At 73.0% G+C, this 57,671-nt stretch carries 45 protein-coding genes and 1 pseudogene (1 of these 46 running past the window's edge); 27 read left to right on the top strand and 19 right to left on the bottom strand.

The window, feature by feature from the left end:
- From ABZ321_RS44970 to ileS, 3 genes are all read right to left on the bottom strand, one after another.
- A protein-coding gene (locus ABZ321_RS44970) for a flotillin family protein (protein ID WP_344502369.1) crosses the window boundary here: on the bottom strand, positions 1–835 show its 5' portion. Its footprint begins 305 nt before the window's first position; the window shows 835 of its 1,140 coding nt (coding positions 1–835); its start codon is at positions 833–835; its stop codon lies beyond the left edge, outside the window.
- A gap of 11 nt (positions 836–846) precedes the next feature.
- The gene (locus ABZ321_RS44965; RefSeq protein ID WP_344502370.1) at positions 847–1,083 is read right to left on the bottom strand and encodes a hypothetical protein; all 237 of its coding nucleotides are present in this window, start codon (positions 1,081–1,083) and stop codon (positions 847–849) included.
- A gap of 187 nt (positions 1,084–1,270) precedes the next feature.
- Positions 1,271–4,405 carry an isoleucine--tRNA ligase gene (ileS, locus tag ABZ321_RS44960; protein ID WP_354902090.1) on the bottom strand — a complete coding sequence of 1,045 codons (3,135 nt, stop codon included), beginning with the start codon at positions 4,403–4,405 and terminating at the stop codon, positions 1,271–1,273.
- Between the two features lie 85 nt (positions 4,406–4,490).
- On the opposite strand from ileS, the gene ABZ321_RS44955 reads away from it, so the two are divergent.
- Positions 4,491–6,857 (top strand): EAL domain-containing protein, encoded by a 2,367-nt coding sequence (locus ABZ321_RS44955; RefSeq protein ID WP_354902087.1) that lies wholly within the window; start codon positions 4,491–4,493, stop codon positions 6,855–6,857.
- Between the two features lie 28 nt (positions 6,858–6,885).
- Positions 6,886–8,334, top strand: coding sequence for a condensation domain-containing protein (locus tag ABZ321_RS44950; RefSeq protein ID WP_354902085.1), 1,449 nt, complete (start codon positions 6,886–6,888; stop codon positions 8,332–8,334).
- On the opposite strand, the gene ABZ321_RS44945 is transcribed toward ABZ321_RS44950, so the two are convergent.
- The gene (locus tag ABZ321_RS44945; protein ID WP_344502375.1) at positions 8,313–9,092 is read right to left on the bottom strand and encodes a methyltransferase domain-containing protein; all 780 of its coding nucleotides are present in this window, start codon (positions 9,090–9,092) and stop codon (positions 8,313–8,315) included. The genes ABZ321_RS44950 and ABZ321_RS44945 overlap by 22 nt on opposite strands.
- A 101-nt stretch (positions 9,093–9,193) precedes the next feature.
- On the opposite strand from ABZ321_RS44945, the gene ABZ321_RS44940 reads away from it, so the two are divergent.
- Both ABZ321_RS44940 and ABZ321_RS44935 read left to right on the top strand, forming a co-directional pair.
- On the top strand, positions 9,194–9,940 hold the full coding sequence (locus tag ABZ321_RS44940; RefSeq protein ID WP_354902082.1) for an MBL fold metallo-hydrolase: 747 nt from the start codon (positions 9,194–9,196) through the stop codon (positions 9,938–9,940).
- Positions 9,937–10,527 carry a VTT domain-containing protein gene (locus ABZ321_RS44935; RefSeq protein WP_354902080.1) on the top strand — a complete coding sequence of 197 codons (591 nt, stop codon included), beginning with the start codon at positions 9,937–9,939 and terminating at the stop codon, positions 10,525–10,527. The genes ABZ321_RS44940 and ABZ321_RS44935 overlap by 4 nt, the downstream gene beginning before the upstream one ends.
- Before the next feature lie 342 nt (positions 10,528–10,869).
- Here the strand turns inward: ABZ321_RS44935 and ABZ321_RS44930 are convergent, their stop codons facing one another.
- Positions 10,870–13,134 (bottom strand): alkaline phosphatase family protein, encoded by a 2,265-nt coding sequence (locus ABZ321_RS44930; RefSeq protein ID WP_354902077.1) that lies wholly within the window; start codon positions 13,132–13,134, stop codon positions 10,870–10,872.
- 461 nt (positions 13,135–13,595) lie between these two features.
- On the opposite strand from ABZ321_RS44930, the gene ABZ321_RS44925 reads away from it, so the two are divergent.
- The 3 genes from ABZ321_RS44925 (at position 13,596) to ABZ321_RS44915 (ending at position 17,750) form a co-directional block, all read left to right on the top strand.
- The gene (locus ABZ321_RS44925) at positions 13,596–15,140 is read left to right on the top strand and encodes a CYTH and CHAD domain-containing protein (protein ID WP_344502379.1); all 1,545 of its coding nucleotides are present in this window, start codon (positions 13,596–13,598) and stop codon (positions 15,138–15,140) included.
- 153 nt (positions 15,141–15,293) lie between these two features.
- Positions 15,294–16,337: a DNA topoisomerase IB gene (locus tag ABZ321_RS44920; protein ID WP_354902074.1), complete on the top strand. Its 1,044-nt coding sequence runs from the start codon at positions 15,294–15,296 to the stop codon at positions 16,335–16,337.
- Between the two features lie 12 nt (positions 16,338–16,349).
- Positions 16,350–17,750: an FAD-binding oxidoreductase gene (locus tag ABZ321_RS44915; RefSeq protein WP_354902072.1), complete on the top strand. Its 1,401-nt coding sequence runs from the start codon at positions 16,350–16,352 to the stop codon at positions 17,748–17,750.
- On the opposite strand, the gene ABZ321_RS44910 is transcribed toward ABZ321_RS44915, so the two are convergent.
- Together ABZ321_RS44910 and ABZ321_RS44905 are read right to left on the bottom strand one after the other, a co-directional pair.
- Entirely contained in the window at positions 17,737–19,077 is a 1,341-nt protein-coding gene (locus ABZ321_RS44910; RefSeq protein WP_354902070.1) for a condensation domain-containing protein, read from the bottom strand. The genes ABZ321_RS44915 and ABZ321_RS44910 overlap by 14 nt on opposite strands.
- A 3-nt stretch (positions 19,078–19,080) precedes the next feature.
- Entirely contained in the window at positions 19,081–20,373 is a 1,293-nt protein-coding gene (locus ABZ321_RS44905) for a condensation domain-containing protein (protein WP_354902068.1), read from the bottom strand.
- A gap of 992 nt (positions 20,374–21,365) precedes the next feature.
- Between ABZ321_RS44905 and ABZ321_RS44900 the strand changes: the two genes are divergently transcribed.
- On the top strand, positions 21,366–22,622 hold the full coding sequence (locus ABZ321_RS44900) for a condensation domain-containing protein (RefSeq protein ID WP_344502385.1): 1,257 nt from the start codon (positions 21,366–21,368) through the stop codon (positions 22,620–22,622).
- A gap of 57 nt (positions 22,623–22,679) precedes the next feature.
- On the opposite strand, the gene ABZ321_RS44895 is transcribed toward ABZ321_RS44900, so the two are convergent.
- Genes ABZ321_RS44895 through ABZ321_RS44875 form a run of 5 tightly spaced genes read right to left on the bottom strand, consistent with a single transcriptional unit; the run spans position 22,680 to position 26,783 of the window.
- The gene (locus ABZ321_RS44895) at positions 22,680–23,633 is read right to left on the bottom strand and encodes an ATP-binding cassette domain-containing protein (RefSeq protein ID WP_344502387.1); all 954 of its coding nucleotides are present in this window, start codon (positions 23,631–23,633) and stop codon (positions 22,680–22,682) included.
- Positions 23,634–23,645: 12 nt separating this feature from the next.
- Positions 23,646–24,410 carry an ABC transporter permease gene (locus ABZ321_RS44890; protein WP_344502388.1) on the bottom strand — a complete coding sequence of 255 codons (765 nt, stop codon included), beginning with the start codon at positions 24,408–24,410 and terminating at the stop codon, positions 23,646–23,648.
- Between the two features lie 14 nt (positions 24,411–24,424).
- Positions 24,425–25,618 carry a glycosyltransferase gene (locus tag ABZ321_RS44885; RefSeq protein ID WP_354902065.1) on the bottom strand — a complete coding sequence of 398 codons (1,194 nt, stop codon included), beginning with the start codon at positions 25,616–25,618 and terminating at the stop codon, positions 24,425–24,427.
- Positions 25,615–25,869, bottom strand: coding sequence for an acyl carrier protein (locus ABZ321_RS44880; protein WP_344502390.1), 255 nt, complete (start codon positions 25,867–25,869; stop codon positions 25,615–25,617). Before ABZ321_RS44880 ends, ABZ321_RS44885 begins: the two co-directional genes overlap by 4 nt.
- 5 nt (positions 25,870–25,874) lie before the next feature.
- Positions 25,875–26,783: a methyltransferase domain-containing protein gene (locus tag ABZ321_RS44875; RefSeq protein ID WP_344502391.1), complete on the bottom strand. Its 909-nt coding sequence runs from the start codon at positions 26,781–26,783 to the stop codon at positions 25,875–25,877.
- 702 nt (positions 26,784–27,485) lie between these two features.
- Between ABZ321_RS44875 and ABZ321_RS44870 the strand changes: the two genes are divergently transcribed.
- The 16 genes from ABZ321_RS44870 (at position 27,486) to ABZ321_RS44795 (ending at position 42,503) form a co-directional block, all read left to right on the top strand.
- A complete protein-coding gene (locus tag ABZ321_RS44870; RefSeq protein ID WP_344502392.1) occupies positions 27,486–29,015 on the top strand; it encodes a fatty acid--CoA ligase family protein in 1,530 nt (509 codons plus the stop codon).
- A complete protein-coding gene (locus ABZ321_RS44865; protein ID WP_344502394.1) occupies positions 29,012–29,290 on the top strand; it encodes an acyl carrier protein in 279 nt (92 codons plus the stop codon). Before ABZ321_RS44870 ends, ABZ321_RS44865 begins: the two co-directional genes overlap by 4 nt.
- Before the next feature lie 38 nt (positions 29,291–29,328).
- Positions 29,329–29,532, top strand: coding sequence for a phosphopantetheine-binding protein (locus tag ABZ321_RS44860; RefSeq protein WP_344502797.1), 204 nt, complete (start codon positions 29,329–29,331; stop codon positions 29,530–29,532).
- Between the two features lie 8 nt (positions 29,533–29,540).
- Positions 29,541–30,701, top strand: a complete 1,161-nt coding sequence (locus ABZ321_RS44855) for a beta-ketoacyl synthase N-terminal-like domain-containing protein (protein WP_354902062.1) — start codon at positions 29,541–29,543, stop codon at positions 30,699–30,701.
- 86 nt (positions 30,702–30,787) lie between these two features.
- Positions 30,788–31,300 carry a beta-ketoacyl synthase N-terminal-like domain-containing protein gene (locus ABZ321_RS44850; protein ID WP_344502798.1) on the top strand — a complete coding sequence of 171 codons (513 nt, stop codon included), beginning with the start codon at positions 30,788–30,790 and terminating at the stop codon, positions 31,298–31,300.
- Positions 31,297–32,547: a beta-ketoacyl-[acyl-carrier-protein] synthase family protein gene (locus tag ABZ321_RS44845; RefSeq protein WP_354902060.1), complete on the top strand. Its 1,251-nt coding sequence runs from the start codon at positions 31,297–31,299 to the stop codon at positions 32,545–32,547. The genes ABZ321_RS44850 and ABZ321_RS44845 overlap by 4 nt, the downstream gene beginning before the upstream one ends.
- 59 nt (positions 32,548–32,606) lie before the next feature.
- The gene (hppD, locus tag ABZ321_RS44840) at positions 32,607–33,701 is read left to right on the top strand and encodes a 4-hydroxyphenylpyruvate dioxygenase (protein WP_354902057.1); all 1,095 of its coding nucleotides are present in this window, start codon (positions 32,607–32,609) and stop codon (positions 33,699–33,701) included.
- A 37-nt stretch (positions 33,702–33,738) separates the two neighbouring features.
- On the top strand, positions 33,739–34,656 hold the full coding sequence (locus tag ABZ321_RS44835; RefSeq protein ID WP_344502398.1) for a phytanoyl-CoA dioxygenase family protein: 918 nt from the start codon (positions 33,739–33,741) through the stop codon (positions 34,654–34,656).
- Positions 34,657–34,676: 20 nt separating this feature from the next.
- Positions 34,677–35,477: a DUF3050 domain-containing protein gene (locus tag ABZ321_RS44830; protein ID WP_344502399.1), complete on the top strand. Its 801-nt coding sequence runs from the start codon at positions 34,677–34,679 to the stop codon at positions 35,475–35,477.
- 31 nt (positions 35,478–35,508) lie between these two features.
- Positions 35,509–36,474, top strand: a complete 966-nt coding sequence (locus ABZ321_RS44825) for a thiamine pyrophosphate-dependent dehydrogenase E1 component subunit alpha (protein WP_344502401.1) — start codon at positions 35,509–35,511, stop codon at positions 36,472–36,474.
- Complete coding sequence (locus ABZ321_RS44820) at positions 36,474–37,466, top strand: transketolase C-terminal domain-containing protein (protein ID WP_344502402.1); 993 nt, start codon at positions 36,474–36,476, stop codon at positions 37,464–37,466. Before ABZ321_RS44825 ends, ABZ321_RS44820 begins: the two co-directional genes overlap by 1 nt.
- Before the next feature lie 4 nt (positions 37,467–37,470).
- Positions 37,471–39,111 (top strand): class I adenylate-forming enzyme family protein, encoded by a 1,641-nt coding sequence (locus ABZ321_RS44815; RefSeq protein WP_354902052.1) that lies wholly within the window; start codon positions 37,471–37,473, stop codon positions 39,109–39,111.
- Positions 39,104–40,486, top strand: coding sequence for a condensation domain-containing protein (locus tag ABZ321_RS44810; protein ID WP_354902050.1), 1,383 nt, complete (start codon positions 39,104–39,106; stop codon positions 40,484–40,486). The genes ABZ321_RS44815 and ABZ321_RS44810 overlap by 8 nt, the downstream gene beginning before the upstream one ends.
- A complete protein-coding gene (locus tag ABZ321_RS44805; protein ID WP_354902048.1) occupies positions 40,483–41,409 on the top strand; it encodes a 3-oxoacyl-[acyl-carrier-protein] synthase III C-terminal domain-containing protein in 927 nt (308 codons plus the stop codon). Before ABZ321_RS44810 ends, ABZ321_RS44805 begins: the two co-directional genes overlap by 4 nt.
- A 27-nt stretch (positions 41,410–41,436) precedes the next feature.
- Complete coding sequence (locus ABZ321_RS44800) at positions 41,437–41,721, top strand: acyl carrier protein (protein ID WP_344502406.1); 285 nt, start codon at positions 41,437–41,439, stop codon at positions 41,719–41,721.
- Between the two features lie 2 nt (positions 41,722–41,723).
- Positions 41,724–42,503 carry a 2-hydroxy-acid oxidase gene (locus ABZ321_RS44795; protein WP_344502407.1) on the top strand — a complete coding sequence of 260 codons (780 nt, stop codon included), beginning with the start codon at positions 41,724–41,726 and terminating at the stop codon, positions 42,501–42,503.
- A gap of 1,215 nt (positions 42,504–43,718) precedes the next feature.
- Here ABZ321_RS44795 and ABZ321_RS44790 read toward each other — a convergent pair.
- From ABZ321_RS44790 to ABZ321_RS44780, 3 genes are read right to left on the bottom strand one after another with little or no spacing between them, the layout of a single operon-like run.
- A complete protein-coding gene (locus ABZ321_RS44790) occupies positions 43,719–44,594 on the bottom strand; it encodes an aminoglycoside phosphotransferase family protein (RefSeq protein WP_354902046.1) in 876 nt (291 codons plus the stop codon).
- On the bottom strand, positions 44,579–45,514 hold the full coding sequence (locus ABZ321_RS44785; RefSeq protein ID WP_344502409.1) for an alpha/beta hydrolase: 936 nt from the start codon (positions 45,512–45,514) through the stop codon (positions 44,579–44,581). Before ABZ321_RS44785 ends, ABZ321_RS44790 begins: the two co-directional genes overlap by 16 nt.
- A 2-nt stretch (positions 45,515–45,516) precedes the next feature.
- On the bottom strand, positions 45,517–46,215 hold the full coding sequence (locus tag ABZ321_RS44780; RefSeq protein WP_344502410.1) for an SGNH/GDSL hydrolase family protein: 699 nt from the start codon (positions 46,213–46,215) through the stop codon (positions 45,517–45,519).
- Between the two features lie 64 nt (positions 46,216–46,279).
- On the opposite strand from ABZ321_RS44780, the gene ABZ321_RS44775 reads away from it, so the two are divergent.
- From ABZ321_RS44775 to ABZ321_RS44765, 3 genes are read left to right on the top strand one after another with little or no spacing between them, the layout of a single operon-like run.
- The gene (locus ABZ321_RS44775) at positions 46,280–47,392 is read left to right on the top strand and encodes an alpha-hydroxy acid oxidase (protein ID WP_354902043.1); all 1,113 of its coding nucleotides are present in this window, start codon (positions 46,280–46,282) and stop codon (positions 47,390–47,392) included.
- Positions 47,393–48,667, top strand: coding sequence for a PLP-dependent aminotransferase family protein (locus ABZ321_RS44770; RefSeq protein ID WP_354902041.1), 1,275 nt, complete (start codon positions 47,393–47,395; stop codon positions 48,665–48,667). It abuts the gene before it with no gap.
- A gap of 12 nt (positions 48,668–48,679) precedes the next feature.
- Positions 48,680–49,330: a 4'-phosphopantetheinyl transferase superfamily protein gene (locus ABZ321_RS44765; RefSeq protein ID WP_354902039.1), complete on the top strand. Its 651-nt coding sequence runs from the start codon at positions 48,680–48,682 to the stop codon at positions 49,328–49,330.
- 61 nt (positions 49,331–49,391) lie between these two features.
- Here ABZ321_RS44765 and ABZ321_RS44760 read toward each other — a convergent pair whose 3' ends face one another.
- The 4 genes and pseudogenes from ABZ321_RS44760 to ABZ321_RS44745 form a co-directional block, all read right to left on the bottom strand.
- The gene (locus ABZ321_RS44760) at positions 49,392–51,695 is read right to left on the bottom strand and encodes an NB-ARC domain-containing protein (RefSeq protein ID WP_354902036.1); all 2,304 of its coding nucleotides are present in this window, start codon (positions 51,693–51,695) and stop codon (positions 49,392–49,394) included.
- A 577-nt stretch (positions 51,696–52,272) separates the two neighbouring features.
- Positions 52,273–55,287, bottom strand: a complete 3,015-nt coding sequence (locus tag ABZ321_RS44755; RefSeq protein WP_354902033.1) for an FtsX-like permease family protein — start codon at positions 55,285–55,287, stop codon at positions 52,273–52,275.
- A 187-nt stretch (positions 55,288–55,474) separates the two neighbouring features.
- A complete protein-coding gene (locus tag ABZ321_RS44750; RefSeq protein WP_354902031.1) occupies positions 55,475–56,200 on the bottom strand; it encodes a hypothetical protein in 726 nt (241 codons plus the stop codon).
- Between the two features lie 35 nt (positions 56,201–56,235).
- Positions 56,236–57,671: pseudogene (locus tag ABZ321_RS44745) on the bottom strand (ABC transporter permease); the annotation flags it as partial.

The following is a 57,671-nucleotide window of genomic DNA, read 5'->3' as shown; positions in this document are numbered from 1 at the left end:
TGCGGATCCGCTCGGCCTCGGCCTCCGCCGGGCGGATGACCTCGGCGACGAGCTCGGCCTGGCGCAGCTCGGCGCGCTTCGCCGCGACGATCGCCTGCTCGACGAGGACGTGCTGCTGGGCCTGGGCGGCGGCGAGCGGGCCGGCCTGCGCGGCGGTCTGCTGGGCCTGGTCGATCTCGGCCTGGTAGCGGGCCTGGGCGATGGCGGTCTGCCGGGCGTACTCGGCCTGGTTGCGCTTGCTCTCCTGCTGCGCCATCGCGCTGGCCTGGTCGGCGACGGCCTGGGCGACGTTGGCCTCCTGGTTGACCCGCGCCTGGTGCGGGGCGGCCAGGGCCTTGATGTAGCCGACGCCCTTGTCGTGGATGCTGCTGATCTGCAGCGAGTCGATGTCCAGGCCGATGCGGGCCATCTCGGTCTTGCTGGCGTCGACGATCGCGTCGGCGAGGGTCTGCTGCTCGCGGATGATCGCCTCGACGGTCATGCTGCCGATGATGCTGCGCAGGTGCCCGCTGAAGATCCGGCCGACCAGGACGGGCATCTGCGACTGGTCGCCCTGGAAGCGGCGGGCCGCGGCCGCGATCGACTCGTGGTCGTCGCCGACCTTGAAGGCGATGACGGCCTGGACGTGCAGGGTGAGGCCCTGCTGGGTGTAACAGTCCTCCTCGACCTCGGCCTCCTGCATGGCCAGGGTCAGCCGGGACGCCTTGGAGAAGATCGGGACGACGAACGCGCCGTGCCCGGTGACGATCTTGAACGGCAGGGCGTCGACTCCCCGCTGCCGCCGGCCGCTGATCAGCAGCGCTTCGTTGGGGGCGGGCACACGGTAACCGAGCATGGTGGCCTCTCTCAGCCAGGGGTGGTGTGGTCACCGGGCATCGGCGGCCACGGTTCGACGTCGACCTGACGCGCGCCGCGGAAGTGGATGACGAGCACGTGAGCGCCGGCCGGCAGCGACTCGGCGGCGTAGGCCAGATAGTGGTGCGGCACGCCCTGGACCACGACCCGGATCTCCCCGGGCCGGTCTCCCCCGCGGACCGCGGTGACCACCACGCCGACCTTGCCGACCAGCGACTGACCACGCACCGGCTGCTCCCAACCCCGTCGACCGCTCCGCGCCCATCGCGTGCCGTGACGTGTGCGATCCAGATTCTGCTCCTGTCGCACCAACCCGTGTGACCGGCGAGGTGTGTCCTGCGAGACACCCCGGAACACCCGGAACACCCCCCGGGTGGCACCCCGCGCACGGCAGGTGCCACCCCTGTTCGGCCGGTCAGGCCTTGCGGAGCCAGAAGGTGAGGCCGAGCGAGTCGTCGGTGAAGGGCACGGCACCGGGCCAGGACGGCTCGCCCTCGGCGCACGCCGTGGCCAGGACGTCGTCGGTGACGAGGTCGCGGTGCTCGGCGAGGGCGAGGGCGGTGTCGTCGCGGGTGCTGGTCCAGGCCAGCTCGATGCGGTCGACGACCTCGAGGCCGCTGGACTTGCGGGCCTCCTGGACCTGCCGGACGACGTCGCGGGCCAGGCCGGCCCGCTCCAGCTCCGGGGTGAGCCGCAGGTCCAGGGCGAGGGTCGCGCCGGAGTCGGCGGCGACGGTCCAGCCCTCCCGCGGCGTCTCGGTGATGAAGACCTCGTCCGGCGTCAGCTCGACGGGCGCGTCGTCGACGACCACGGTGGCGGTACCGGTGGACCGCAGCGCATCCCGCAGCACCAGGGCGTCCGCGGCGGCGATCGCCTTCGCGACGTCCTGGACGCCCTTGCCGAAGCGCTTGCCGAGGGCCCGGAAGTTGGCCTTGGCGGTGGCGTCGACGAGCGACGAGCCGGCCGCGTCGACCGGCACGATCGAGCCGACGTTGAGCTCCGCCGCGATCTCCGCGAGAAGCTCGGCGGGCAGCTGGTCGAAGCCGGCCGCGGAGGCGAGGGCCCGCGACAGCGGCTGGCGGACGCGGATGCCGGAGTCGGCGCGGGCGGCGCGGCCCAGCTCGACGAGCCGGCGGGCGAGCGCCATCTGCCCCGACAGCGCGGGGTCGATCAGGTCCGCGGCGACCGGCGGGAACGCGGCGAGGTGCACCGACGGCGGCGCCTCGGGGGACGCGGGCACGACGACGTCCTGCCAGACCCGCTCGGTGATGAACGGGACGATCGGGGCGAGCAGCAGCGTCACCGTCGTCACGACCTCGTGCAGGGTGGCGAGCGCCGCGGGGTCGCCGCGCCAGAACCGGCGGCGGTTGCGGCGCACGTACCAGTTGGAGAGGTCGTCGACGAACGCGGCGAGGAGCTTGCCGGTCTCGTGGGTGTCGAACGCGTCCATCGCGGCGTCGACCCGGCCGACCAGGGTGTGCAGCTCGGACAGCACCCAGCGGTCCATGACCGGCCGGTCGGCGGGCGCCGGGTCCGACGGCGACGGGGTCCAGCCGGCGGTGCGCCCGTACAGCGCCTGGAACGCGACCGTGTTCCAGTACGTCAGCAGGGTCTTGCGCACGACCTCCTGCAGCGTCGTGTGCCCCACCCGCCGCGCGGACCACGGCGAGCCGACCGCGGCCATGAACCAGCGCACCGCGTCGGCGCCGTGCAGGTCCAGCAGCGGGATCGGCTCCAGGATGTTGCCGAGGTGCTTGGACATCTTCCGGCCGTCCTCGGCGAGGATGTGGCCGAGGCAGACGACGTTCTCGTAGGAGGAGCGGCCGAAGACGAGCGTGCTGACGGCCATCAGCGTGTAGAACCAGCCGCGGGTCTGGTCGATCGCCTCGGAGATGAACTGCGCCGGGAAGCGCCGCTCGAAGACGTCGGCGTTGCGGTACGGGTAGCCGAACTGCGCGAACGGCATCGCCCCCGAGTCGTACCAGGCGTCGATGACGTCCGGGACGCGGGTCGCGGTCGCGCCGCAGTGGCAGGCGAACGTGACCTCGTCGATGAACGGCCGGTGCGGGTCGAGGTCCGCCAGGTCACGACCCGCCAGCTCACTCAATGAAGCCAGGGAGCCGACGCAGGTCAGGTGGTCCTCGGGGCAGCGCCAGATGGGCAGCGGCGTCCCCCAGTACCGCTGCCGGGACAGCGCCCAGTCGACGTTGTTGACGAGCCAGTCGCCGTAGCGGCCGTGCTTGACGCTCGCCGGCTGCCAGTTGGTGCGCTCGTTCTCCCGCAGCAGGTCGTCGCGGACGGCGGTGGTCCGCACGTACCAGGAGGGCTGCGCGTAGTAGATGAGTGCCGTGTGGCAGCGCCAGCAGTGCGGGTAGCTGTGCTCGTACGGCACGTGCCGGAACAGCAGCCCCCGCTCGCGGAGGTCGTCGACGAGCGGGCCGTTCGCGGTGCGGAAGAACATGCCGCCGACCAGGTCCAGCTGCGGCTCGAACGTGCCGTCGCGGCGCACCGGGTTGACCATGGGCAGCCCGTACGCGCGGCAGGAGGCGAGGTCGTCGGCGCCGAACGCCGGCGACTGGTGCACGAGGCCCGTGCCGCTGTCGGTGGTCACGTACGACGCGAGGATCACGATGTGCGCGTCGGGCACCTCGACCAGGTCGAACGGCGGCCGGTAGGTCCACCGTTCGAGGTCCTTGCCGCTGAACGACTCGCCGGTGAGCGTCCAGGCCTCCTTGTCGGACTCCCCCAGGACGGTCGCGACGAGAGGCTCGGCGAGCAGGAGCTGCTCGGTGCCGTCGGTCGCGACCACGTACGTGACGTCCGGGTTGACCGCGACCGCGGTGTTGGACACGAGGGTCCACGGCGTCGTCGTCCACACCAGCAGCGACACGCGGCCCGCGAGGGGGCCGGAGGTGAGCGGGAACCGCACGAACACCGACGGGTCGACGTCGGTCTCGTACCCCTGGGCCAGCTCGTGGTCCGACAGCGCGGTCTGGTCGCGCGGGCACCACGGCGCGACCCGGAAGTCCTCGACGAGCAGGCCCTTGTCGAAGATCTGCTTGAGCGACCACCAGACCGACTCGATGTACGGCGGGTCCATGGTGCGGTACGCGTCGTCCATGTCGACCCAGTAGCCCATGCGGTGGGTCAGCTCGGCGAACGCGTCGGTGTGCCGGGTCACCGACTCGCGGCACTTCGCGTTGAACGCGGCGATGCCGTAGTCCTCGATGTCCTGCTTGCCGCTGAAGCCGAGCTCCTTCTCCACCGCCAGCTCGACCGGCAGGCCGTGACAGTCCCAGCCGGCCTTGCGCTCGACGTGGTAGCCCTTCATCGTCCGGTACCGCGGGAACACGTCCTTGAAGACCCGCGCCTCGATGTGGTGGGCGCCGGGCATCCCGTTGGCGGTCGGCGGCCCCTCGTAGAACACCCATTCGGGACGGCCGCGGGACTGCTCCAGGCTCCGGGCGAAAATGCCTTCACGCTGCCAGAACCGCAGCACGTCATGGTCGAGGGCGGGCAGGTCCACCTGCGCGGGCACGGGCCGGTACATGTCAGGGCATCCTACCGGCCGGGTCGGCTCAGCTCCGGGCGGGCGCTGCCGATGTGCAAGCGGAATGATCGAGCAGAAGTCACCGGTGTCATCGTCGCGGCGCCTCGTCGCGGCGGTCGCCGCCTGCCTGCTCGCCGAGATGCTGTGGACGGCACTGTTCGCGTCCGGGGTGCCGGTGCCCAAGGTGCCGGCGTTGCTGACGGTCCCCCTGGCGCTCGGCCTGGCCGCGCTCATCGCCCGCGCCGCCGCCCGCGCACCGGGACTCCCCGCGGCGGGCCGCCGGTTCTGGCGGCTCATGACCGCCTCGATCGCGCTCATCGGCGTCGGGGCGACGATCATGGGCCACGCCAGGCTGCACCCCGAAGATCCTGACGCGCTGCGGACCGTCCAGGCCTCGGCGCCGGCGCTCGTCGCGGGCGTCGGGCTGGCGCTGTACGCGCTGCTGCGGCTACCCACCCGCAGCATGACCCGGGGCGAGTGGATCAGGCTCGGGCTGGACGGGCTGACGGTCCTCATCAGCACCGCCACGTTCCTGTGGCACCTGGCGCTGCGGCCGATGCTGGAGCGGCACACCGACGTGCGGCTCGCGCTGGGCCTGCTCCTGCTGTCCATGACCTGCCTGGTGGCCCTGGTCGCGGTGATGAAGGTCGTGCTGCTCGGCAGCGGACCGGTCAGCCCGCGCTCGATGCGGCTCATGGCCGCGGCGGTGCTCGTGGGCGGGCTCGGGTCGGCGGTGTCGCCGCTGATCGCGTCGCCCCGGTGGGTCGGTCTCCAGCCGATGATCACCCTCGTCGAGGCGCTGCTGGTGGCGTGCGCGGGGTCCGTCGCTGTGTCCGCGGGCGCCGCGCCGGCGACCCGGGCGGCCGCGTACAGCAAGCTGCCGTACTTCGCGGTCGCGGCGACGTCGCTGCTGCTGGCCGCCGTCGCCTACGGCGACCACACGGACGTCGGCCCGGTGGCGACCGGCGCCATCGCCGTCAGCGCCGCCGTCGGGCTGCGGCAGCTGGTCGCGCTGCGCGACAACGCGCTGCTGCTCAGCTCCGTCCGCCGGCACGAGCAGCGGATGCGGTACCAGGCCAGCCACGACGCGCTGACCGGCCTGGTGAACCGCGCCCGCTTCGCCGAGCTGCTCACCTCGGCGCTGCTCGGCCAGGGGCTGGTGGCGGTGCTCCTGATCGACCTCGACGACTTCAAGGGCATCAACGACACGCTCGGCCACGGCGTCGGCGACGAGGTCCTCGTCACGGTCGCGGAGCGGCTGCGGCGGGCGGTCCGCCACGACGACGTGGTCGCCCGGCTCGGCGGCGACGAGTTCGCGATGCTGCTGCGCGACGTGGACGCCGTGCCCGCCGTCGACGTCGCCGGCCGCATCCACGACGCGCTCGGCACCCCGATCCACACGACCGGGCACGAGCTGCTCGTGCACGCCTCCGTCGGCATCGCGACGTCCACGCCCGGCGACGTGCTCGAGACGCTGCTGCGCAACGCGGACCTCGCCATGTACGCGGCGAAGGAGCGCGGCAAGGGCGGCCACTTCGTGTACGTGCCGGGCATGACGACCCGGATCGTCGCGCACGCCGAGCTCGGCGCCCAGCTGCGCGACGCGATCGACGCGGAGCTGTCACGCCCTTCCGGCAGCTCCCGGGAGCTGTCACGCCCTTCCGGCAGCTCCCGGGAGCTGTCACGCCCTTCCGGCAGCTCCCGCCAGCTGTTCCTGCTGTACCAGCCGATCGTGCGCCTCGACGACGGGCGGACGGCCGCCACGGAGGCCCTCGTACGGTGGCGGCACCCGTCCCGCGGCGTCGTGCCACCGCTGGAGTTCATCCCCGCCGCCGAGCAGACCGGCCTGATCGTGCCGCTGGGCCGCTGGGTGCTGCGGGAGGCCTGCCGGCAGCAGGCGACCTGGCTGCGGGACCTCGGCACGGCCGCGCCGCAGTCGGTGAGCGTCAACGTCGCCGGCCGGCAGCTGACCGACCCGCAGTTCGTCGCCGACGTCGTCGCCGCCCTCGACGACGCGGGCCTCGACGCGCGGCACCTCACCCTGGAGGTGACCGAGACGGCGGTGCTGGACAGCGCCGAGGCGGTCGCGACCCTGGAGGCGCTGCGCGGCCTGCGCGTGAAGCTGGCCCTCGACGACTTCGGCACCGCCGCCTCCTCACTCGGGCTGCTGCTGACGTGCCCGGTCACTTCGCTCAAGCTGGACCGCACGTTCGTCGCCGGGATCACCACCGTCGCCCGGCAGGAGGCCGTCGCGACCGCCGTGATCCGCATGGCGCAGGCCCTGGACCTGGCCGCGGTCGCCGAGGGGATCGAGACGCAGGAGCAGGCGCGGATGCTGCGGCACCTCGGCTACCGGTTCGGTCAGGGTTATCTGTACGCGCGGCCACTCCCGCCGGACGAGGTGGCCGCAATGTCCGCTCCAGCCCTTGCCGGCCGCAATCCATCGATATGATCGCCGTCAATCTTGATTGGGGGCGGTCGTGGTTTCCTACATCCAGGTCTCCTTCGAGGGTGCCGGTGCCGGCACCGGCGGGCTCGCCTGGGGGCAGCAGCAGGTATGGCGGGCGATCGTCGAGGTCGGCGCCTCCATGAGCATGGGCGGTGCCGTGCCGGTCACCGACGGCCGCACCGTCGAGGACATCGCCGCCGAGCTGCGGTTCCTCATGAGCCGCTACGCGGCGCTGCGCTCCCGGCTGGTCTTCACCGAGCCGTGGCACGCCACCTCGGTCGACGCCTGCCACCTGGTCCAGCAGGAGATCGCGGCGGAGGGCACGGCGGCGCTGGAGGTGCACGACGCCGGACCGGACGAGGACCCCGCCGAGATCGCCGGCGCGCTGTTCGCCGAGTGGAAGGCCCGCAACTTCGACTACGCGCACGAGTGGCCGATCCGGGAGGCCGTGGTGCGCCAGGACGGCGCCGTCACGCACGTGGTCGTGCAGATCAGCCACCTCGTCGCCGACGGCAGCGCGCTCGGGACGATGATCCGTTCACTGTTCTCGCGGGAGTCGCCGTACACGGCGATGCAGCCCCTCGACCTCGTCGCGGCGCAGCGCTCGTCGTCCCGGACGACCGACACCGCGATGCGCTACTGGGAGGCGGCCCTGCGCCAGCTCCCGCCGAGGCGCCTACCGGCCGCCGTGGACCGTGGGGAGCCCCGGTGGCGGCAGGTCGTGTGGCGTTCGACCGCGCTGCTGCTGGCCTCGCAGCGGGCCGCCGCGCTGCTCGGCACCGACACCGGCTCGGTGCTGCTGGCCGCCTACGCGGTGGCGTGCAACGAGGTCACCGGCCAGCGCGCGCCGTTCGCCACGCAGGTCATCGTCAGCAACCGCTTCCGGCCCGGGCTGGCCGACGTCATCAGCCCGCTCGCCCAGAACGGGCTCGCGGTGCTCGACGTCGCCGGCCTGGCCCCGCGCGAGGTGGTGGACCAGGCCCGGCGCGCCTTCCTCAACGCGTCGAAACACGCCTACTACGACCCCGCCGCCCGGCTGGCCCTCTTCGACCGGCTCGGCGGCGTCGACCTCGCGGTCTTCTACAACGACCGGCGGGTCGGCATCCTCGAGGCACAAGGCCCCCTGGCCGAGGTGCCGGCCGCGGCGGACGTCGAGGCGGCGCGGCCGCTCACCGCGCTGGTGTCGGAGCGGCCGCTGCCGTTCTTCAACGAGCAGCTGATGGTGAACGTCGACGACGTCGTGGACACGGTGCAGCTCACCGTCGAGGTCGACACCCACCACCTGGCGATGGCGGACCTGCACAGGCTCCTGCTGGCGATGGAGGCCTTCGCCGTCGCCGCCGCGCTGGACCAGGCCGGCGCGCCGGATGAGACGGCGGCACTGGATCAGGCGGCGGTGCTCGGTCAGGCCGGCACGCTCGGTCAGGCCGGCACGCTCGGTCAGGCGGCGGCGCTCGATCAGGCGGTGGCCTCGACGTAGATGCTCTCGTCGTTGCGCAGGACCTGGTCGAGGTCGGCGACGTCCTGGCGGGCGCCCTCGCGGTAGGCACGCACCGCGATGCCCTCCGGGTCGAAGCCGGCCGTGGTCAGCACGTACTGGAGCTCTTCGAGGTCGTAGATCCAGCGGTGCCCGTACACGTAGAACAGCTGGTTGAACATGAACGCGCCGCGCGGCGGCATCTTCGGCGCGACCCCGGTCAGCGCCCGGTCGACCCGGCGGCGGTGCTTGCCGAAGAAGCCGTCGCCGTTGACGTAGCTCTGCGCGTAGATCTTCAGGTCGGGCGTGGTGATCCGGACGAACCCGCCCGGCTTGAGCACCCGCTTGACCTCCTTCAGCCACGCGATGCCGACCTTCATCGACACGTGCTCGATGAGGTGCTCCGCGTACACCCAGTCCACGGCGTCGTCGACGATGGGCAGCGGCTGGGAGATGTCCATCTCCGCGAAGTACGCCGAGCCGTCGACCCGGTAGATGTTCCCCCGCTCGGAGGTGAGCTCCGGGCTGCTGACCGCCACCAGGTCGGTGCCGAGCGCCTGCGGGTGGTCCGTCTTGAACGCGGCGAACTCGATGCCGGTGATGCCCAGCTGCTCCAGCTGCTCCCGGGTGATGAGGTCCGTTTTGAGCAGCAGCTCCAGCTTCTCGCACTTGCCGAGGTCAGCGGTGAACGAGTCGACCACCGCCTCGATCCCCTGCGGGTCTTCCCAGTCCCAGGCTAAGGCCGCTGCATCGGTTGACATCGTCTCGTGGTCCCTCCACAGAAAAGTTGATTGATCTAAACATGTCGTGCTGTGGCCTACAAGCAGCGGAGCGTGACACCCCGTCGGGCAAGATTGGCACCATGAACATCACCTGGTGGGGGCATGCGACGGTGGCGGTGGCCGACCGCGGCACCACGATCCTGACCGACCCGGTGCTGCGCAACCGGCTGGCACACCTGCAGCGCCGACGCGGCCCCCGGCCCGTCCTCGACACGGCGCCGGACGCGGTCGTCATCTCCCACCTGCACGGCGACCACTGCGACCTGCCGTCCCTGCGCATGCTGCCGCGCTCCACGCGCATCGTTGCCCCGCGCGGCGCCGGCGCCTTCCTGCGCTCCCGCCTGCGGCGGGAGATCCTTGAGATCGCCGACGGCGAGTCCGTCGAGGTCGGCTCCCTGCGCGTCCGCGCGGTGCCGGCCGCGCACGACGGCCGCCGTAACCCTTCGTCCCGCATCCGGGCGGCCGCCCTCGGCTACGTCTTCGAAGGCACCCGCACCGCCTGGTTCGGCGGCGACACCGGGCTGTTCGACGACATGAAGTCCTTCGGTCCGCTGGATCTGGCGCTGGTACCGGTGTGGGGCTGGGGCTGGACCCTCGGCGCCGGCCACCTCGACCCGGCGGGCGCGGCCGAGGCGATGCGCATCATCAAACCGGCGCAGGCCGTCCCGATCCACTGGGGCACCCTCTGGCCCGTCGGCTGCGGCCGCGTCCGCCCCGACCGCTTCCACCGCCCCGGCGACGAGTTCGCCGCGCTGACCGCCACCGTCGCCCCGAAGACCGACGTGCACGTCCTGGCCCCCGGCGAGTCCCTCACGGTGACCGCGTGACCACCTTCGGGGCCCTGCTCGCGGCCCTCGCCGGCCTCTTCGCGGTCGTCGCCGCCGGCTCGACGGTCCCGATCCTGCCGACGGGCGCCGCCGTCAGCGCGACCGCCGTCGTCGCCGCGCACCGTAGCCCCCTGGCGGTGCTGCTCGTCGTCTGCGCGGGGGCCGCCGGCGCCTACTGCGGCGACGCCGGCACCTACGCCATCTGCCGCGCCGGCGGCGAGGCACTGACCCGCCGGCTGCGCATCCTGCGCCAGCCGCTGCACCTCGCCGAAACCGTCAAGCGGCGGCTCACCGAAAGCCCGGTGAGCGCGCTCCTCGTCTCCCGCCTGGTCCCCGGCGGCCGCATCCCGGTCCTGCTCACCGCCGCCATCGTCGGCCTCTCCTGGCGCCGCTTCGCCACGGCGAACGTGGCCGCCTGCGCCCTGTGGTCCGCCACGTACGCCGCGATCGGCCTCCTCGGCCGCAGCGTCTTCCCGCAACCCTGGCAGGGCGTGGTGGCCGCCCTGGTCATCGCCCTCGGCGCCACCCAGCTGGCCAGCTGGCTCCGCCACCGCCGCGACCGCCACCAGAGGCGCCTTGACGCCTGAGCGAAGGCGGTAGACTACGGACAGCAAGAAGTCGAAGATCGATTTCTATCGGTGGGGTAAGGTGCAGCAAGCGGCCCGGCACCACCGCCGACCTCCACCACGAACCAGCCCCGCCCATCCCGACCTGCCGTTCAGCGGACCGACCCGAGCGCAACCAGCGGCGCCCCACGACCCGCGCGCGCGATGACCTGCGCGCGATGGAGCCTACGGCCCGCATGCGCGATGGAGCTCACGGCCTGCGCGCGGTGCAGCGCCCAGCGCGCGATGCAGGCAAGCCCGACGAGGCGACGCATGCGGGCCGGAGTCTTGTCGAGCCCGGAAGCCCCGCCCAGCCGCGGCCCTTCAGTCCAAGATCTCGGCCGCGTGTAACGAGCGGCCGGTGCCGCGGGGCTCGGGAAGCGGGTGCCCGCCGTCGGCGGCGTGAGTCGCAGCCTTGTTGTCCGCGGCCTCGTTGGCAGGGGCTCCGGTAGCGGCCTCGTTGGCAGGGCCGGTGGTAGCGGCCTTGTTGTCCGCGACCTCGTTGGCAGGGCCGGCGGTCGCAGCCTTGTTGTCCGCGACCTCGTTGGCGGGGGCGGCCGTAGCGGCGGCGTGAGTGGAGGCGTCGGGAGCGGGGGTTGTGCGCAGGCCGAGGTCGGTGAGCCACTGGACCAGCTGGCGGTGGACTGCGGCGGGGCCGGTCGGGGTGGGGGCGGGGGTGGACCAGCCGGCCGGGTGGACGAGGACGGCCTCCGTCTGCCAGCCGCCGATGCCGCCGTGGGAGCCGACGAGCTCCTCGAAGGCGGCGACCTCGTCGGTGCCGGGGTCGACGCGGCTGATCAGGACCAGGTCGCCGACGTTGGTCATGGCCTGGTGGGTGAGGAGGTCGCGGGCGGCGTGGGGGCCGTACGGCAGGAGGGGGTCGGTGCCGTCGACGTGGCCGTCGCGGAGGCGGTGGCGGCCGGCGGGGCCGAAGGCGACCGGGCCGTCGACCGCTGACAGGCCGACGACGAGGCCGATGCCGGGGTGCTCGGCGAGGCCCTGGATGAGGGCGGGGCGGGCCACGCCGATGTCCTCGACGGTGGCGCGGCCGGGGTGTTCGGTGAGGTAGAGCATGGCCAGGTTGCCGGAGGCGACGGTGACGACCGGCGCGGGCGGTGGTGGAGGGATCGTGCGGTCGGGCTTGCCGGCGACGGCGAGCAGCAGGTTGTGCGCGCGGGCGCGCTCGTCGTCGTTCGGGTCCGGGGTGGAGGCGGCCACGTGGCCGGCGATGGAGGCGACGACCTGTTCGAGGGTCTGGCCGTACCGCTGGGAGAAGGTCGCGCCCTGGCTCTGGCCGTGGTCGGAGAGGACGACGATCTCGTAGCGGCGGCCGGCGACCTGGGCGAGGCGGTGCAGGGTGCCCAGGACCCGGTCGAGGCCTTCCAGGGTCTGCATCGCTTCGGGGCGCAGCGGGCCGGCGTGGTGGGCGACCTCGTCGTAGTCGACGAAGTCGCAGAAGATGGCGGGGGCGCCGCGGGTCATCTGCTCGGCGATGAGGGAGACGTTGAGGTCGCGGAGCAGGACGTTCGTGACGGCCCTGAGCGCCACGTAGGCGCCCGTGCGCGGCACACGGGGGTAGACGTTGCGGAAACGCTGCCGGCGGGCCTGCTGGATCTCCTTGAGCATCTCGCCGACGGACAGGACGATCGCGCGGGCGAAGCCGTACGGGCTGGCGACGAACGCCAGGTAGCCGCGGGCGGTGCGGCCCGGCAGGCCCGCGTTGCTGAAGGTGAGCAGGCTGGTCGGGGCGTCGCCGGAGAAGACGTTGCTGATGCTGGCGCCGCCGTCGGCGAGCAGACCGCGGCCGGTCGAGATGCGGGCCTCGACGTCCGCGGCGTCCTTGGGGCGGTTGGTGACGACCAGCCGTCCGGTGGCTTTCTCGTACCAGCGGAACGCCGGCACCTCGGATTCGCTGCCGTGCAGGATGCCGGCCTGGCTCGCCGGGGTCGTCGCGGGCAGGCCGGTGTGCCAGGGGACGAGGGCGTGGGTGCCGGTGCGCAGCCACTTGCCGAGGTTGGGCAGGTTGCCGGCCTTCACGGCCCACGACAGCAGGGGCGCGGACAGGCCGTCGAGCTGCACGAACAGCACCCCGGGCTCGGTGGCGCGGTGGTCCTGGTTGCGCCGCACCATCTGGCGCAGCGTCTGGCCGAGGAACACGTCGTCGCTGCCGGCGTCGGCGAGCCAGTTCACGAGGGCGGTGAGGACGGCGGCGGTCCAGCTGGCGACCCACGCGTCGATGACGCTGCCGACGGAGACGCCCTCGGCGACCTGCAACGCGGTGAACATCACCGCGGTCTGCAGCAGCACCCCGACGAGCAGGACGCCGAGCCCGCCGACGACGACGGCGACGCCGAAGAGCACGAGCCGCATGAGGGTGCCGATGAGAGCGAGCAGCACGGCGAGCTCCACCAGCGCCCAGGGGCCGCCGGTCGCGGTGACGCCGGGCAGCAGCCAGAACGTGACGGCGAGGACGACGACGGAGGTCACGCCGCTGCGCAGCAGCGACTTGCCCCACGCGACGGTGAGCCGCCAGTCGCGCAGCATCCGCCCGGCGAAACGGACCCGCTGCCCGATCACGGACGACGTCACAACGCGCACCAGCCAGCTCACTCGACCTAGGTTACGTCCCGTCGATTGCGCGGAATTCGCAACGAAACACCTCAGGCCGGGTAGGCTCATGCCGGCGGGTGAAGGCCGGGTGACCTGCGCCACCACGTACCTGACCCACGACACACCCGCGCCCACACCGCACCGACCCGGGCCCACAACGCACTGTCGCCCCCACACCGGGTGACGGTGCGAGGGCGACACAGAGCGGGCGAGTTACTTCTTCTTGCCCTTCTTGTCCTTCTTCTTGTCCTTCTTCGACTTCTTCGCCATGGGTGCACTCCTCTCCGTGGGAAGCGCGTCCGCGGACCGGAGTGGCCCGAAAACCTTGCGCTGCCAACACCGTAGCGGCCAAACCTGCGAACCGACAGGGTCTGCGCCATCTTTTCTTGGCTTCCTGTTTACGTTTTCGCCACACGGAGTTCTGTCGATAGGCTTGGAACATGGCCGAAAAGCTTGAGGTGGAACGGAAGTACGAGCTGCCCGACGACTTCGCGATGCCCTCGATGATCGGAATCGCTGATGTGGCCACGGTTACAGCTCCCGATGACCAACGTCTGGACGCGACCTACTACGACACCGCGGGGCTGCGCCTCACTTCCAGCAAGGTGACGCTGCGCCGCCGCAGTGGTGGTAACGACGCCGGCTGGCACCTCAAACGGCCGTCCGGCGGGGAGCGCAGCGAGCTGCAGGTGCCCGCGACGGCCAAGCAGCGCACGCCTCCGGCCGAGGTCGCGGCGCAGATCCGGGCGCTGACGAGGGGCGAGCCGCTGCGCCCGGTCGCGCGCATCCGCACGCACCGCGTCGAGCAGGGCCTGCGGACCGCGGACGGCACCACGATCGCGCTCGTCGCCGACGACACCGTCGCCACCGAGTCGCTCGTCGGTGCCGGGGTCGCGCAGCGCTGGCGGGAGCTTGAGGTCGAGCTGGTCGACGGCTCACCCGAGGACCTCGCCCGCATCGACGAGGCGCTGCGCGCGGCCGGCGCCCGCCCGTCGGCGTCGCCGTCGAAGCTGTCCCGCGCGCTCGGCCCCGACCACCCGGCGCCCGCCACCGGGTCCCGCGTGAAGAGCGCCGGACGGCGCGCGGTCGTCGACTACGTCCGCGCCCAGCGCGACGCCGTCGTCGCCCTCGACCCGGAGGCCCGCGCCGGCGACGCCGAAGCAGTGCACAAGATGCGGGTCGCGACGCGGCGGCTGCGCTCGACGCTGCGCACGTTCGCGCCGCTGATGGACGCCTCGGAGGGCGACCTGGACCGGCTGCACGACGAGATCAAGTGGCTGACCGGGCTGCTCGGCGAGGTCCGCGACAGTGACGTCATGGCGCAGCGCCTCGCCGAGCTGCTCGCCGCCGAGCCGCCGGAGCTGGTCGTCGGGCCGGTGGCGGCGCGGATCGCCCAGCTGCTCGCGGCCCGGACCGCGCAGGCACGCCGGCGGCTGATCGCCGGGCTGGACAGCCAGCGGTACATCACCCTCCTCAACGACCTGGACGCGCTGGTCGCGGCCGTCGGCGGCCCCGGCAGGGTCGCGAAGCGGGAGCTGCGGCACCTCGCGCGCCGGGCGGTCCGCCGCGCCGACCGCCGCCTGACCGCCGCCGTGAACACGCCCGAGACCACCGCCGGGGCCGTGGGCGGCACCGCACCCCCGCCGGGGCGCCTCCGCGACGAACGGCTGCACGAGGCGCGGAAGGCGTACAAGCGCGCCCGGTACGCCGCCGAGCTCGCCACCCCCGTCGCCGGCAAGCCCGCGGCGAAGCTGGCCGACCGGCTCACCGACCTGCAGGACGTGCTCGGCGCCCACCAGGACGCCAACGTGACCGCCGACCTCCTCCGCGAGTACGGCATGCACGCCTTCGGCGAGCGGGAGAACGCGTTCACGTACGGGCTGCTGCACGCCCGTCAGGCCGAGCACGGCCGGATCGCCCTCGCCCAGCTCCCCCGCGCCCGCCGCCGAGCCACCCGCCGGAAGGTGCGCGACTGGCTCTCGTAACAGCGACCAGCACTCGCAGCAGCAGCGACCGACACGAACCGCAGCGGCCGGCAGCGAGCGGCGGCCGGCAGCGAGCGGCGGCCGGCAGCGAGCGGCGGCCGGCAGCGAGCGGCGGCCGGCAGCGAGCGGCAAAGTGGGGAACGAGGGTGAGGCATGCGGCTGCGGCGCACCACACCCGGCAAGGGCGGCTACCGGAGGAAGGGCCGGGGCCGCGGCTTCACCTACCACCGCGCCGACGGCATGGCCCTGACCGACCCGGCGGAGCTGGCCAGGATCAGGGCCCTCGCGGTCCCGCCGGCCTGGAAGGACGTCTGGGTCAGCGACGACCCCCGCGGCCACCTCCAGGCCGTCGGCACCGACGCGGCAGGCCGCCGCCAGTACCGCTACCACGACGTGTGGCGCGCCAAGCGCGACGCGGCGAAGTTCGACCACGTCCTCGAGGTCGGCGCGCGCCTGCCGGCGATCCGTGACCGGGTCGCCGCGGACCTGCGCGGGCGGGGGCTCGGCCGGGAGAAGGTGCTCGCCGCCGCGGTGCGGCTGCTGGACGTCGGCCGCTTCCGGATCGGCGGGGAGGCGTACGCGGCCGGCGAGGCTGGCACGTTCGGGCTGGCGACCCTGCTGCGCGAGCACGTCGCGCTGCCCCGCGGCGCGGTCCGGTTCCGCTACCCGGCGAAGGGCGGCATCGAACGGTCCGTCGACGTCGCCGACGCGGACGTCCGGGCCGTCGTCAAGAAGCTCATGGAGCGCGAGTGCGAGTGCGAGTGCGAGCGCGAGTGCGAGCGCGAGCGCGAGCGCGAGCGCGAGCGCGAACGCGAGCCGGACGACGGCGGGCTGCTGGCCTACCGCGACGGGCGGCGATGGGTCGGCGTGCGCAGCGGCGACATCAACGACTACCTGCGCGACATCGGCAGGACCGAGATCTCGGCGAAGGACTTCCGGACCTGGCACGGCACGGTCCTCGCGGCGCGGCTGCTCGCGCGGGAGCCGAAGGTCACCGGGCGGGCCGTGCCGAGGGTGATGCGGGAGGTGTCGGAGTTCCTCGGCAACACACCGGCCGTCACCAGGGCGTCCTATGTGGACCCGCGGGTCGTGGACCTGTACGGCGACGGCATCACGATCCCGGGGCGGGCGGCGGGCGACCAGGCACTCGGCGAGGTGGCCGTCCTGCGGCTGCTTGCCGACGAATCGGGTCGATGACAAGATCTGCGGGTGCGTCTCGATCTTGCGCGACTTCGCGACAGCTTCCACGGCACCCTGGTGACCCCCTACGACCACGGCTACGAGGCCGCGCGGGTCCTGTTCAACACCCGTGTGCGGACCCGACCGGCGCTGATCGCGCAGTGCGCGGACGCCGGCGACGTCGCCGCGGCGATCGCGTTCGCCCGGGAGCACGGGCTGCCCCTGGCCGTCCGCGGCGGCGGGCACCACGCCACGGGGCTGTCGCTGGTCGAGGGCGGTGTCGTCGTCGACGTCGGCGGCCTGCGGTCGGTCAGCCTCGACGCGGAGGCGCGCACGGTGACGGTCGGCCCCGGCGTGGGCTGGCGCGACATCGACAAGGTCACCTACGTCGAGCACTCGTTCACCGGCGACGACGGCCTCGAGTACGGGCTCGCCGGGCCCGGCGGCGAGTGCCCGACCGTCAGCAACGCCGGCTACAGCCTCGGCGGCGGCTACGGCCCGCTCGGCCGCACGTACGGGCTGGGCTGCGACCACATCGTCGCCGCGGAGGTCGTCGACGCGTCCGGGACGGTCCTGCGGGTCACCGAGGACGAGCACCCGGACCTGTTCTGGGCCCTGCGGGGCGCCGGCGGCGCGGGCTTCGGGGTGGTGACGTCGCTGACGTACCGGCTGAACCCGCTGCCGAAGACGGTCGTCGGCGGTGTCGTGGCGTGGCCGGTCGACCGGGCCGAGGAAGTGTTCCGCGCCTACCGCGACCTGTACGCCGAACGCAACGACGACCGGCTCGCGTTCTGCCTGCTGCTGACCACCGAGCCGTACCCGGACGGTGAGCAGGTCGTCGTCATGTACGGCCTGTATGTCGGGCCGCCCGCGGAGGCGGCGGAGGCGCTCAAGCCGATCGAGGCGCTCGGCGAGCCGCTGTTCAGCTCCATCGGCGAGACCTCGTACTTCGACCTCATGCAGGGCATGGGCGAGGAGATCGTGTACGGGCTGCAGTCGAAGTGGTCCGGCGGCTACTTCACCGCCGACGGGTTCGACGAGCCCGCGTTCGCGACGATCCTCGACAACTTCCGGCGGGTGCCGTCGGGCTACTCGATGGTCCGCTTCGACCTGCTCGGCGGCGGCGAGATCGGCCGGGTCACCCCGGACGCGACCGCGTTCGTGCACCGGGCACCGCTGCACTACATCTCCGTCATCTCGCACTGGCAGCTCGACGAGGACACCGACCGCGCCGTGGCGTGGATCGACGGGTTCGTCGAGGAGCTGTCGCCGCACCTGACCGGCGAGGTGTACCAGAACTACGCCAGCCGGGACCTGACCGACTGGGCCGGCGCCTACTACGGTGCGAACTACCCGCGCCTGCAGCAGGTGAAGCTGCGCTACGACCCCGAGGACGTGTTCTCGACGCCGCAGTCGATCAAGCTGCCGTGACGGGTGGCGGGTTGAGCGCCGCGCCGACGGCGGCGGCCTCGATGCCGCGGGCGCAGGCCTCGACCTGCGCCGGGGAGAGCCGGTGCGTGTCGGCCCAGATCGCGAGGCCGATCGCGTCCTGCTCCTCTTCGTCTACCTGCAGGTCGACCTGCAGGTAGAAGGTGCCGTCGTAGGTCGGCAGCCGGCGGTCCCAGCGCAGCGTGGTGCGCGGCAGCGCGGCCCGGATCCGCTCGGCCGTCGGGGGGACCTCCGGCACCGCGCCGGCCGGGCCGCGGCGGTCGTTGACGAAGCACGAGACGTCGACCGGCTCGCCGCGGGCGGTGGCGATCCGGTCGAGCATCGCCCGGTGCTCGGCGGGGTCGAAGTAGCCGTGCAGGTAGGCGCTCGTCGCGGACCGCCACACCCGCCGCGCCACCGTGTCCAGGTCGCCGCCGGTCTCGATGACGCAGATGCCGGGCTGGGTGAGGTGGCAGACGGCGTCGGCGAAGCCGGGGCGGAAGCGGTTGCTGACGAGCACCTGTGCGACGCTCGGCGTGCGGCCGGTGACCTCCGCCAGGGCGACGCCGTAGGCGGCGAGCAGGACGTGTCCCGTTTCGACGCCGGTACGGCACGCGACGACCTGCAGCGCCAGGTGCAGCGCCGGTGAGTGGCAGACCAGCTCCCAGAAGCGGGGCGTGCGCGGGTCGTTGGACCAGCCGAAGCGTTCCGCCGGCAGGTCCCGCAGCGACGCCTCCCAGTGCCGCAGGGACTTCGCGCTGTGCCGGCGCTCGGCGGGCAGCGCCTGGCGGTGCGCGAGCTCGAGCGCGCGCACCCCGGTGACGGGCTCGTCCAGGTTCGGCAGGTCGCGGACCAGGGCGTCGATGCCGAACCCGTCGACGGCGAGGTGGGAGTACTGCACGACGAGGTGGCTCGGCACGCCGCCGGTCGTCACCACACCCCACCGGACGGGGAACTCGCGCGCGAGGTCGAACGGGGTGAACTCGTACCGGCTGCGCAACGCCTCGGCCGTCGCCTCCGCGTCATCGGGTGGCGATGCGACGACCTCCAGGTCGACCGTGCCCGATGCGCGGACGGTCTGCCGCGGCTCGTCGCCGTCGAGGTCGAACAGGGTGCGCAGCGCCTGGTGACGGCCGACGAGGCGGCCCAGGGTGGCGGCGAGCCCGTCCACGGTGGTGTCCGGGGCGAGGGCGACGGTGCCGCCGATGTTCAACGTCCGGCCGGTGCGCCGCATCGTCTGCCAGATCTCCTGCTGGCCCCAGGTCAGTGGCCCGGTGCCGGCGCCGGCGCCGTGGAAGGCGACGGCGGTCCGCGATGTGGCGACGTGCATCGGCTACTCCTGAGGCTCGTCCCGAGACTCGTCCTGTCGCTCGTCCTGACGCTCCTCCTCGAGCGCGGCGGCGACCACCAGTTCCTCGATCCCCCGCAGAATCGCCACCAGATCGTCCGGCGCCACCCGCCGGGTGTCAACGCGCAGGCCGATGTCGACCGTGTCGGGCACGGGATTGATCAGGAAGAACACCGTCGCCGCGGGATCGTCGTTGTTCGAGCCCCACCGCAGTCGGCTTCTGGACAGCGCCTCGTTGATGTCTTGCGGGCTCGCCTGCGGCAGGACCTCGGCGACGGCCATGGTCCGCCGCCGGTCGTTGAAGTAGGACTGCAGGTCGAGGGCCTCGCCGCGCTCCTGCCCCACCCGAGCGATCATGTCCCACAGGTCGCGGGGGTCGTAGTAGGCGTGCATGCCGGCGGTCAGCTGCGCCTTCCAGACGCGGGCGACGAGATCGTCGAAACTTACATCCGCGGTGTCCACGACGCACAGGGCGCTCTGCGCCAGGCCGGCGACGGACTCCTTGAAGCCGGGCCGGAAGCGGTTGCTCACCAGCATCCGCACCACGGTGGTCGGGTCGCCCGACACCCGCGCCAGCATGAGGATGTACGCGGCGAGCAGGATCGTGCTGCTGTGCGCCTTGGTCCGCTCGGCGATGCGGCCCAGCGCGAGGTAGGCGGCGGGCGAGGAGTAGCTGGCCTCCCAGTACCGCGGCGACGGCGGCTCCTCGACCGCCGGGAAGCGCTGGGCCGCGATCTCGCGCAGCTGCTTCTCCCAGTGCCGCAGCGACGCGGTGTGCTGCCGCCGGGCCGAGCCCGCCCGCTGCTGGCGGGCCAGGTCTGCGGGCTGGACGCCGGCGACCGGGACGAGGTGCTCGCCGGTGGCCCGGTCCAGGTTCGGCAGGTCGTTGATGATGGCCTCGATGCCGTAGGCGTCGATCGCCATGTGGGAGTACAGCGCGACGAACCACGCCGGGGTCCCGTCGCGGCACACGACCCCGACGCGCACCGGCCAGTCCTCGGCGTTGTCGAACGGCGCGTCGCGGTACGCGGCGTCGAGGGCCTCGGCGACGTCGGCCGGGTCGTCCTGCCCCGCGTCGACGATCTCCATGAACAGCTCGCCGGTGTCTGCCAGCACCTGCCGGGGCAGGCCGTCCTCGCCGATGTGGTACCGGGTGCGCAGGGATTGATGCCGGCTCATGAGGAACGCGATCTCCATGACGATCTGATCGATCGTCTGGCCGTCGAGCAACGGCATCGTGCCGCCGGCCCAGTCGACCCGGCCACCGCCGAGCTCCATGGATCGCCATGCAGCCCATTGACCCCAGGTCAATTCCTCGACACCCGATCCTGCACCCTCGAAGTGCACGGGAATCCGCTGCGCCGTTGCAGTCTCCGCCATGATCTCTCGCCTCGCGATCGTCGATGTACGCGCAGGCCACATCGGCCCCTGACTGCGTGGCGGCCGGCCGGCGACGCCTGCGCCGTGCCGACCGGCCGCCACAACAGGATTAGAGCCGAGCGTTCCGGAGCTGGGCACTGTTGCCACGCAGCTGAGCAGCCTTCATTTCGCACCTCCCTCGCCAGGTCACTGGAGAGTGCTCGAAAGGGACCACCTGCACGTTGTCAGGATCCCGACCTGTTCGGACCCGCACGATCCCGCGGGCCCACCCTGCAAGCACTGCTTCGAAGCCTATCGGCTGTCTTCTACCTGACGAAAGAGGAGAATATTGATCTCATCCAATCAATGCCTGAAGGTCCGAATTTTAACGATCGTTATGTCCGATTTTCGCGGAAGCGCCCGGGAGATACGAAACGCATTGAAAATTTCCAAAGCGGTAACGTGAACGGTTGACACGATCCACAGTCGGGGTGATGCTTCTGGCGGTCATAGACTTCGGTCGTTCAAAATGACCGCAGGCACTTCCGCTGATTCGTCGTGAAGGCGACGGAGGTGGTGTGCTCTGCCATTCCATATCGCACTGTGATGTGCCAAACGATATGAGGAGGTGAACTTCATGCGCGTTGTCTCCAGCCGCGTCGTCTCCAGCCGCGTCGTCTCCAGCCGGGTTGTCTCCAGCCGGGTCGTCTCCAGCCGCGTCGTGTCGGGTGGCTGATCCAGCCCTCCGCATCAGATGACACAGCACCACAGCACCGAATGAGGAAAGGGAGCCCGCGCCGGTCAGGGCGGGACGGCACCCGACGGGCATGGGCGCCGCCCCGGCCCCACCGGGCGGGCTCCCCCCACGAAAGCGATCGACCACCGCAACGAGCACCATCTGGAGGCACATCGTGTCCGGCGACGAGACGTTCCCAGCAACCGTCGGGCAGCTGTCCGTCTGGCGCGACATCGAGCGGTTCCCACCCGACCGGCTGTGGGAGGCCAACCTGTCCTTCGTCTGGGACCTGCCCGAGGGCGACTGGACGCAGGAGCAGGTCTGGGCCGCGCTCGGCGCGGTCGCCATGCGCCACGCCTCGATGCGCACCACCTACGTCGTCGACCCCGAGGGCTTCCCCCGGCAGCGGATCGCCGCGCACACCGCCGAGGAGGTCCTCGCGCAGGTCAGGCAGGGCACCGCCGACGTCGCCGAGCGCGAGGAGAAGGACGCCGCGGAGATCCGCCGCGCCATCGACGCGCTCTCCGAGCTGCCCTGGCGGGCGTGGATCCTCCTGGAGGGGGACGCGCCGCGGCAGGTGCTGGTCGTGGTCAACCACATGGCCGCCGACGGCGTCGCCTCGGTCGTGCTGCGCGAGGACTTCGAGACCATCCTCGGCGGCACCGACCTGCCGGCGGCGCCCGGCCCCCTCGAGCTGGCCCTCAACCAGACCGGCGAGGGCAGCGGCCGGCTGCGCAACGCCGAGCGGTACTGGCGGCGCACCCTCGCCGCGGCGCCCCGGCGGCACGAGACCGGCGAGCTCGACCCCGTCGGCGCGGTGCTGCAGACCGGCATCCCGATGCCGCAGGCGCACGAGGCGATGGCGAAGTTCGAGGTCACCCTCGCCAGCCTGATCCTCGCCGCGTACTACCGCGGCATCCAGGCCGCGACCGGCGAGCAGGAGGTGCTGCTCTTCCCGATGTCGGCCAACCGCTTCGACGAGCAGCACGCCAGGGTCGTGACCAGCCTCAACCAGTGGGCGCCGCTGCTGCTGGACCTCGACGCGGCCGAGCCGTTCACCGAGATCCTGCCGAAGGTGCACTGGAAGGCGTTCAACGCGCTGAAGAACGGCGTCTGCTCACCGGACGCGATCTGGCAGATCCGCGACGAGCACGCCAAGCTCGACCCGCCGGCGGACCGCGGGTTCTACTACAACCCGATGCTCGCCCCGCCCGGCTTCCCGTCCGACGACCACCTCGTCGCGCCGAAGATCGACTTCTTCGACCACGGCCGCACCACCGGGCCCGGCTTCTACCTCATCGTGCGGGGCCTGACCTCGCTCAACCTGATGTTCCGGGTGAACCGGTCCGGCTTCGACCGCGACTCGGTGAACACCGTGATGACCACCATGCAGGACTGCTTCGCGCAGACGCTCGGCGGCGACCGGTTCTGAGAACGCCGAAAAGGGGGCGCGACCTGAAGGTCGCGCCCCCTTCTCGTGCCCGGCGGATCAGTCGCGCAGCGACCGTCCGGTCTTGGTGAGGAAGACGTCGTCGAGGGTCGGCCGGTGCAGCTCGATCGTCTCGAGCTTGATGCCGGCGCCCTCCAGGGTCCGCATGATCTGCGGGATCGCCGAGTCGCCGGACTCGACGTTGAGCCGCAGCTCGTTGTCCTCGCGGACCTCGACACCGTTGGCGAACGGCTGCTTGCCGAGCAGCTCACCGGCCCGCTCGGCCTCGTCACCGACGACCACGGTCACGACGTCGCCGGAGATCTCCCGCTTCAGGTCCGCGGGGGTACCCTCGGCGACGATCTCGCCGTGGTCGATGATCGCGATGCGGTCGCACAGCGCGTCGGCCTCGTCGAGGTAGTGCGTGGTGATGAAGACCGTCATGCCCTCGGCCCGCAGCCGGCGGATCTCGTCCCACATGTGCGCGCGGCTCTGCGGGTCGAGGCCCGACGTGGGCTCGTCCAGGAACAGCACCTGCGGCTGGTGGATGATGCCCATAGCGATGTCGACGCGGCGGCGCTGGCCACCGGAGTAGGTCTTGCACTTGCGGTCGGCGAACTCGGTGAGCTCGAACGCGGCCAGGGCCGCCTCCGCGCGCTTCTCCGCCTCGGCCTTGCTGATGCCGTACATGCGGGCCTGGAGCACGATCTCCTCGCGGCCGCTGACGTCGTCGGTGGTGCCGCCGCCCTGGGCCACGAAGCCGATGACGCGCCGCACGGCCTCGGGCTCGGCGCGCAGGTTCGCCCCGGCGATCGTCGCCTCGCCGTCGTCGGGGGAGATCAGGGTCGCGAGCATCCGCAGCGTGGTGGTCTTGCCGGCGCCGTTCGGGCCGAGGAAGCCGAAGATCTCGCCCTGCGCGACGTCCAGGTCGATGCCCTTGACCGCCTCGACGCTGCTCGCCTTCTTGCCCCGGCCGGACTTGTAGACCTTCTTCAACCCTTTGATCTTGATCATGAGAGTGCTCCCTTACCGGACCGAGCGCGAGAATGTGCGGGCCGACCAGATCACGGCGATCACCATGAGGCCGGCGGTGATGGCGATGCTCTGCCAGATGGCCGGGTCGCTGGTGTGCCCGATGAACAGCGCCCGCAGCCCCTTGGCGGCCCAGTTGAACGGGTTGAAGTCGGCGACCGTGCGCAGCCACAGCGGCGCGAGCGCGAGGGGCAGCAGGGTGCCGGACAGCAGCATCAGCGGCTGGGCGATGTTGTTGACGACCTGGCCGAGCACGCTGGGGTTGGCGACGCGGATCGCGATGCCGTAGGAGATCGACGCCGACGACAGCGCGCACAGGGCGAGGATCGCGTAGCCGAGCAGCAGGCTGCCGATGTTGACGAACACACCGAACGGCAGGGACAGGATCGTGATGATCATCGACTGGACGATGACGGTGACGACGTCGCGCAGCGACCGGCCCAGCAGCAGCGCGACCCGGCTGACCGTGGTCACCCGGGACCGCTCGATGACGCCGTTGGCGAGATCGCCGAGCAGCCCGAAGCCGACGTACAGGCCACCGGCCAGGGCCAGGGCGATCAGCATGCCGGGCACGTAGATCTTGTACGCGTCGCTCATCGAGTTGGCGCCGACCGACGCGAGCGCCGGCTTGAGCAGCGGCGCGAACAGGATCAGGTAGACCGCCGGCTGGGCCACGCCGAGGACGACCCACAACGGCGAACGGAGCATCAGCAGCATGTGCCGCTGGAAGATCAACCAGGTGTCACGCAGGAGTTTCACGCGCTTGCTCGCTTTCAGACGTGGTGCTTGAGGGGGAGGAGCCCGGAGCTGCCGGGAGGGCGTAACAACTGGATCAGGGCCGTCGCAGCGGCCTCGGCGCCACCGCCGGCGAGCAGGCGCTTGCCCGTCACCCGCGCCGCCTCGGCGTAGCGGGGGTCGTCGAGCAGGTCGAGCAGCGCGGCGCGCAGCGCTTCGGGCCGGGCGTGGTCGATGGAGACCCGCAGCCCGGCGCCGGCCCGCGCCACCGCCGAGGCCATGAGCGCCTGGTCGCCCTTGATCGGGGCGACGAGCAGCGGCACGCCGTGCACGAGGGACTCGTTGACGGTGTTGGCGCCGCCGTGACTGACCACCGCGTGCAGGTGCGGCAGCAGGTCCAGCACCGGCACGGGCCGGCGTACCAGCACGTGGTCCGGCTCACCGGTGATGGTGCCCTGCGGGGCCACGACGACCGCCTGCAGCCGCTCGCCGAGCGGCTCGATCGCGGCCAGGATGCGCGGGTAGAAGTGCGCGGCCTGGTCCATGTTGAGCGTGCCCATGGTGACCAGCACGTGCTGGCGGTCCGGGTCGAGCCAGTCGAACGGGAAGTCCGGGTCGGGCGCGCGCTCCGCGAGGGACGGGCCGACGGTGACGGTGTTCGGCGGCAGCTGCGACGGGTCGTCGAGGAGGTCCTCGCCGAGGAAGCTGATCAGCAGGTCCGGGGAGAACCGCAGGTCCCACGGCGGGTCGCCGTCGTGGCCGGCGACGGTCCACGCCTCCCGCATCCGCTCCTGGATCCACGCCTCGACCTGCGGCAGCCCGCGGGCGAACGGCCTGGTCAGCTCCATCGCGCTGGACGCGACGGTGGCCCATGGCAGGCCGAAGCGGTGCGCGACGATCGGCCCGGCGATCGCGTGCTGGTCGACGACCAGCAGGTCCGGACGGAACGCCTCGACGGCCGCCTCGACGCCTTTGCGGGTGTACTTGGTGTGCGGCAGGATGTAGCCCTCCCACCGCGAGCGGGTCGCGTCGAGGCCGCGCTCGGCCTGGCCGCGGTGGGCCCGCAACGGGATCGGGTGGATCACCGCGTCGGGCCCGGCGAGGGGCCGCAGGAACGACTCCGACCCCGCCCACAGCACCTCGTGCCCCCGGCTGAGCAGCACCTTCGCCACCGCGACCATCGGGTTCACATGGCCGGTCAGCGGCAGGCTCAGGAACAGGAACCGGCTCATGCGGCAGTCAGCTCCGCGAGGTCCGCGACGGTGAGGTCGATGAGCTGTTGCAGGTCGAGGCCGCCGATGTACGAGGGGAGGTCCACGCCGTACACGTCGCGCATCCGCGCACCGAGCTCAACGATCTCCAGGCTGTCGATGAACAGGTCCGTGTCCACGCGGGTGGACGGGGTCACGCCGGCCGCCCAGTCCTCGTCCTCGCCGGTCACCTGGCGCAGCAGTTCGACGATCTCCTGGTGGGACGCGGCCACGACGATCAGTCCTCTGCCGCGGGCCTCGTGGCGCGCACGGCGCCGTAGGTCACCGCGCCGGTCTCGAAGCCCTTGAGCATCAGCGGGCCGGCGTAGAAGAAGCCGAGCACGTCGACGCCCCGGTCCCGGGCCAGGTCACGCATCATCGACCGGCCGTTGTCGAGCTCCTTGACCTGGGCGAACCCGGGCTCCCAGGAGTTGGCGACGTTGGCGCTCCAGTCGACGATCGCGATGTCGGCGAACCCGGCCGCGGCGGCCAGCCGCTCGTGCTCCTCAAGGGAGGAGAAGCTGGGCATGACCTGGTGGCGCAGGATCTGGTCGACGACCCGCGTTTCCTCGGCGGTGAGCTCGCCGTCGCGGACCGACCAGGTGGCGATCGCGACGAGGCCGCCGGGCTTCAGCACCCGCCGGACCTCGGCGAAGAACGCCTCCCGGTCAGCGATGTGCATGAGGCTCTCGACGGCCCAGACCACGTCGAACGACGCGTCCGGATAGTCGTTGGCCATGAAGTCGCACTGGCGGAAGTTGGTCCGCTCGCCGAGGCCCAGCTCCGCGGCCTTCTCGTTGGCGCGGGCGGCCTGCGCGGCGCTGAGGGTGACCCCCTCGACGGTGCAGCCCAGGGGCCCGGCCAGGTGCATCGCCGGCCCGCCGATGCCGCAGCCGACGTCCAGGACGCGGGCGCCGGCCGGGATGCCGGCGAAGTCGACCAGCTCCCGCACCAGGCGGTCGGTCGCGGTGTGCCGGTCGTCGTCGTTGCCGGGGCGCTCGCCGATGTCCCAGAAGCCGTGGTGCACGTGCTGGCCCCACAGGTCCTCGTACAGGTCCAGGGTGGTGTCGTAATACCGCTCGACGGCGGCGTTCAGCCCGGGCCCGGCCGGTGCGGACGGGTATGCGGAACTGGCATTTGCTTTCACAGTCGCAAATCTCCGAATGGGATCACCAGCTATGGGGCGTTCCTGGATAGGCACGCACGGAGCCCGGCCATTGTATGGGCGGCGCGCCGACGGTTGTCAATGCACGTTACATCGTCCGGGACGGGCCGTGGCCTGGCCTGTCGGAGATCGCGCAGGAGGAGCCTCATCATGCCGCCATACATGGGGAATCGGTATATCGGCCCGACCAGACGTGGACGCGGGTCAATCGTGGCGTTTACGCACCGTAGCGCACTGCAATGGGCGGGAGGCGAGTGTTCTCAGGTTAGATACCGGTTGTATCCGGTGCGCTGCCAGTTGCGCGTAATGCCCTTTTTGGCACCGGCTGGGTGTCCCCCGAACCCAGATTGACCTGGGAGTTCCGTAAACGCGTCCATGACCTGCCCGAATGAAGAACGTATCGAAGCAAACGATTCTTAGTGGACGTAGGCGTGGCAGAACGGACAAACAGCGGCACAGTCGGGTTGTGCACTCTTGTAAAACGGCTTTGATTGCGTAAGGTCTATGGCTAGTCGGGGTGACTATTTCCTGCGCATTGTGTCCGGGCGTGATTCGTGCCGGTGACCGCAGGCCTGCTCCCGGCTCTCGCCAGTGTGTTCAATCGGGGGCTGCACACGCTGATCGCCGGCCAACGCGGGCCGACCGGTCGGCGGCGCGGCCGCGCGCGGAGAAAGGGGTTCGCCGGTGACCGACGCCGTGCTCGAAACCCAGCCCGCCCCGCTCGACCCGTCGTGGGTCGACGAGGTGCTGCTGGCCGGCCCCGCCGACCAGGTCGCGTTGGTCTTCGACACCCCCGTCACCCGCGCGGACCTGCGCGCGCTGGTCGCCGCCAAGCAGTCCGTGCTCGCCGCCGCCGGCCTCGGCGCCGGCGGGTCCGTCGCGCTGTCCCTCGCCCCGTCGCTCGCGTTCGTCACGAACCTCCTCGCCGCCTGGCGTCTCGGCGCCCGGGCCGCCCTGCTGGACCACCGGCTCACCCCGTACGAGACGGACAACGCCCTGCAGCGGCTGGCACCGCAGGTCGTCGTCAGCGCCAAGCACGTCACCGGCGGCCCGCTGCGCGGCTTCGTCGAGATCGAGGAGCGGGTCGCCACCTACCCCGGGCGGCCCGCCGACACCACGCACGCGCTCATCCAGCTCAGCTCCGGCTCGACCGGCCCGTCGAAGGTCATCGCCCGCACCGCGGCGAACCTCGTCGAGGAGATCGAACGTTATGTGAAGATCGGCGCGGGGGTGCCGCAGGGCGGCGAGCGGATCGTCTCGCTCGCGTCCATGGTGCACGTGCTCGGTCTGGTCGGCGGCCTGCTCTACGGCCTGCACGCCGGCGCTCAGCTCGTGGTGCCGGCGCGGATGACCGCCGACGGCATCCTGTCCGCCGTCGCCGCCGGGCCCGAGCCCACCACCCTGCTCGGCGTCCCCTTCCACATCGAGCTGCTCTCCTCGGTGCAGACACCGCCCAGGCTCCCCCAGCTGACCGGCATGACCACCGGCGGGGAACTGGTCCGTGCCGAGGTCTACGCCGGCTTCGTCGACCGCTACGACATCCGGCTCGGCAACATGTACGGCATGACCGAGGTCGGGGTCATCGCCACCGACCTGTTCGGCGAGCACCGCCCTTCCCTCACCCCCGCACCCGGTCTCACCGTCCGTGAAGAGGCCGGCGAGCTGCTCGTGTCGCTGCCCGCGTCGCCGTACCTCGGCCTCGTCGACCCCGCCCGCTGGGCCGACGGCTGGCTGCACACCAAGGACGCCGGCAGCGTCGACGAGGCCACCGGCAGGCTGCGCATCCACGGCCGGCGCGACTCCCAGGTCTCCGTCGGCGGCCTCAAGGTCGACCTGACCGAGGTCGAGCACACGCTTGCCGCGCTGCCCGGCGTCGCCAGCGCCGTCGTGACCCACGACAAGGCGATCGAGGCGTACGTGATGCTGCGCGACGGCGTCACCGCGGCGCAGGTCCAGGACCGGCTCGCCGAGCGCCTCGCCGGCTTCAAGCGCCCGCGCGTGCTGAAGGTCGTGGAGCAGCTGCCCCGGACCGCCACCGGCAAGCTCGTCCGGGACCGTGCCGCGCTGCTGGCCGCCTCGGCCCCGGCGGCGGCCGCCGCACCGGGCTCGACCGCGGGCGCCATCCCGGCGCAGCGGGTGGGAACAGACGTGACCGATGGCGCGACCGACCCGGTCGCGCCGGCACCTGTCAAGGAAGGGAACCACGCACGATGAGCGAGACGACCGACCAGGAGATCCGCCAGTTCCTGCTGGACTCGTTGACCGAGATGAACTACAGCGTCGAGGACATCGACGACGACACCGCGCTCGGCCCGGCCGGCGCCGACCTCGAGTCGCTGTCGCTCGCCGAGCTCGCCGTCCGCGTCGAGGACCGCTTCGGCGTGCGCTTCGACGACGACGAGGCGGAGAAGCTGGCCGGGATGACCGTCGGCGAGTTCATCGCCGCCGTCGCCGAGCGCCGGTCCGCCGCTGCCACGGCGGGCAGCTGAGCGTGGCCGCTGCACCAACCCGCGACGACGTCGTGGCGATGCTCGCCACGTACGGCGACCGGTCGCCCGCTGACGTCGCCGAGGGGATCGACTCCCTGGAGCTCGCCTGGCTCGTCCACCAGCTCGAACAGCACTACGGCGTGCCGCTCGACCTCGATGACGACGCCCTCGCCCGCATGTCGACGGTGAGCGGGACGCTCGAGGTCCTCCAGGAACTGAAGGTCGAGACGGGTTCACGATGACCGCCACCATGACCGTTCGGCGCGGTCCGGGTGAGGTGGTGCTGACCGGTGCGGCCGTGCTCAGCGCGTTCGGCCGGGGCATGACCGCCCTGGCCGACGGCCTGGACGCCGGCACGCCGGCGTTCCAGCCGGTCGACCGCTTCGACGTGACGGGACGGCGGGTCGGGGTGGCCGCGGCCATGCCCGGCTCCCCCGTCCTCACCGACGAGCTGGTGCGCGTCGTCGACGAGGCCTGTGACGAGGCCAAGCTCAGCACGGCCGAGCGGGCGGGCGCACCGCTCTTCCTCGCCCTGCACGGCGATCCGGCCCTCGCCAGGGTGGCCGAGGCCGACCGCCGCCGGCACAGCAGCACCGCGTTCACCGCCGCGCTCGCCGGCGGCACCGGGCTCGCCGGGGACCTGCCGCTGGGAGCGGGGATCCGGGCGTACACCTCGGCGTGCGTCGCGGCGAGCACGGCGGTCGCGGACGCGGCGGCGGCGATCGCCCGCGGCGAGCTCGACCGCATCGTGGTGGCCGGTGGGTACCTCGTGGACGCCGATCAGTTCTCCCTCTTCGACGCGGGCCGTGCACTGTCCACTGACGGACAGGTCCGCCCGTTCAGCGACGGACGCCGGGGCCTGCTGCTCGGCGACGGTGCCGGCGCGGTCGTCGTGGAGTCCGCCGCGGCGGCCCGCGAGCGTGGCGTGCCGGCGCTCGCCCGCCTCGCCGGCTGGGGACGGGCCGGCGACGCGTACCACCCGTGCCAGCCGCACCCTGAGGGCCACGGGCTCGCCCGTGCGATCACCGCCGCGCTGCAGCGGGCCGGGATCGGCGCGGGGGACCTCGGCTACGTCAACGCGCACGGCTCGGGCACCGCGCAGAGCGACGCCGCGGAGGCCACGGCGCTGCGCACCGCGCTCGGCGAGCACGCCGCGACCGTGCCGGTCTCCTCGACGAAGTCGCTGCACGGCCAAGCCCTGGAGGCCTCCGGGGTCCTCGAGCTGATCGTCACCCTGCACGCGCTGCGCACCGGCCGGCTGCCGGTCAACGCGGGGTTCCTCGCCGCCGACGAGCACTGCCCGCTGAACCTGGTCCTCGACGGGTTCACCGCGGCGACCCCGTCCTACGCCCTGTCGCTGAACGCCGCGTTCGGCGGCGCCAACACCGCGCTCCTGGTCGGATCGGCATGAGCGAACTGATCCTGGACCCGACGGAGCACGAGCAGGGACTCGGCACGGCGGAGCTGTTCGTCGAGGAGATCCCGCCGCTGACCGCCCTGGCCACCCGAGCCGGGCTGGACGTCGTCGCCGCCGCCGACTGGCCGGAGCCGGGCGACGAGGAGCTGCCGAAGCTCGCCGGGTTCGTCCACTCGTCGTTCAACCCGCTGGTCGCCGCCACCGCGGGCCGCTGCCTGCAGCGCCGCGCGGAGAGCGCTCCACCGGCGGTGACGGCGATCGTGCTCGTCACCTCGACCGGCGACGCGGCCAGTGCGGCCCACGTCGCGGGCGCGGTCGACGCCGGCGGCCGGATCGGGCCGCTGTTCTTCTTCCAGTCGGTGCCCAACGCCGTCGCCGGGCACGTCGCCGCGAAGTGGGGCCTGACCGGCCCGGTCGTGTGCGTCGACAGCACCGACGCCGGGCTGGACGTGGCCCGGCTGCTGCTCGCCGACGGCGACGCCGGCGAGGTCCTCGTCGTCCTCCTCGAACAGGCCACCGTGCCCGAGGCCATCACCGGAACCAGCCACGACACCGCGTCCGCGGTCGTCGTGGTCGAAAGGGGTACAGCATGAGCAGATCCGTTGCGGTGACCGGGATCGGGCTCGTCACCCCCGTCGGGCGCACGGGCGCCGAGGTCTTCGACGCGATGTGCGAGGGCCGGTCCGGGCTCGTGCGGCCCCCCGCCGACCATCCCCTCGCCGGGTCCGCCGACGTCGCCGCGTTCTCGCCGCCGATCGACCCGACATCGGTCCTGCCGGCGCCGGAGACCCGCGTCGTCGACCGGTACATCATCATGGCGATGGCCGCCGCCGAGCAGGCCCTCGCGGACGCCGGCATCGAGGTGGGGCGCGACGTCGACCCGTTCCGGATCGCCATCATCCTGTCCGGCACCGGCGGCCTGGCGACCCTCGACGCGCAGGCGGTGCTGCGCTCGCAGAAGGGCCGCCTCGGCGTCAGCCCCTACCTGCTGCCCGGGATGCTGCCGAACATGGGCGCGGCCCGGGTCGCGATGCGCCACGGCATCCAGGGATACAGCTCATCCATCGGCACCGCGTGCGCCGCCGGCGCCCAGTCGATCGGCGAGGCGGTGCGGCTGCTGCGCTCCGGCGAGGCCGACGTCGTCGTCGCCGGCTGCAGCGAGGCGCCGCTCTTCCCGACCCTCGCCGACACGTTCGGCAACGCCCGGGCGCTCGCCCGGGGCTGGGACGACCCGACCGCCGCGAGCCGCCCGTTCGACCGGCGGCGCAACGGGCTCGTCCTCGGCGAGGGCGCCGGGGTCTTCGTCGTCGAACGCGCCGAGCACGCCGAGGCGCGCCGGGCCCGCCGGTACGCCGACATCGTCGGCTGGGGCGCCACCAACGACGCGCACCACCCCACCACCCCGCGCCCCGACGGGTCGGCCGCCGCCGCCTGCATGAGCCGGGCCGTCGCCGACGCCGGGATCTCACCCGGGGACGTCGGCTACGTCAACGCGCACGGCACCAGCACCAAGCTCGGCGACGTGGCCGAGTCGACCGCGATCCGCGCGGTCTTCGGTGCCGATGCCCCGCCGGTCAGCTCGACGAAGGGCGTGACCGGCCACATGCTCGGCGCCTCCGGGGTGGTGGAGGCCGCGGTGTCGGTCCACGCCATGCTCCGCGGGCTGCTCCCGCCGACGCACAACCTGGACGAGCCGGATCCCGCCTGCGACCTGGACCACCTCCGCGAACCCCGCCCCGCGCAGGTGACCCATGTCCTGTCCAACTCCTTCGGCTTCGGTGGCCACAACGTGAGCCTCATCTTCGGCCGGCCGGAGTCCGCCTGGACACGCACGGCGTGACGCCAGCGCGTCACAGACCCCTGGGAACGACCGATCAGAACCCGAAAGGGAAGCAGGCCATGCAGATCCTCGACACCGACCACATCGAGATGTTCGTCGGCGACGCGCGCCAGGCGGCGCATCAGCTGTGCGAGACGTACGGCTTCCACGTCTACGGCCACGGCGGCCCCGAAACCGGCCTCACGGGTCAGCGCAGCGTGCTGCTGGGGCAGCGCGACATCCGGATCCTGCTCACCTCTGGCCTCAGCGGCGAACACCGGGCGAGCCGGTACGTGGCCCGCCACGGCGACGGTGTCGCCGTGATCGCGTTCGGCTGCGCCGACGTGGAGACGGCGTTCGCCGAGGCGGTCGCCGCCGGCGCCACCCCGATCCAGCCGCCGCAGCGGCTCGAGCAGGACGGTTCGACGGTCGTGACCGCGGAGGTGTCCGGCTTCGGCGACGTGACGCACCGGCTCGTGCAGCGCACCCCCGGCGACGGCGCCTTCCTGCCCGGGGCGGTCGACATGACCGGTGCGCCCTCGGCGCCGACGGACGAGGACCTGCTGTACACCATCGACCACGCCGCGATCTGCCTGCAGGCCGGCGAGCTCGACGAGACGGTCCAGTACTACGAGCGCGTCTTCGGCTTCACCATGATCTTCCAGGAGTACATCGAGGTCGGCGAGCAGGGCATGCAGTCGAAGGTGGTGCAGAGCCCGTCGGGCGGCGTCACGTTCACGCTGATCCAGCCGGACCTGAGCCGCCGCGCCGGCCAGATCGACGACTTCCTGTCGTGGCACGAGGGCGCCGGCGTGCAGCACATCGCCTACAGCACCAACGACATCGTGCACGCGGTGCGCGCGTACAGCGCCAAGGGCGTCGAGTTCGCGCAGACGCCGGCGAGCTACTACGACGTGCTCGAGTCCCGCCTCGGCGCCGTCGACGTGCCCGTGGACCAGCTGCGGCCGCTCGGCATCCTCGTCGACCGGGACCACTGGGGGCAGATGTACCAGATCTTCGCCAAGTCGACGCACATCCGCCGCACCTACTTCCTCGAGCTCATCGACCGGCACGGCGCCCGGACGTTCGGCACCAGCAACATCCCCGCGCTGTACGCGGCCAAGGAGCGCGAGCTCGCCGCGGTACGCGACACCACAGACGGCCTGCGCAGCTGACCCCTCCCCCAGTCCTACTCCTGAAAGGACATAGACCTTGACCATCTCGCCCACGCAGACGTTCGCGCTGACCGACGACGAGCTCGCGCTGCTGCCGTCGGACGACGACGTCGAGCACTACGCCCAGCACGGCTGGTACCTGTCCAAGAAGATCTTCACCGACGACGAGGTCGACGAGCTCGTCGCGGCGAGCGAGCGGTACTACGCCGGTGAGCGGTCCCGTTCGTTACCGACCCGGCCGCCGCGCCTCGCCTACTGGGAACCGTCCAAGGGCGACGTGCAACGGCACAACGACTACGTGCACTACGAGAGCGACGCGCTCGCGCGGATCCTGCGCAAGCCGCTGCTCGGCGCGGTCGCCGCGCGGCTGGCGAAGGCCGACGAGATCCGCGTCTTCCAGTCGACGCTGATCTACAAGCCGCCGATCGCGGGCGAGCCCAGCAACGTCGTGCCGTGGCACTTCGACCGGCACTACTGGGCCTCGTGCACGTCGGAGAGCATGCTCACCGCGTTCATCCCCTTCCATGACTGCGACGAGGAGATGGGGACCATCACGATGGTCGACGGCTCCCACCGCTGGGAGGAGATCGGCGCCGACGACACCACCACCCGGCACTTCGCCGAGCGCGACAACGACGACCTGGAGGTGATGCTCTCGGACAACGCCGCGTACAACAACGCCACGGTCACCAAGGTCCCGATGATCATCCCCAAGGGTCACATGAGCTTCCACCACTGCCGCACGTACCACGGCAGCGGCGCCAACCGCAGCGACCGGCCGCGGCGGGCGATCTCCTTCCACCTGCAGGACGGCGCCAACGCGTTCCGCCCGTTCCAGCTCAGCACGGGGGATCTCGTGGCCTACAACCACGACGTGCTGGTGCGACGGACCGAGGACGGCCGTCCCGACTACTCCGACCCCGAGTACTGCCCCGTGCTGTGGCGTACGGCCTAACACACTTTCAGGAGGCTCACATGTCCCGATACGACTGGGGTCAGCGGCACCCCGGCATCGACCGGCTCGAGGCGCTGATCGCCGACGCCCGGACCGACGTCGTCACCCACCCCATCTACGCCCGCCTGGACAGCCTGCCGGCGATCCAGACGTTCCTGGAGCACCACGTCTTCGCCGTGTGGGACTTCATGTCGCTGCTGAAGTCGCTGCAGCGCAACCTCACCTGCGTCGAGGTGCCGTGGATCCCGACCGGGCCGACCGGCAGCCGGCGGCTCATCAACGACATCGTCCTGGTCGAGGAGAGCGACGAGCTGCGCGGCGGCTTCATCAGCCACTTCGAGCTGTACCTGCTCGGCATGCAGGAGGCCGGTGCCGACACCACCGTCATCGACACCTTCATCCAGCTGCTGCGGGACAAGACCCCGGTGCCGGCGGCGATGGCGGCCGCGGGCGTGCCCGAGGCGTCGGCGGAGTTCGTCGGGCTCACCTGGCACCTGATCGACACCGCGCCGATCCACTGCCAGGCGGCGGCGTTCGCGTTCGGCCGCGAGGACCTGATCCCCGACATGTTCCAGCAGGTGGTGAAGGTCAACGAGCAGGGCGGGCAGCTCGGCACGTTCGTCGACTACCTGGAGCGGCACATCGAGGTCGACGGCGAGTTCCACACGCCGATGGCCATGCAGATGGTCACCGACCTCTGCGGCGACGACGAGAACAAGTGGAACGAGTGCGTGGAGACGATCAACCTCGCCCTCGTCGCCCGCGCCAAGCTCTGGAGCGGCATCCTCGCCAAGATCGACGAGAAGGTCCTCGCGGCCTAGCCCGCGGCTCTTTGTCCTGAAGGAGTACCACGTGACTGACGCCGCCGGGCTGTACCGGACGGTCCGCCTCATCCGACGGTTCGAGGAACGCGCGATCGAGCTCGTCCGGGACGGCACGATCGTCGGAGGGATCCACCCGTACATCGGGCAGGAGGCGATCGCGGCCGGCACCTGCGCCGCGCTGCGCCCCGGCGACGTCATCACCAGCACGCACCGCGGCCACGGGCACGTCCTGGCCAAGGGCGCCGACCCGGCCCGGACCCTGGCCGAGCTGGCGGGCCGGGCGACCGGCCTCAACGCCGGCCGGGGCGGCTCCATGCACGCCGCCGACTTCGGCCTCGGCATCCTCGGCGCCAACGCGATCGTCGGCGCCGCCGTGCCGATCGCGACGGGCGCGGCGTGGGCGGCGCGGCGGGCCGGCAAGGACCTCGTCGCCGTCACCTACTTCGGTGACGGCGCGGTCAGCCAGGGCGTCGTCCTGGAGACGATGAACCTCGCGTCGCTGTGGAAGGTGCCGGTGGTGCTCGTCTGCGAGAACAACGGCTTCGCCACCACCACCCGGGTCGAGCAGGCGGTGGCCGGCTCGATCACCGGCCGGGCCGAGGCGTTCGGCATCCCGGCGTCCACAGTGGACGGCAGCGACCCGGAGGCGGTGCTCGCCGCGGCCACCGAGGCCGTCGAGCGGGCCCGCGCCGGCGGCGGCCCCTCGTTCATCGAGTGCGTCGCCTACCGATTCGACGCCCACCACACCTGGGAGCACGCGGCGCGGCCGCGGTACCGCACCGACGACGAGGTCGCGCTCGGTGTCCAGCGCGACCCGGTGGCGCTGCAGGGCTCCCGCATCCCGGAAGCGGACCGGGACCGGATCGACGCGGAGATCGAGGCGCTGCTCGACGAGGCGGTCCGGTTCGCCGTCGACAGCCCGCTGCCGGACCCGGCCGGCGCGCTCGACCACCTGTACGCGGACGGCCTGCGGGCCAGGGCGGGGGTCTCCTGATGCCGAACCTGTCGTACCTGAAGGCGCTGAACCGGGCGCTGACGACCGAGATGGCCGCCGACCCGAGCGTGGTCGTGTTCGGCGAGGACGTCGGCGTCGCGGTCAGCAACGTCACCACCGGCCTGCTCAAGAAGTTCGGCCCCGAACGGGTCGTCGACATGCCGATCTCGGAGCAGGGGTTCACCAGCTTCGCGACCGGCGCCGCGATGGCCGGCCAGCGCCCCGTGATCGAGTTCCAGATCCCGGCGCTGCTGTTCCTCGCGTTCGAGCAGATCGCCAACCAGGCCCACAAGTTCTCGCTGATGACCGGCGGGCAGATCAACATCCCGGTCACCTACCTGCTGCCGAGCTCCGGCTCCCGCGGCGGCTGGGCCGGGCAGCACTCCGACCACCCGTACAGCCTCTTCGCCCACGTCGGCGTGAAGACGGTCGTGCCCGCGACCCCCGCCGACGCCTACGGCCTGCTGCTGACCGCGATCCGCGACGACGACCCCGTCATCATGTTCGCCCCCGCCGGCGCAATCGGGGTCCGCGACGACGTCGACTTCGCCACCCTCGCGCCGGTGCCGCTCGGCGTCGGCCGCGTCCACCGCCCCGGCGACGACGTGACGGTCGTCGCGGTCGGCCACCTCGTGCACGACGCGCTCGCCGTCGCCGAGGAGCTCGCCGGGACCGTGTCGGTGGAGGTGTTCGACCCGCGGACGCTGCACCCGTTCGACTGGGCCGGGCTCGCCGCGTCGCTGGAGCGCACCGGCCGGCTCGTCGTCGTCGACGACTCCAACCGCTCCTGCGGCATCGGCGGGGAGATCCTGGCGACCGCCGCGGAACAGATGCGCCTCATCGCGCCACCGAAACGGATCACCCGACCCGACGGCGCGGTGCTGCCGTTCGCCCGGGAGCTGGACCTGGCGCTGCAGCCGACCCGCGCGCAGATCCGCACCGCCGTCGAGCAGGTGGCGAAGCTTTCGTTCCCCACGCAGACCGAGGAGTAGACCCATGGCGTCCACGAGCATCCGGGCGGCGCTCGCCGCCGACCCCGACGTCGGTGCCGGCAACGTGCTGCACAAGCTCATCGAGCACGGCGCGGCGCTGGACGGGCCGGGCATCGCGTTCGACGTCGACGTCGACGGCTTCCCCGCCTGGCAGGGCCTCACCCTCGGCGAGCTGCGCGACCGCGCCGCGGCCAGGGCCGCCTGGTTCCAGGCCAACGGCATCACCCGGCGCGACCCCGTCGCCATCTACGTGACCAGCAGCGCCGACTGCTTCCTCAACTGGATGGGACTGGTCTGGCTCGGCGCGATCCCCGCGCTGATGAACCCGAACATCGCCGGTGACATCGCCGTCCAGTACATCGCCAAACTGCGCGCGACCGCGCTCGTCACCGACGCCGCCCACCTCGAGCGGCTCGCCGGCGCCGACGTCGGCATCCCCGTCATCGACGCCGCCGACACCGGCACCGGCGACCCGGCGCAGGCGCCCGCGCCGTTCCGGCACCACGCCGACGACCCGATCGCCATCACCCATTCCTCCGGCACCACCCGCATGCCGACCGCCGTCGTGCACTCGCACGCCAGCCTGTTCCACGCCACCCGCAAGATCCGGCTGAGCGGCCCGAGGGCCCAGGGCACCGAGCGGATCCTCAGTGCCCTGCCAGCCCCGCACGCGGCCGGCATCATGACCATCAACCACGCCCTGAGCAACCGGTCGGACCTGCTGTTCCTGTCGCAGCAGAGCGACGGCGGCGCGGTGCTGGACGCGATCGAGCGGTGGAAGCCGACCGGCGTCTTCGGCTTCGCGGTCACCTGGTCGGAGCTCGCCCGCTTCGACCTGACCCAGCACGAGATGGACTCGGTGTCGCTGTGGTTCAACACCGGCGACTGCGCGCACGAGCCGCACATCCGCAACCTCGTGAACGTCGGCAGCCACAACACCGTCACCCGCTCCGCCGAGGGCCGTCCGGTCGTCCAGCGGGTCAAGGGCTCCAGCTTCGTCGACGGGCTCGGCTCGACCGAGATGGGGCACTCCGCGTTCCACATCACCCACAGCCCCGACACCGAGCGCTACGGCCGGTGCGTCGGCGTGCCGCACGTCTTCGCCGACGTGGCGCTGCTGGACACCACGACCGGCGAGGAGGTGCCGGTCGGGCAGGTCGGCCACTTCGGCCTCAAGTCCCCGACGCTCGCACCCGGCTACTGGAACGACCACGCCAACACGTACAAGCACCGGCTCAACGGCTACTACCTCACCGGCGACCTGATGTTCCGCGACGCGGAGGGCTACTACTACCACGTCGACCGGGCCGTCGACTCCGTCGACCTCGGCGGCGGCAACTGGCTCTACACCGCCATGTCGGAGGAGCAGATCCTGCGCGCGGTGCCCGACGTGCGCGACTGCACCATCGTGTCGTTCAAGACCGGCGCCGGCGTCGTGTCCGACGTGCTGCTGTCGCTGCACGAGAGCGCCGACCCGACGGCCGACCACACCGCCGCCGTGACCGCCGCGCTCACCCCGGCCGCGGCGGCGACGCTGCGGAAGGTCGTCGTGTTCCCCGACGAGAACATCGTCACCGGCCCCACCGGCAAGGTCCGCAAGTTCCTGATGCGGCAGCGGCATCTCGCCGAGTTGGCGAATGCCTGACACGTTCCTGCCGGCCCCACCGCTGGTCGCGACCACCCGGATTCCGGTGCGGTTCGACGGCGAGGGGGCCGGGACCGGTCCGCTGTCGTGGGGGCAGCTCGGGATCTGGCAGGACATGGTCCGCCAGCGCTCCTGGCTGCCCATCGGCGGCTGGGCCCCGGTGGCCGAGGGGGCGACCGTCGAGGACCTCGCCGACGACCTGCGCTGGGCGATGCGGCGGTACCCGACGTTCCGCACCCGGCTGCGCTTCACCGACGACGGCGCCCCGCTGCAGGCGGTGGCCGGGTGGGGCACGATCGGGCTGGACGTGTTCGACGTGCCGCCGGGCGCCGACCCGGCCGCGTTCACGGCGTCGGTCGACGCGCAGTACCGGGCGCGGCCCTACGACTTCGTCGAGGAGTGGCCGGTGCGGATGGGGGTCGTGCGCGTGGACGGCGTGCCCGCCTACCTGTCGACGGTCACCTGCCACCTGGTCACCGACGGGTTCGGCGGCCTGCTCATGCTCCGCGAGGTCGCCGCCCTGCGCACTGACCCACCCGGGCCTACCAGCGGCCTGCAGCCGCTGGCGCAGGCGCAGTGGCAGGCGTCGCCGGAGGGGCGCAAGCAGTCGGAGAAGGCGCTGCGGCACTGGGACAAGATGCTGCGGCAGCTGCCACCGGTGACGCCGCCGGCCTCCCGGCCCGGGCCGCGGTTCCACCGGGGCACGTTCGTCTCGACGGCCCTGTACCGGGCGACCCACGCGGTGTCCGTCGTCTTCGACATCGACACGTCGCAGGTCCTCATGACGTTCCTGGCGCTCGCCGTCACCGCCCAGACCGGTGACGGGCGGCCCGCGATCATCCGGCCCATGGTGGACAACCGGTTCCGCCGCGGGCTCGGCGACGTCGTGGCGATGGTGGCGCAGCGCGGGATCTGCGTCGCGGACGTCGCCGGGCTGTCCTACGAGGAGGCCATGCGCAGGACCGGGATCGCGGCGATGCTGGCGTACAAGTGGGCCTACCACGACCCGGCGGCGGTCGCTGCCGTGTCCGCGACCCTGTCCGCCTCCCTGGACGTCGACCTCGACGCGGGCGTCTGGTTCAACGACCGGCGGACGATCAGCAGGCAGATGTTCCCCGGCTCCGTGCCCACCGCCGAGCAGGTCCGCGACGCCGCACCGGGCGTGTTCACCTGGACCGTCGCGCAGGACGACCCCTACGACCCGCTGAGCATCGACGTCGACGACTCACCCGGCGAGTTCCAGCTCACCTGGTTCACCGACACGTGGCGGACGCCGCCGGCCCGCGTGGAGGCGCTCGCCCGGGCGGTCGAGGCGCTCGCCGTACAAGAGGCGCTGACGGCACTGGAAAACTTCGCCGGAACGGAGACGCCGTGACCGCTCTCGCCGCCATCGGCACCTATGTGCCCCCGGACCGCGTGCCGATCGAGTCGCTCGCCGACGAGTTCGAGCTCACGCCCATGCAGCTGCGGGTGTTCCGCCGCTACCACAAGCTCGGCTCCGCCGCGCAGGCGCCGGACCTGTCCCTCACCGAGCTGCTCGGCCTGGCGGTCGCCGACCTGCGGCTCACCACCGAGCAGACGGCGCGGATCCGGTACGTGCTCTACGCGCGGACGTTCCCCGGCGTGGCGCCCTACCCGTTCAACCCGCTGCACGAGGTGTGCCGGACGTTCGGGCTCCAGCACGCCACCGCCTTCGCCGTCGGGCACCACGCGTGCGCCTCCGGGCTGCTCGCCGTCGACCTCGCCGGGCGGCTGCTCGCATCGGCCGACCCGTCCGCGCTCGCGCTCGTCCTCACCGGGGAGAAGGCCTTCACCGGGGAGGCGCGGTTCGTGCCGGAGACGTCGATGTTCGGCGAAGGGGCGGCGGCCTGCCTGGTCTCCGCCGCCGGCCCTCGGGACCGGCAGCTGTCCTACGTGGCGGACCTGCGCGGCGAGTTCGACGGCGAGCTGGAGGAGGTCGCGGGCGAGTTCCAGCGGATCTACCACGACGCGCTGGGCGCCGCCGTGACGTCCGCCGTCGAGCGCGCGGGGCTGACCCTGCCGGACATCGCGCTGATCCTGCCGCACAACGTGAACGTGGTGGCCTGGCAGCGGGTGTGCAAGCGGATCGGCTACCCGCTCGACCAGGTGCTGCTCGACCACGTCGCCGACTACGGCCACGTCTTCTGCGCCGACGCGTTCCTCAACCACCGCACCGCCGTGCAGCGCTCGCTGCTGCGCCCCGGCGACCACTACGTCATCGCCGCCGCGGGCGCCGGCCGCGGCGCGACCTTCTCCGCAATGGTCTTCACGCACTAGGTTCTGGCTTTCTTGAAGGGGTTTGTCATGAGCGACACCACGACCATCGACCCGGACCTGCGCCAGCAGGTCGTCGACACGATCTGCGAGCTGCTGCCCCGCGTGCTGAAGCGGGAGGTCACCGGCGCGTCGGAGACCACCACGCTCATGGACGACCTGGGCATGAGCTCCACCACCGGCCTGGAGCTGGTCCTCGAGCTGGAGGACAAGCTGGAGCGCGAGATCAGCGTCGAGGACATGGGTCGCGACAACTTCGAGACGGTCGGCAGCCTCGCCGACTACGTCGCCGGAAACCTGCTGCCGGAAGAGTGAGCATGCCCGCTCTCCACGACGACCGCTGGGGTCTCCGGCGCGCGGTGTCGCGCCGGTACCCGTCGCCGGCCGCGCTCGCCGCCGACCCCGGGCACGCCGCCCGGCTGTCGACGTACCTGACCGACCTGCTCGCCCCGTACGACCTCACCGTGGCCCGCGACTCGTCGTCCGCCCAGTCCTACGGCGAGATGGCCGTCGAGCTGCTGCCGTCCTCGCCGGTCGACCTGCTGGTGCTCGCCTACGACGTGCCGGACGTCTCCCCCGGCCGCGCCGTCAGCACCTACCTGACCCACGTGTGCCCCGGCAAACCGATGTCCTTCGCCGTCTCGGACCAGGGCCGCGCGGCGGCCTTCACCGCGCTGTCGCTGATGCGGACGTACGCCGCCACCCACCCCCGGGCGCTGCTCATCGCCGTCGAGCAGGCCGACCTGCCCTACGACCCCGGCGTGCCGCTGTCGCTGCCCGCCGCCCACGCGGGCATCGCCCTGCACCTGTCGGCCGCCTCCCCCGCCCCGCTCACGACGGTCACCACCCTGCCCGACGCGGCGCCCTCGCTGAGCGTGCTCGACGGCCTGTCCGCGACGACCGTGATCCTCGGCGGCGGTCTGGCGGCACTCGCCGACGACGTGAAGGCCGACCGGGTCGTCCTCGCCGACCCCGCCCAACCGATGACCGGCGTGTGGGAGGCCCTGGCGGGGCTCGACCTGGCGACGGCCGGCCGGATCGCGGTCGCCGACCACGACCCCACCCTGCACTACCTGTGCGCGGCGACCTTCGGCTGAACCTGCACGGCGACCTTTCGGCTGAACCTGTGCGCGGCGGCGGCCTTCGGAGAGCGACCTCCGACTGAGCCCGCTCGCCACCCGAACGGCCGCGCTCCGCCAACGGCAGCGCATCGTCGCGCTCGGCCAGCGCGGCCTTTCGTGGCCCGCCGCCGCCAGTCCCGTCCGGTCGCTCCGCCAACGGCCGCAGCCACACTGCGCACCAGCGTCGCCCGTCCCATCCAGGGCTGCGCTGCTGCGCACCGGGCGGCGACCGCGGCCCCGTGTCGTGCCACACGGGCGCGACGACAGGTCGTGCCACGGGCGACGCCGCCGAATTGGCATGGTCAGGCGCGGCGACAGCCGGTCTCGCGTCACACGGGCGCGACACCTACCGCCTGAGGCAGTTCGCGGTGGCCTTCGGCTGAGACCGCGCGCTGCCACGGCCGACGTCGCCCGCCGCGCATGCACAGCCGCAGCCGGACACGCCGGCCTTCAGCGAACCTCCAGAACCTGACCATGCCCATTCGGCGACGCCGGTCGCCGCGACTGTCCTGCCTCGAACGATGTGGCGCGTCGTCCCGGGCCACATCGTGCTTCCACCGCGCGTACGCGACGCTTGCGCTGCGCCGCACGCGCACAGCCCCATGTGGTCGCGGCACGTGCGCCACCCAGGCGCTACCGCTGCCGGCCGGCAACGCGCCTCGCAAGCGTGCGGCAACGTGCCGTTATGCCGGCGGCACGCCACCCGAGCGTCGTTGCGCCACGTGCGGCCACCCAGACGTGCGGCCACCCAGACGTGCGGCCACCCAGACGTGCGGCCACCCAGGCGTGCGGCGCTCCCACTTGCGCAACGTCGCCGGCCGCACCCCGAGCCGCCACCCAGGCAACGGCCGCTGTCGGCCAGGGACGCACGCCACGTGGGAGCGCGGCACCGTGTCGTCGCACCACGCGCACCACACACGCACGGCCGGTGCGCCACGCGGACGCGACCGTGGATTGGTGTGGCACACGCGCGACCGCGGGTTGGTGCGTCACACGCGCGGACGCTGGCGGCAGCTGAGGTTCGGGGCAGGCGTCGTCGGGTCGGCCCGTACAGGGCTCGATAGGCGGGTCCTGGTGTCGGGCTGGCCGCTTCACTCCACCGTACCTGAGGCGACCTAATTGATCTCTAAGGTCGTCACCAGGCGATGACGCACTGTACCCAGCCGCTGAGCCTGCGGGCCAAAGCGCAGGTCAGGTGGGGCGCAGGAGGTGGGCGACGTCGAGGGCTCGGGACAACTGGCCGCCCGTGTCGGCGGTCCAGACCGAGGACAGGACGGCCTTGACGAAGCCCCACGCGGTCAGGCGGTCCTCGGGTTCGCCGAGCGCCGCCGACAGCTGACGCAGGCGGGCCGGGACGAGGGCGGTCAGGGCCGGGTCGCGGTCGTCGGGGTGCGGGTTGAACAGGATCGAGCCGACCTCGTAGCCGGGGTCGCCGACCAGGCCGTGCGGGTCGATCGCCAGCCAGGGGGCGCGGGTGCCGGCGAGGACGTTGTCGTGGTGCAGGTCGCCGTGCAGGACCGCCTCCCGGGACGCCGACGCGCACAGGGAGCGCATGAGGGCCGCGGCCTGTGAGACGAGGTCGGCGGGGACCGGGCCGCGGTGCCGGTCCAGGGCACCCACCTGCGACAGCACCGGCGGCAGGCCGTGCGACGCCGGCGGCGGGACGTGCAGCTGCCGCATCAGGTCCGCGAGGACGGCCATCGCCGCGGGGTCGTCGGCGGGGACCAGGTCGCGGAGGCGGTGGCCGGGGGTCACCTGCTCCAGCAGTATGGCGCCCCGGGTCGCGTCGAACCGCAGCGGCCGGACGGCGCCGCGGCCGTCGAACGCCCCCAGGGCGGCCGCCTCGACCTCCAGCTCGAAGCCGACCTTCAGGACGGCGGGCGTGCCGTCGGCCTGCCGTACCGGCGCGACGTAATGGAACGTGAGGTCGTAGGGGGCTTCGAGGACGAGGTCCCAGTCGGCGGCGAGGCCGTCGAGCAGGGCGGGCAGGCCGGCGAGCCAGCGCTCGCCCTCGGCGCCCCAGACGCCGGTGACGTTGCGGGACAGGGTCGTCAGGATCCGAACCACGCCCTCAGCTGCGCGGCGGCCTGGGCCAGCGCGACGCGGGCGCCGTCGACGACGCCGGCCATCGTGAAGAAGCCGTGGGACATGCCGTCGTAGCGGGCGAGCGTGACGGGGACCGCGTCGTCGGCGAGCCGCTTCGCGTAGCGCTCGCCCTGGTCGCGCAGGGGGTCGAACTCGGCGGTGATGACGAGCGCGGGCGGCAGGCCCTTCAGTGTCTCGGCCCGCAGCGGCGACGCGAGCGGGTTCTCGGCGTCGTCGGCGTCGATGAGGTAGTGCTTGCGGTACCAGGCGACGGAGTGGTGGTTGAACTGGTACGGGTCGGCGTTGTCCCGCATGGAGTCGTCGTCGGCGAGCTGGTCGGTGTTCGGGTAGACGAGCAGCTGCCCGGCGAGGGTGAGGTCGCCGGCCTCCTGCGCGATGAGGGTCGCCGCCGCGGCCAGGTTGCCGCCGGCGCTGTCGCCACCGACCGCGATCCGGGCCGGGTCCGCGCCGAGCGTCTCGGCGTTGCCGGCGACCCACTGCACGGCGGCCCAGCAGTCCTCGATCGCCGCCGGGAACGGGTGCTCGGGCGCGAGCCGGTATTCGGGGACCACGACCAGGCAGCCGGCGCTGTTGGCCAGGGTGCGGCTGATCCCGTCGGCGGTGTCGATCGTGCCGAGGACCCAGCCGCCGCCGTAGAAGTACATCAGGACGGGCAGCGGGCGGTCGGCGGACGGCCGGTACACGCGGACCTGCATCCGGCCGCCGGGCCCGTCGATCCAGTGGTCGGTGACCTCGTGGACGGGCTCTGGGTCGCCGCCGCCGGCCTTGATGGACGCGAGGTCGTCGGCGCGCGCGTCCTCGAGGGTCATCTTGTACAGCGGTGTGGCGCCGTCGCGCTCGCGCCGGTCACGCATCGCCTGCAGCTGCGGGTCGAGTGGCATCTCTACGCTCCCTGGATCTCACGGGACAGGCGGCGGATCATCTCCGCCGCGGCGATGGCGTGGCTGCGACCGTTGCCGTGCAGCCCGTCCGCGCCGGTGAGGACCTCACCGAGGGCGATCGCCGGGTGCGTGGCGAGGTCGACGTGGATGGTGCCGAGCGTCGCGGCGAGCGCGGCGGTGCGGCGGCCGAGCAGCGTCATCCTGCGGGAGAACGCGGGGCCGAGCCACGCCGGCATCGACGGGTACTGCGGCATCACGAACAACGACACGGTCATGACCTGGGCGCCGGCGTCCTGCAGCGGGCGGACGATCGCGGTCAGCGTCGTGTCGACGGCGTCGGCGCGCGACTCGTAGCCGGGGCGCATCGCGTCGTTGGCGCCGCAGATGACCAGCGCCAGGTCCGGCCGGAACTCCAGCGCCGGGCCGAGCTGGGTGTCGAGGACCTCGGCGGCGCGCAGGTTGCGCCGGCCCAGGTTCAGGGACGCGAGGCCGGGGCGCTCGTGCAGCAGCTCCGCCCGCACCCGGTCGGGGAACGCGAGGGGATGGTAGCCGTCGACGGGGTCGATGAGGCCCTCCGCGACGCTGTCACCGAGGATCGCGAACCGGTGCCACGGGTGCCCCGCGAGGAGCGCGGTGGCCTCCCCGGCGGCGAGGCAGAACGGGTCGGATACTTCGGCGGTCAGCATGCTGTCGGTGCCCATGCAAGCCTTTCGGCTCCTGTCGGTCGTGGCGTGGTTCCGATAGGCTACCGCCTATGGAGCGCCGGTGACACGATCGAAGACCGGGCCGGTGTTGACCGCCTCCGACTATCAGCACCTCGCCCGGGAGCTCGTCGACGCGGACGTGTGGGACTTCATCGAGGGCGGCGCCGAGTCCGAGCGCACCCTGCGCGCCAACGTCAGCGCGTTCGACCGGCCGCGGCTGCGGCCCCGGGTCATGACCGACGTGTCCACAGTCGACACCGCCGTGTCGCTGTTCGGCGCCGGCCACCTGACCCCGATCGGCGTCGGGCCCACGGCGTATCACCGGCTCGTCAACCCCGAGGGCGAGGTCGCCACCGCGCGGGGTGCGAGCGCCGTCGGCGCGCTGTTCGTGGTGAGCGTCTTCGCCAGCAGGTCCCTCGAGGACATCGCGGCGGCGTCCGACGGTCGGCTGTGGCTGCACCTGTACTGGTTCCGCCGCCGCGAGGTGATGACGGGCCTGATCCGGCGGGCCGAGGACGCCGGCTACACGGCGCTGGTGCTCACCGTCGACGCGCCCCGCATCGGCCGGCGCTGGCGCGACATGCGCAACGGGTTCGCGATCGGCGGTGACGTCGCCGCCGTCAACATCGACGCGGCGGTCATGGCGCTCACCCACCACAGCGACGTCGGCCACTCCGCGATCGCCGACCACGCCGCCCAGTCCTTCGACGCCGCCGTCACCTGGGCCGACCTGGCCTGGCTGCGGTCGCAGACCAGGCTGCCGATCGTGCTCAAGGGCATCCTGACCGCGGAGGACGCGGCCCTGGCCGTCGAGCACGGCGCGGACGGGGTCGTGGTGTCCAACCACGGCGGCCGCCAGCTCGACGGCGCCGTCGCCAGCCTCGAGGCGCTGCCCGAGGTCGTCGACGCGGTCGCCGGCGCGATCCCGGTGCTGTTCGACGGCGGGGTCCGCCGCGGCACCGACGCGCTCGTCGCGCTCGCGCTCGGCGCCCGCATGGTGCTGCTCGGCCGGCCGCCGCTGTGGGGGCTCGCGGCCGGCGGCGCCGACGGGGTCGAAGGACTGCTGCGCACGACGACCGATGAGCTGGCGCACGCGATGGCGCTCGCCGGCCGCCCGCGCCTCGCCGACCTGGACCGGTCGGTGCTGCGGGCCCGACCTGGAGGCGAACTGTAGATGGTGGAGCTGTCCCGCGAGGCGTTGCACGTGTCGGTCTCCGACCCGGTGTCCACCTCGATGAACTTCCTCAACGAGGTCGCCGGCCGGTTCCCCGACGCGATCTCGCTCGCCGCGGGCCGCCCGTTCGACGAGTTCCACTCCGCCGCCGACGTCGACAAGCACCTGCAGGCGTACCTGACGCACCTGCGCGAGAGCGGCATCAGCGACGCGCAGAGCAGGGTGCTGCTCACCATGTACGGGCGGACCAACGGCCACATCGGCGGTCTCATCGCCCGCATGCTCGACGTCGACGAGGACATCCGGGTCCCGGACGAGGCCGTCATGGTGACCGCCGGCTGCCAGGAGGCGATGGTCATCGCGCTGCGCGGCCTGTGCGCGGGCCCCGGCGACGTCGTGCTCGCCGCCGAGCCCTGCTACGTCGGCTTCACCGGCGCCGCCCGGATCCTCGGCATCGACGTGGTGCCGGTGCCGGAGTCGCCCGACGGGCTGCGACCGTCGACGGTCCGTGAGGTCGCCGCGGCGGTACGGGCCGGCGGCCGCACCCCGAAGGCCCTGTACCTGGTGCCGAACTTCGCCAACCCGTCGGGTGTGTCGCTGCCGGTGGCGACCCGCCGGGCGCTGCTCGACGTCGCCGCCGAGGCCGACCTGCTGATCCTGGAGGACGACCCGTACGGTCTCTTCGGCCTCGACGACGAGCCCCGGCCCACGCTGAAGTCGCTGGACACCGACCAGCGGGTCATCTACCTCGGCTCGTTCGCCAAGTCGTACTTCCCGGGCGTGCGGGTCGGGTTCCTCGTCGCGGATCAGCCGGTCGTCGACGCCGCCGGGCGCCGCACCGTCCTCGCCGAGGAGCTGTCGACGGTGAAGAGCATGCTCACCGTCAACACCTCCGCCCTCTCCCAGGCCGTCGTCGGCGGCATGCTGCTGGACAGCGGCTTCAGCCTCCGCGGCGCCAACCAGGCGAAGATCCAGTTCTACCGGCAGAACCTGCGGACCCTCCTCGCCGCGCTGGAGCGGCACTTCAGCGGTGGGCCCGTGCGCTGGAACAGCCCGAGCGGCGGCTTCTTCGTCGTCGTCGACGTGCCGGTGGACGCCTCCGAGGAACTGCTGGAGGTCTCGGCCCGCGAGCACGGCGTGCTGTGGACCCCGATGCGCTTCTTCTACCTGGGCGACGGCGGCAGCCACGCGATCCGGCTGTCGTGCAGCGCCCTCGAACCGGCGCAGGTCGACGAGGGTGTACGGCGCTTCGCCGACTTCCTCGCCTCGGTCTGACCCGCCCCGATCGTGGACGCCGTCGACGTCTGGCTGGCCGACGCGCGGGTGCCGGAGTCGGCGCTGCCGGCCATGCTCGCGCTGCTCGACCCCGACGAGCGGCGCCGCCACGCGTCGATCGTGCACGCCATCGACCGCCGCCGGTTCATCGTCGCGCACGCCGTCACCCGTCGTCTCGTCGGCGCGGTCCTGGACGCCCCGCCGTCCGAGCTGCGCTGGTCCCACAACCCCAACGGCAAGCCGTCGCTGAGTGGCCCGTACACCGGCGTCGAGGTCAACCTGTCGCACTCCGGCGACCTCGTCATGGTCGCCGTGTCGCCGCACCGCCCCGTCGGGGTCGACCTGCAGCGGGTCGTGCCGGCCCTCGACTGCGCCGCGATGGCCCGGCGCTTCTACCCGCCCGCGGAGGCCGCCCTGGTGACGGGCGCCGACGGGCACGAACGCTTCGCCGAGCTGTGGGCCCGCAAGGAGTCCCTCGTCAAGGCGGCCGGCGCGCGGCTGACCCGGGGACTGGCCACGCCGGTCGCCGGGCCCGCCCCGGTGGTGGTCGACCACGACGGGCCGTTCCGGATCGCGGACCTCGTCGCTCCGGACGGGTTCCGGGCGGCGGTCGCCCTCGCTGGCGCGGCGCCGTTCGCCGTCACACAGCACACGGACGGCTGAGCGCCCTCGCGGGCGGCGGCGCCGTTCGCCGTCGCACGGCACACGGGCGGCTGAGAACCGGTCATGGCAGGCGGGACAGCAGGCCCTCGCCCCACGGGAAGTCGATGTCGCCGATCAGGGCGTCGGCGGTGGCGCGTTCGCGGACGGCGTCGTCGACCAGGCCCTGCGCGTTGAGGACGGCGGCGGCCCTGAGCCGCGCCTCGCCCTCGCGGATCCGGTCGCCGAGGCGGTGGTACCGGTCGGCGCTCTCCCGGTATCGGGAGACGGCGGTGTCGAGCTGGTCGCGTCGCTCGGCGACCTGGGCGAGGCCCTGCAGCGCTCCCGCGACCGCGGCACCGTTGCCGACGCGCTCGGCGAGGACGCGCATCTGCTCGAAGTGGCGTTCGGCGTCGTCCAGGCGGTCGTTCTGCTCGGCGGCCCACGCGACCTCCTGGTGGTAGTACGCCAGGAGGTAGTCGTCGCCGGCGCGGGTGGCGATGCCGGGGACCTCGGCGGTGATCGCGTCGGCCTCCTCGCGGCGCCCGGCGAACCGGTAGGCGAGGCCGAGCGCCAGCCGCACCCAGCCGCCCTGGACCGACTCACCCGGGGGAAGCAGTTCGCGGGCGCGTTCCATCATCGGCAGGCTCAGGTCGTGGCGGCGGAAGTTGTTGTACAGGGTGCCGAGCGCCGTTCGCACCTCGACCTCATCCTCGACGCGGCCCAGCTCGACGAACAGGTCCAGGGACTGCAGCAGCGCCGCCTCCGACTCGGCGAAGCGGTGCAGGTCGCGCAGCGCCTCGCCGCGCCGGCGGAAGGCCTGTGCGGTCTCCCGCTGGTCGCCGGCGGCCAGTGCCAGGGCTTCGTCGGCGGGTGGCAGCGCCCGCTGCACCTCTCCCGCGGTCGCCCACGCGTGCGACACCCCGCGCAGCGCCCGGGCCCGGGCCACCGGGTCACCGGCGGCGTCCGCGGCGGCGGTCCACACGGCGAGCCGGTCGAACGGGTCGATGATCTCCTGGTGTACGACGTCGACCAGCGCACTGACGGCGCCGTGCCGGCCGGTGCCGACCCCCTCGGCGAGGACCGCGGGGAGGCTCGCGCTGTCCGTCGCGGACCGGCCGGTCGCCAGCCACCGCAGCAGCCGCTCCGACGCGTCCGCGTGCTCGTCGCCGGTCAGGGTCTCGGTGGCGAACAGGCGCAGCAGGTCGTGCAGGTGAAACCGTTCGGGTCCGGGCGACTCGACGAGGAACGCGTCGACGAGCCGGTCCAGCGACGCCTCCGCCCGCGGCACGTCGACACCCGCCCGGGCGGCCGCCGCCTCGAGGGTGAACACCTGCCCCGGGTGCGATCCGGCCCGGCGGAACACCAGACGGTCCACTTCGGACAGTTCGGCGTACGCGGCCTGGAACGTCGACCGGACGGCGAGGTCGCCCTGGCGGAGCTCGTCGAGCCGGCGGTGCTCCCCGGCGAGCCGCTCGGCCAGCGCCGACGGCGTCCACTGTGGACGTGCCCGGAGCCGGCCGGCGACGATGAGGACCGCGAGGGGCAGCCCGGCGCACGCCTCGACGAGGGCCCGCGCGCCGTCGGGGTCGCTGTGGACGGTGTCGGCGCCGGCGACCCGTGCGAGCAGCTCGATCGCCGCGTCCTCGGGCAGCGCGGCAAGGGGCACCGAGTGCGCGTTGGCGACCCCGGTCAGCTGCCGCCGGCTGGTGACGATGGTCGCGCACCGCGCACCGCCGGGCAGGAGCGCGGCGACGTGGGCGGAGTCGCGGGCGTCGTCGAGCAGGACCAGCACCCCCCGGTCGGCCACCGCGGACCGGAACCGCGCGGCGAGCTCCTCCACCCCGCCGCGCCGCTCGTCCTCGGGCACGCCGAGCGCGGCCAGGAACCGGCCGAGGACCGCCTCGGGCGCGACCGGCTCCGCCGACGCACCGCGCAGCGTCGCGAACAGCTGCCCGTCCGGGAAGCTCGGCCGCAGCGCGTGCGCGGCCCCGAGCGCCAGCGACGTCTTGCCGGTGCCCGGCGCGGCGGCGAGCGTCACGACCGCCGACCCGCCGCTCAGGACCCGCACGATCTCGGCGACCTCGGCGTCACGCCCGAAGAGCGGGGTCGCCGCGGGCAGCTCGGCCGGAACCGGGTCGGGCACCGGGACCGGCGGCGGCTCGGGCGCCGGCAACGGCGGTGGCGGCGGCGTCTGGGCCGACTGCTGCCAGAACGCCAGACCCGCCCCGGCGACCCCGAGCACCCCGACGGCCGGCCACGCCAGCCAGGCCACCGCGTCGATCGGTGCCGGCAGGGTGCCACCGGTCGCCACGTTGACGGCGACGGCGAGGAGGACCGAGAACAGGCCGGACACGACCGCCAGCAGGATGCCCACCCGACTCCGCATGCAGGGATCTTCGCCGATACGCCGCCGCGCCACCAACCCGCCCCGGCACGGCGGCCCATCAATGCACGCGACCACCACCGACACACCTGGCCACGACAACCGCCCCTGGCACCTCACCCCACAACACGGACCACCCGGCGACGCCAGCGATCAGCAACCACCCATAGCAGCCCGCCTGACACCACACTCCACCCCACAATGCGGACCACCCGGCGACGCAAGCGATCGGCACCCAGCACTCGGCGACCAGCGACCAGCGACCAGCGACCAGCGACCAGCGATACCACCACATCCGACGAAGCGCGCGACCATCAACCAACACACCGGCCGCGGCAACCCGCCCACCACCACGCTCCACCCCACAGCGCGGACCATCCGGCAACCCGCCACGGCAACCCGCCCTGGCACCGCACTCCGCCTCAACAATGCGGACCGGACCACCCTGCGACGCGCGCGACCAGCAACCGACACACCAGCCACCGCGGCCCGTCCTGGCAGCACGCTCCATCCCATGACGCGGACAAGCCGGCGACGCACGCGGCTGCGGGCGGGGCGGCCCGGACCGCGCAGAGGGCGGTCAGGGGCGGGACGCGGCGACCGTGGGTGCGGCGGGCCGGGGGCGGGCGGCGGTGACGGCGACCGTCGTCAGCAGCGCCACCGCGAGCAGCCACGTCGACGGGACGAGGACGAGGCCCGGCCAGTGCGGCAGGGGTAAGCCCGGCATGTCCTCCCCGAACACGGGCAGCGCCCAGCCCGTCAGCCGCCACGCGATGAGGGCGGTGGCCAGGCCGAGGACGCCGGAGGTGGCGACCAGCACCGGGTACGTCCACAGCTGGGTCCGCGCGGCCGCCCTCCGGCTCAGGCCCTGGGCGCGCAGGGCGGCGAGGTCGGCGAGGCGTTCGCGGCGGTCGACGGCGATGACGAGGGCGAGGCCACCGGCGCCGAGGACGACGGCCAGGATGCCGGCCAGCACGTGGAACCAGACGGCGAGCGCGGGACCCTGCGCGGCGAGCCGCGCCTGGGCCGCGGAGACGCCGTTGTCGCCGGTGACGACGAGCCCCTGGGCGGTGAGCCGGGCGACGGCGTCGGGCGGGGCGGCGGCGCCGAGCCACACCTCGGGGCGTTTCGCCTCGCCGGCGTCGGTGGCGGCGCGGTCCGCGTACTCGAGGTCGACCAGCGTCCCCCGCGTGCCCAGCCGCGGCACGGCGGTGAGGCGGGCGGCGGCACGCACCGGGACGGGCAGGCCGTCGAGGCCCGCGACGCCGGTGCCGTCGGGCAGGGCGGCGGTCGTCACCACGGGCAGCGGCGCGGGGACGTCGGCGGCCTGCACCCAGGCGCCGTGCGGCAGGCCTTCGGGCGCGTCGAGGGTGACCCGGAGCCCGTCGGGCGCGGCGGTGAGCGTGGCACCGTCGGAGCGCCAGCGGGACGGGTCGGCGAGGTCGGCCCGGCCCGCGGCGACGTCGACCGGGTTGATGCTGCCGATGGCGCGGAGCACGACGGTGAGCTTCACGCCGGTGGCGGTCGTGTCGGGGGTGAGGTGCAGGCCCGCGACCCGGCACCCGTCGACGCAGACGGCCGAGCGCTGCTGGAAGGTGTACGGGCCGTCGTGCAGCACCCCGAAGCCGACGACGGCGGTGCCGCGGCCGGTGACCGACGACAGCACGACGCTGAAGCCGACCGGTTTCGCCGCGTCGGCGCCCTTGACGGTGACGTCGACGGACACGTCCTGCCCGGCGACGACGACGGGTGCCGGGGCGGCGGGCCGCAGCAGCCGGCCGGCGCCGGCCGCGTCGAGGTCGCCGTACTCGTCGCGCCAGGTGGCGACGGTCGCGAGGCGGGTCGCGTCGACGGCGAGCTTCGGTGCCTCCCCGGGGCCGCCGGCGGGCAGCTCGGCGACGGCCATCGCGTAGTCACCGGCCGGGTCCGCGGCGCGGACGGCGTGCAGCAGCTGCTGGCGGGTGAGCGGGGCGACGCTGAGCACGCGGGGCGCGCCGGTGCCGATCTGCGCGGCGAGGTCCCGGTCGCGGGCGGCGACGTCGGCGGCGGTGACCGCGTAGCCGAGCACGCCGACGGCCGCGACGAGCAGCAGGAGCAGCCGCTGCGCGCCCGGGCGGCGAGCCAGCTGAAACGCGGCGAGCGCGGCACCGAGCCGGCCCCTGCGCAACGCCCGGTCACCGGCGACCCGTGCGAGCGGGACGACGCCACGGGCGGCACCGACCGCCAGCGCGATGATCACGAGCGCGGGCGCGGCGAGGGCGACCCCGGACAGCGAGCCGCCGGTGAGGAACAGCTGCGCGGTGGCGGTCACGGCGAGCAGCCCGACGACGATCTCGGCGGTGACGAGCCGCCACCCGGTCAGCTGCGCCCGGACCCGCCGCATCAGGTCCGCGACGCCGCTGACGAGGTGCCGGCGCTGGGCGGCCAGCATCGCCACGACCGCGCCGAGCAGCGCCCACGGCGCCCACCGCAGCGCGTCGAGCCCGAGGACCGGCGGGTCGACGCCGGGGAACCGCCACGCGACGACGGCGGCGACGAGCAGCTGCCCGGCGACGCAACCGGCGACCCCACCGGCGAGGAGCGCGGCAAGGCTCTCACCGCTGGTCAGCCACCACCGCGTCCACCAGCGGGCGCCGCGCAGCGCGATGACGGCGAGCTCGGGTCGCCGGCCTTCGGTGCCGTACCCGGCGGCGATGAAGATGACGGCGTACGCGAGCAGCAGCAGCGGCGCCGCACCGACGGGAATGCTGCGGCGGGCGAGGTCGCGGCTGCGGTCGATCCGGTCGAGCAGCTGCGGGATCGCGGTGGTGAGGGTGAGCGCCCGGCCGAGGTTCTCCCCGCGGGCGTCGAGCCCGGCGAGGTCGCGGCGCAGGGCGGGCAGCCTCGCCTCGGTGATCGTGCCGGGGATGGCGGTCGCGTCGATGGAGACGTCGCTGGGCCCGTGCGACATGGTGCGGATCGTCTCGGCTCCGGTGAAGACCGGCTCGCCGGGGCGGGCGGTGTGGTCGAGCCGGAAGTACCCGTGGGCGCCCCAGTACTGCCCGTCGGGCTCGGGCGTGCGGTACGTCCCGGCGACGGTCAGCGGCGTGGCGTCGCCGTCCGCGACGTAGATGGGCCGGGTCGGGTCGGTGCTGATCACCGCGTACGTGAGGGTGATCAGGTCACCGGCGGCGAGGTGCAGCCGCTGGGCGGTCTGCTCCCCCACGACGACCTCACCGGCCGCGGCGAGGCACCGGCCGGTGACGATCGTCAGGTGGGCGCAGGCACCCTGCCGGTACAGCAGCCGCGACGCCACCCGAGGGTCCGGTTCGATCCCGATGGCGGCGAACTCCTCGGCGTACACCTGGGTGAACCCGGGCACCGCGACCAGCGCCCCACCGACGTCCGCGAACGAGACCCCGCCGGGCTCCCGCTGCTCGTTGACGGTGGCCTGGACCGTCAGCGACAGCTCGGCGGGGCTGGCCGTGGCCACCTGCCCGGCCACCACGGCACGGTCGACCGCCTGGAGGTAGGAGGGCGCGGCAACGGCCGCCGCGACCGCGAACATCGCCAGCAGCGCGAGCGTGACCGCCTGCCCCCGACGGGCACGCAACATGCCAAGCAACAACGACATCATCGCGACCAACCCCGATCAACGTGCCACGCATCAACCCGACGACCGACCGGCAACCCCGCCACCGACCAGCCCACCTGCCTGGTAACGCCAGAGGCGGCGAACGTCGCCGGCAACGGGACGACAACTCCCTGGCCAGGACTGCCCATCCCGGCCTTCGCCGACGGCGTCATCGCGACCCACCCTGGCGGGCCTGGCAGGCACCGGCCCGGCGAACGACCAGCGCGGGCAGCCACCGGAATCCGCCGAACACCACCACCGCGACCGCCACGGCACCGACGACCGCCGCGGGCAAGACCGTCCATCCTTCGCTGGACGACCGGCCCATCGCCCGGATCCCCAGCCACACGGCGACAGCAGCCTCGGACATCAACGACAGTGCGAGCACCACCGATAGCCCGACAGCCGCCGGCAACGCGACGACCACCGGCAACGCAAGGACTGCGCGCAACGCAAGGGCCGCCCGCAACGCAAGGGCCGCCGGCAGTTTGAGGGCCATGGGCTGCCCGACGTGAGCAGACGACATGCCCAGCAACGACGGCCTCATCGCGGCGAACCCCGATCGACCTCGGCGAACACCGAACCCCGGAACGACCCGCAGCCCCAACGGCCGCCGAACCGCGTCGACCACACCCGCCGAAGCCACCACCGCGTCCGCGACGGCCGCCGACAGCACCGGCACGAAAGGCCGGCCCACCGACCCGACGCCTGGTCGCACGCCGGCGACAGGCTGGAACATCGCCGGCAACGCGGGGACCGCAGGCAACGGGAGAGCCACCGGCAGCGCGAAGGCCACTGGCAGCGGGAGGGCCGCCGGCAGCGCGAAAAGCAGCGGCAGCGCGAAAAGCGGCGGCAGCGCGAAAAGCGGCGGCAGCGCGAAAAGCGGCGGTTGCACACGGCGGGTGGGCGGGGCGGGTCGCGACGGTGGTGTCATCGGGACGGGCCATCGGCGGTGTCGGGGGCGTTGAGGTGGCGGGTGAGCGGGAGTGCGGTCAGCCACCAGGACAGGCCGAGGACGCACAGGGCGACCGCCGCGGCGGCGGCCAGGGCCGGCGGCGGCAGGGCGGAAGGCGCCGGCATGACCTGCCAGTCGTCGACGAACGGGCGGCGGGGCGGGCCGGTGGCGAGCCGGGCGGCGACGGCGGCGAGCAGGCCGGTGGCGGCGCCGAGGACGAGGACGGCGGCGTAGCCCGCGCGGCCGGCGGTGACGGCGATGCCGGCGGGCAGGCCCTGCCGGCGCAGGGCGCGCAGCTCGGTGAGGCGCCGGCGCCGTTCGACGGCGACCGCGACGGCGAGCGCGGTCGCGGCGGCGAGGAGGCCGAGCGCGGCGGTGACCAGCTGCAGCCGGGCGGCGACGGCGGGGCCCTGGCCGACCAGCCGGTCGGCGCGGGCGGTGACGGTGTCGTCGGCGAGGACGACGAGGCCGGCGGTGGTGAGGGCGGCGACGACCGACGCGGGCGCGCCGGCGGTGAGCCACACCTCGGTGCGGCCGCCGGTGCCGCCGGTGCCGAGCCGCTGGGCGGCGTCGAGGTCGAGCAGGATGCCGGCGGTGCCGACGGCGGGCAGGACGCCGGTGGTGCCGGCGACGCGGACCGGGACGGCGCCGCTGCTGAACACTTCGACGGCCGGGTCGCCGAGCCGCCACGCCTCGGGTGCCTCGCCGGCGACGACGACGGGCAGCGGCAGGCCGGCGGCGATCGGGTAGGCGCTGCTGTCGCCCCGGTACGGCGCCGGTGCCTGCGCGAGCGTCAGGGTGCCCTGCCGGGCGACGACGGACATCGCGGGTCCCTTCGCCGCCGCCCGCCACAGCCTGGGGTCGCCGAGCGCGGCGCTGTCGAACACGGCCCGGTCCGCCTGCCGCAGCGCCTCGACGGTGAGCGCGTCGCCGGCGGCCGCGCGGACCAGGTCGAGGCGGGTGACGCGGCAACCCCCGGCGCAGCCTTCGACGGCGGCGGTGACCTCGTGCTCGCCAGCCGGGACGGGCTCGAACGTGACCGTGCCCAGTGCCCCGGTCGCGGTGTCCTGGAGGTGCACGGCCAGCGCCGCCGGCCGCTCCCCGGTGTTGCGGGCGCGCAGGACGAGCGGTCCGGCGGTCACGGCCACGGGGGAGCCGGCGGGCGGTGCGGCGAGCGCCGGCAGCGGACCATACGCGGTGCGCCACCGGGCGACGGCGGCGAGCCGGGACGCGTCCACGGCGAGGATCCGGGGGCGGCTGGTGTCGTCGACGACGGCGGCCATCGCATACCGGCCGGTCGGGTCGGCCTCCCGGGCCCGGCCAGCACCGCTACTTCCCGCCAGCAACGCCGCCACCGCCACCGACCCGAACAGGTCCACCGCTGCCGCCATCACTCCGGCGGCCGCCGCTG

The sequence above is a fragment of the Dactylosporangium sp. NPDC006015 genome (assembly GCF_040614215.1).
Classification (GTDB): Bacteria; Actinomycetota; Actinomycetes; order Mycobacteriales; family Micromonosporaceae; genus Dactylosporangium; species Dactylosporangium maewongense.
Note: the sequence above shows the minus strand (reverse complement) of the source record. Positions and strands in the feature narration are given on the sequence as shown.

Bases quoted from the DNA above. Each gene is read 5' to 3' on its own strand.
- ileS (WP_354902090.1), bottom strand. From the start codon at position 4,405: ATGTACCGGCCCGTGCCCGCGCAGGTGGACCTGCCCGCCCTCGACCAT.
- ABZ321_RS44945 (WP_344502375.1), bottom strand. From the start codon at position 9,092: ATGTCAACCGATGCAGCGGCCTTAGCCTGGGACTGGGAAGACCCGCAG.
- ABZ321_RS44940 (WP_354902082.1), top strand. From the start codon at position 9,194: ATGAACATCACCTGGTGGGGGCATGCGACGGTGGCGGTGGCCGACCGC.
- ABZ321_RS44925 (WP_344502379.1), top strand. From the start codon at position 13,596: ATGGCCGAAAAGCTTGAGGTGGAACGGAAGTACGAGCTGCCCGACGAC.
- ABZ321_RS44920 (WP_354902074.1), top strand. From the start codon at position 15,294: ATGCGGCTGCGGCGCACCACACCCGGCAAGGGCGGCTACCGGAGGAAG.
- ABZ321_RS44910 (WP_354902070.1), bottom strand. From the start codon at position 19,077: ATGCACGTCGCCACATCGCGGACCGCCGTCGCCTTCCACGGCGCCGGC.
- ABZ321_RS44905 (WP_354902068.1), bottom strand. From the start codon at position 20,373: ATGGAGCTCGGCGGTGGCCGGGTCGACTGGGCCGGCGGCACGATGCCG.
- ABZ321_RS44895 (WP_344502387.1), bottom strand. From the start codon at position 23,633: ATGATCAAGATCAAAGGGTTGAAGAAGGTCTACAAGTCCGGCCGGGGC.
- ABZ321_RS44885 (WP_354902065.1), bottom strand. From the start codon at position 25,618: ATGAGCCGGTTCCTGTTCCTGAGCCTGCCGCTGACCGGCCATGTGAAC.
- ABZ321_RS44865 (WP_344502394.1), top strand. From the start codon at position 29,012: ATGAGCGAGACGACCGACCAGGAGATCCGCCAGTTCCTGCTGGACTCG.
- ABZ321_RS44860 (WP_344502797.1), top strand. From the start codon at position 29,329: ATGCTCGCCACGTACGGCGACCGGTCGCCCGCTGACGTCGCCGAGGGG.
- ABZ321_RS44855 (WP_354902062.1), top strand. From the start codon at position 29,541: ATGACCGTTCGGCGCGGTCCGGGTGAGGTGGTGCTGACCGGTGCGGCC.
- ABZ321_RS44845 (WP_354902060.1), top strand. From the start codon at position 31,297: ATGAGCAGATCCGTTGCGGTGACCGGGATCGGGCTCGTCACCCCCGTC.
- hppD (WP_354902057.1), top strand. From the start codon at position 32,607: ATGCAGATCCTCGACACCGACCACATCGAGATGTTCGTCGGCGACGCG.
- ABZ321_RS44830 (WP_344502399.1), top strand. From the start codon at position 34,677: ATGTCCCGATACGACTGGGGTCAGCGGCACCCCGGCATCGACCGGCTC.
- ABZ321_RS44820 (WP_344502402.1), top strand. From the start codon at position 36,474: ATGCCGAACCTGTCGTACCTGAAGGCGCTGAACCGGGCGCTGACGACC.
- ABZ321_RS44815 (WP_354902052.1), top strand. From the start codon at position 37,471: ATGGCGTCCACGAGCATCCGGGCGGCGCTCGCCGCCGACCCCGACGTC.
- ABZ321_RS44810 (WP_354902050.1), top strand. From the start codon at position 39,104: ATGCCTGACACGTTCCTGCCGGCCCCACCGCTGGTCGCGACCACCCGG.
- ABZ321_RS44800 (WP_344502406.1), top strand. From the start codon at position 41,437: ATGAGCGACACCACGACCATCGACCCGGACCTGCGCCAGCAGGTCGTC.
- ABZ321_RS44795 (WP_344502407.1), top strand. From the start codon at position 41,724: ATGCCCGCTCTCCACGACGACCGCTGGGGTCTCCGGCGCGCGGTGTCG.
- ABZ321_RS44785 (WP_344502409.1), bottom strand. From the start codon at position 45,514: ATGCCACTCGACCCGCAGCTGCAGGCGATGCGTGACCGGCGCGAGCGC.
- ABZ321_RS44780 (WP_344502410.1), bottom strand. From the start codon at position 46,215: ATGGGCACCGACAGCATGCTGACCGCCGAAGTATCCGACCCGTTCTGC.
- ABZ321_RS44770 (WP_354902041.1), top strand. From the start codon at position 47,393: ATGGTGGAGCTGTCCCGCGAGGCGTTGCACGTGTCGGTCTCCGACCCG.
- ABZ321_RS44760 (WP_354902036.1), bottom strand. From the start codon at position 51,695: ATGCGGAGTCGGGTGGGCATCCTGCTGGCGGTCGTGTCCGGCCTGTTC.
- ABZ321_RS44755 (WP_354902033.1), bottom strand. From the start codon at position 55,287: ATGTTGCGTGCCCGTCGGGGGCAGGCGGTCACGCTCGCGCTGCTGGCG.